44 protein-coding genes, 8 tRNA genes and 1 pseudogene are annotated in these 56,247 nt (G+C 42.4%); 25 read left to right on the top strand and 28 right to left on the bottom strand.

Translation table 11 applies throughout. The features are described 5' to 3' along the window. Nucleotides 1–266: 266 nt before the first annotated feature. The 3 genes from IEY48_RS13900 to gltX form a co-directional block, all read right to left on the bottom strand. A tRNA-Glu gene (locus IEY48_RS13900) sits at nt 267–342 on the bottom strand. A gap of 264 nt (nt 343–606) precedes the next feature. Continuing rightward, a tRNA-Ala gene (locus IEY48_RS13895) sits at nt 607–682 on the bottom strand. Nucleotides 683–786: 104 nt separating this feature from the next. After that, a complete protein-coding gene (gltX, locus tag IEY48_RS13890) occupies nt 787–2,196 on the bottom strand; it encodes a glutamate--tRNA ligase (RefSeq protein WP_188921301.1) in 1,410 nt (469 codons plus the stop codon). 412 nt (nt 2,197–2,608) lie between these two features. Between gltX and IEY48_RS13885 the strand changes: the two genes are divergently transcribed. The 6 genes from IEY48_RS13885 (at nt 2,609) to IEY48_RS13860 (ending at nt 3,244) form a co-directional block, all read left to right on the top strand. After that, a tRNA-Val gene (locus IEY48_RS13885) sits at nt 2,609–2,684 on the top strand. Nucleotides 2,685–2,726: 42 nt separating this feature from the next. Continuing rightward, a tRNA-Val gene (locus tag IEY48_RS13880) sits at nt 2,727–2,802 on the top strand. A gap of 32 nt (nt 2,803–2,834) precedes the next feature. Further along, nucleotides 2,835–2,910 (top strand) — tRNA-Val (locus IEY48_RS13875). 43 nt (nt 2,911–2,953) lie between these two features. After that, nucleotides 2,954–3,029: transfer RNA gene (locus IEY48_RS13870), tRNA-Val, on the top strand. Nucleotides 3,030–3,061: 32 nt separating this feature from the next. Beyond that, nucleotides 3,062–3,137, top strand: a tRNA-Val gene (locus IEY48_RS13865). 31 nt (nt 3,138–3,168) lie between these two features. Continuing rightward, nucleotides 3,169–3,244, top strand: a tRNA-Val gene (locus IEY48_RS13860). Between the two features lie 199 nt (nt 3,245–3,443). Here the strand turns inward: IEY48_RS13860 and IEY48_RS13855 are convergent. Next, a complete protein-coding gene (locus IEY48_RS13855; RefSeq protein ID WP_188921299.1) occupies nt 3,444–5,273 on the bottom strand; it encodes an ABC transporter ATP-binding protein in 1,830 nt (609 codons plus the stop codon). Between the two features lie 243 nt (nt 5,274–5,516). Here IEY48_RS13855 and IEY48_RS13850 point away from each other — a divergent pair, with 243 nt between their 5' ends. The 6 genes from IEY48_RS13850 (at nt 5,517) to sstT (ending at nt 12,234) form a co-directional block, all read left to right on the top strand. Continuing rightward, nucleotides 5,517–7,046 (top strand): DNA-3-methyladenine glycosylase 2 family protein, encoded by a 1,530-nt coding sequence (locus IEY48_RS13850; protein ID WP_188921297.1) that lies wholly within the window; start codon nt 5,517–5,519, stop codon nt 7,044–7,046. Between the two features lie 4 nt (nt 7,047–7,050). Next, a complete protein-coding gene (locus IEY48_RS13845; protein WP_229786472.1) occupies nt 7,051–7,572 on the top strand; it encodes a methylated-DNA--[protein]-cysteine S-methyltransferase in 522 nt (173 codons plus the stop codon). Between the two features lie 80 nt (nt 7,573–7,652). Further along, nucleotides 7,653–8,939 carry a DEAD/DEAH box helicase gene (locus IEY48_RS13840; RefSeq protein ID WP_188921293.1) on the top strand — a complete coding sequence of 429 codons (1,287 nt, stop codon included), beginning with the start codon at nt 7,653–7,655 and terminating at the stop codon, nt 8,937–8,939. 8 nt (nt 8,940–8,947) lie between these two features. Then, nucleotides 8,948–9,427 (top strand): protein-tyrosine phosphatase family protein, encoded by a 480-nt coding sequence (locus IEY48_RS13835; protein ID WP_188921291.1) that lies wholly within the window; start codon nt 8,948–8,950, stop codon nt 9,425–9,427. A gap of 217 nt (nt 9,428–9,644) precedes the next feature. Further along, nucleotides 9,645–10,541 carry a chemotaxis protein CheV gene (locus IEY48_RS13830; protein ID WP_188921289.1) on the top strand — a complete coding sequence of 299 codons (897 nt, stop codon included), beginning with the start codon at nt 9,645–9,647 and terminating at the stop codon, nt 10,539–10,541. 460 nt (nt 10,542–11,001) lie between these two features. Next, a complete protein-coding gene (gene sstT / locus IEY48_RS13825) occupies nt 11,002–12,234 on the top strand; it encodes a serine/threonine transporter SstT (RefSeq protein ID WP_188921287.1) in 1,233 nt (410 codons plus the stop codon). An 81-nt stretch (nt 12,235–12,315) separates the two neighbouring features. On the opposite strand, the gene IEY48_RS13820 is transcribed toward sstT, so the two are convergent. The 3 genes from IEY48_RS13820 to IEY48_RS13810 form a co-directional block, all read right to left on the bottom strand. Continuing rightward, on the bottom strand, nt 12,316–12,969 hold the full coding sequence (locus IEY48_RS13820) for an RluA family pseudouridine synthase (protein WP_188921286.1): 654 nt from the start codon (nt 12,967–12,969) through the stop codon (nt 12,316–12,318). Between the two features lie 173 nt (nt 12,970–13,142). Next, nucleotides 13,143–13,712 carry a protein disulfide oxidoreductase gene (locus IEY48_RS13815; protein ID WP_188921284.1) on the bottom strand — a complete coding sequence of 190 codons (570 nt, stop codon included), beginning with the start codon at nt 13,710–13,712 and terminating at the stop codon, nt 13,143–13,145. Between the two features lie 13 nt (nt 13,713–13,725). Continuing rightward, on the bottom strand, nt 13,726–14,334 hold the full coding sequence (locus IEY48_RS13810; RefSeq protein ID WP_188921282.1) for an acyl carrier protein phosphodiesterase: 609 nt from the start codon (nt 14,332–14,334) through the stop codon (nt 13,726–13,728). 198 nt (nt 14,335–14,532) lie between these two features. Here IEY48_RS13810 and IEY48_RS13805 point away from each other — a divergent pair, with 198 nt between their 5' ends. From IEY48_RS13805 to secF, 6 genes are all read left to right on the top strand, one after another. After that, complete coding sequence (locus tag IEY48_RS13805) at nt 14,533–14,721, top strand: hypothetical protein (RefSeq protein ID WP_188921280.1); 189 nt, start codon at nt 14,533–14,535, stop codon at nt 14,719–14,721. Nucleotides 14,722–14,789: 68 nt separating this feature from the next. Beyond that, nucleotides 14,790–15,833, top strand: a complete 1,044-nt coding sequence (queA, locus tag IEY48_RS13800) for a tRNA preQ1(34) S-adenosylmethionine ribosyltransferase-isomerase QueA (protein WP_188921278.1) — start codon at nt 14,790–14,792, stop codon at nt 15,831–15,833. Nucleotides 15,834–15,983: 150 nt separating this feature from the next. Next, complete coding sequence (gene tgt / locus IEY48_RS13795) at nt 15,984–17,108, top strand: tRNA guanosine(34) transglycosylase Tgt (protein ID WP_188921276.1); 1,125 nt, start codon at nt 15,984–15,986, stop codon at nt 17,106–17,108. 25 nt (nt 17,109–17,133) lie between these two features. Further along, a complete protein-coding gene (gene yajC, locus IEY48_RS13790) occupies nt 17,134–17,466 on the top strand; it encodes a preprotein translocase subunit YajC (RefSeq protein WP_160055628.1) in 333 nt (110 codons plus the stop codon). A gap of 17 nt (nt 17,467–17,483) precedes the next feature. Next, entirely contained in the window at nt 17,484–19,334 is a 1,851-nt protein-coding gene (gene secD / locus IEY48_RS13785) for a protein translocase subunit SecD (RefSeq protein ID WP_188921275.1), read from the top strand. Nucleotides 19,335–19,348: 14 nt separating this feature from the next. Continuing rightward, complete coding sequence (secF, locus tag IEY48_RS13780; RefSeq protein WP_188921273.1) at nt 19,349–20,296, top strand: protein translocase subunit SecF; 948 nt, start codon at nt 19,349–19,351, stop codon at nt 20,294–20,296. Between the two features lie 78 nt (nt 20,297–20,374). Here secF and IEY48_RS13775 read toward each other — a convergent pair whose 3' ends face one another. From IEY48_RS13775 to IEY48_RS13765, 3 genes are all read right to left on the bottom strand, one after another. Further along, on the bottom strand, nt 20,375–20,632 hold the full coding sequence (locus IEY48_RS13775) for a hypothetical protein (protein WP_188921272.1): 258 nt from the start codon (nt 20,630–20,632) through the stop codon (nt 20,375–20,377). Between the two features lie 22 nt (nt 20,633–20,654). Then, nucleotides 20,655–22,601, bottom strand: a complete 1,947-nt coding sequence (locus IEY48_RS13770) for a putative bifunctional diguanylate cyclase/phosphodiesterase (RefSeq protein ID WP_188921270.1) — start codon at nt 22,599–22,601, stop codon at nt 20,655–20,657. A gap of 241 nt (nt 22,602–22,842) precedes the next feature. Continuing rightward, the gene (locus tag IEY48_RS13765; RefSeq protein ID WP_188921268.1) at nt 22,843–23,244 is read right to left on the bottom strand and encodes a DUF3224 domain-containing protein; all 402 of its coding nucleotides are present in this window, start codon (nt 23,242–23,244) and stop codon (nt 22,843–22,845) included. Nucleotides 23,245–23,393: 149 nt separating this feature from the next. Here IEY48_RS13765 and IEY48_RS13760 point away from each other — a divergent pair, with 149 nt between their 5' ends. The 5 genes from IEY48_RS13760 (at nt 23,394) to IEY48_RS13740 (ending at nt 26,640) form a co-directional block, all read left to right on the top strand. Further along, nucleotides 23,394–23,714 (top strand): putative signal transducing protein, encoded by a 321-nt coding sequence (locus tag IEY48_RS13760; protein ID WP_188921266.1) that lies wholly within the window; start codon nt 23,394–23,396, stop codon nt 23,712–23,714. Nucleotides 23,715–23,885: 171 nt separating this feature from the next. Next, a complete protein-coding gene (locus tag IEY48_RS13755) occupies nt 23,886–24,245 on the top strand; it encodes a rhodanese-like domain-containing protein (protein ID WP_188921264.1) in 360 nt (119 codons plus the stop codon). Between the two features lie 7 nt (nt 24,246–24,252). Continuing rightward, nucleotides 24,253–25,164: a precorrin-2 dehydrogenase/sirohydrochlorin ferrochelatase family protein gene (locus IEY48_RS13750; RefSeq protein WP_188921262.1), complete on the top strand. Its 912-nt coding sequence runs from the start codon at nt 24,253–24,255 to the stop codon at nt 25,162–25,164. Nucleotides 25,165–25,243: 79 nt separating this feature from the next. Further along, nucleotides 25,244–25,786: a YaeQ family protein gene (locus IEY48_RS13745; protein WP_188921260.1), complete on the top strand. Its 543-nt coding sequence runs from the start codon at nt 25,244–25,246 to the stop codon at nt 25,784–25,786. A gap of 251 nt (nt 25,787–26,037) precedes the next feature. Next, nucleotides 26,038–26,640 carry a CBS domain-containing protein gene (locus IEY48_RS13740; RefSeq protein ID WP_229786471.1) on the top strand — a complete coding sequence of 201 codons (603 nt, stop codon included), beginning with the start codon at nt 26,038–26,040 and terminating at the stop codon, nt 26,638–26,640. 79 nt (nt 26,641–26,719) lie between these two features. On the opposite strand, the gene IEY48_RS13735 is transcribed toward IEY48_RS13740, so the two are convergent. From IEY48_RS13735 to IEY48_RS13665, 15 genes are all read right to left on the bottom strand, one after another. Further along, on the bottom strand, nt 26,720–29,170 hold the full coding sequence (locus IEY48_RS13735; RefSeq protein ID WP_188921258.1) for a S8 family serine peptidase: 2,451 nt from the start codon (nt 29,168–29,170) through the stop codon (nt 26,720–26,722). A 423-nt stretch (nt 29,171–29,593) separates the two neighbouring features. Then, nucleotides 29,594–29,974 (bottom strand): rhodanese-like domain-containing protein, encoded by a 381-nt coding sequence (locus tag IEY48_RS13730; RefSeq protein ID WP_229786470.1) that lies wholly within the window; start codon nt 29,972–29,974, stop codon nt 29,594–29,596. Nucleotides 29,975–30,005: 31 nt separating this feature from the next. Further along, entirely contained in the window at nt 30,006–30,218 is a 213-nt protein-coding gene (locus IEY48_RS13725; protein ID WP_188921255.1) for a YgaP family membrane protein, read from the bottom strand. A 45-nt stretch (nt 30,219–30,263) separates the two neighbouring features. Next, on the bottom strand, nt 30,264–33,503 hold the full coding sequence (locus IEY48_RS13720; RefSeq protein WP_188921253.1) for an efflux RND transporter permease subunit: 3,240 nt from the start codon (nt 33,501–33,503) through the stop codon (nt 30,264–30,266). 3 nt (nt 33,504–33,506) lie between these two features. Further along, a complete protein-coding gene (locus IEY48_RS13715) occupies nt 33,507–34,559 on the bottom strand; it encodes an efflux RND transporter periplasmic adaptor subunit (RefSeq protein ID WP_188921250.1) in 1,053 nt (350 codons plus the stop codon). A gap of 199 nt (nt 34,560–34,758) precedes the next feature. Further along, on the bottom strand, nt 34,759–36,042 hold the full coding sequence (locus IEY48_RS13710) for an outer membrane protein transport protein (RefSeq protein WP_188921248.1): 1,284 nt from the start codon (nt 36,040–36,042) through the stop codon (nt 34,759–34,761). A 408-nt stretch (nt 36,043–36,450) separates the two neighbouring features. After that, nucleotides 36,451–37,908: a sodium/proline symporter PutP gene (gene putP / locus IEY48_RS13705; protein ID WP_188921246.1), complete on the bottom strand. Its 1,458-nt coding sequence runs from the start codon at nt 37,906–37,908 to the stop codon at nt 36,451–36,453. A gap of 441 nt (nt 37,909–38,349) precedes the next feature. After that, nucleotides 38,350–39,057, bottom strand: a complete 708-nt coding sequence (locus IEY48_RS13700; RefSeq protein ID WP_188921244.1) for a DUF3379 domain-containing protein — start codon at nt 39,055–39,057, stop codon at nt 38,350–38,352. Further along, the gene (locus IEY48_RS13695) at nt 39,050–39,613 is read right to left on the bottom strand and encodes a sigma-70 family RNA polymerase sigma factor (RefSeq protein ID WP_188921242.1); all 564 of its coding nucleotides are present in this window, start codon (nt 39,611–39,613) and stop codon (nt 39,050–39,052) included. The genes IEY48_RS13700 and IEY48_RS13695 overlap by 8 nt, the downstream gene beginning before the upstream one ends. Before the next feature lie 127 nt (nt 39,614–39,740). Beyond that, nucleotides 39,741–41,363 carry a BatD family protein gene (locus IEY48_RS13690; protein WP_188921240.1) on the bottom strand — a complete coding sequence of 541 codons (1,623 nt, stop codon included), beginning with the start codon at nt 41,361–41,363 and terminating at the stop codon, nt 39,741–39,743. Beyond that, nucleotides 41,357–43,441, bottom strand: coding sequence for a VWA domain-containing protein (locus IEY48_RS13685; RefSeq protein ID WP_283106262.1), 2,085 nt, complete (start codon nt 43,439–43,441; stop codon nt 41,357–41,359). Before IEY48_RS13685 ends, IEY48_RS13690 begins: the two co-directional genes overlap by 7 nt. Nucleotides 43,442–43,443: 2 nt before the next feature. Then, nucleotides 43,444–44,442 carry a vWA domain-containing protein gene (locus IEY48_RS13680; RefSeq protein WP_188921238.1) on the bottom strand — a complete coding sequence of 333 codons (999 nt, stop codon included), beginning with the start codon at nt 44,440–44,442 and terminating at the stop codon, nt 43,444–43,446. Continuing rightward, nucleotides 44,442–44,981, bottom strand: a complete 540-nt coding sequence (locus IEY48_RS13675; protein WP_188921235.1) for a DUF4381 domain-containing protein — start codon at nt 44,979–44,981, stop codon at nt 44,442–44,444. The genes IEY48_RS13680 and IEY48_RS13675 overlap by 1 nt, the downstream gene beginning before the upstream one ends. Then, the gene (locus IEY48_RS13670; RefSeq protein WP_188921233.1) at nt 44,982–45,917 is read right to left on the bottom strand and encodes a DUF58 domain-containing protein; all 936 of its coding nucleotides are present in this window, start codon (nt 45,915–45,917) and stop codon (nt 44,982–44,984) included. It abuts the gene before it with no gap. Between the two features lie 41 nt (nt 45,918–45,958). Then, nucleotides 45,959–46,915: an AAA family ATPase gene (locus tag IEY48_RS13665; protein WP_188921231.1), complete on the bottom strand. Its 957-nt coding sequence runs from the start codon at nt 46,913–46,915 to the stop codon at nt 45,959–45,961. 251 nt (nt 46,916–47,166) lie between these two features. Between IEY48_RS13665 and fadI the strand changes: the two genes are divergently transcribed. Both fadI and fadJ read left to right on the top strand, forming a co-directional pair. Then, entirely contained in the window at nt 47,167–48,477 is a 1,311-nt protein-coding gene (gene fadI / locus IEY48_RS13660) for an acetyl-CoA C-acyltransferase FadI (RefSeq protein ID WP_188921229.1), read from the top strand. A gap of 5 nt (nt 48,478–48,482) precedes the next feature. Next, nucleotides 48,483–50,609: a fatty acid oxidation complex subunit alpha FadJ gene (gene fadJ / locus IEY48_RS13655; RefSeq protein WP_188921227.1), complete on the top strand. Its 2,127-nt coding sequence runs from the start codon at nt 48,483–48,485 to the stop codon at nt 50,607–50,609. 779 nt (nt 50,610–51,388) lie between these two features. On the opposite strand, the gene IEY48_RS13650 is transcribed toward fadJ, so the two are convergent. The 3 genes and pseudogenes from IEY48_RS13650 to IEY48_RS13640 form a co-directional block, all read right to left on the bottom strand. Beyond that, complete coding sequence (locus tag IEY48_RS13650) at nt 51,389–51,865, bottom strand: hypothetical protein (RefSeq protein ID WP_188921225.1); 477 nt, start codon at nt 51,863–51,865, stop codon at nt 51,389–51,391. A 107-nt stretch (nt 51,866–51,972) separates the two neighbouring features. Then, nucleotides 51,973–56,154 carry an EAL domain-containing protein gene (locus IEY48_RS13645; protein WP_229786466.1) on the bottom strand — a complete coding sequence of 1,394 codons (4,182 nt, stop codon included), beginning with the start codon at nt 56,152–56,154 and terminating at the stop codon, nt 51,973–51,975. Then, nucleotides 56,132–56,247, bottom strand: a pseudogene (locus IEY48_RS13640) (ISAs1-like element ISSpu13 family transposase); the annotation flags it as partial. The gene IEY48_RS13645 and the pseudogene IEY48_RS13640, both read right to left, overlap by 23 nt.

Genomic DNA, 56,247 nt, shown 5'->3' with positions numbered 1-56,247 from the left:
ACGTTATACTCTGTATCGAGTGAATACTCACTAATGTCTGTAGGCTAAACATTGGTGCTAATTGCTACAAATCAACAAGGATTCGAACCCCTGTTACCGCCGACTCTTTATAAACCAAAGTGGGCGATGCCCTAAGCTCTATTTCTAGACGAATGGGACACTTTTGATACGTTATACTCTGTATCGAGTGAATACTCATTGATGTCTGTAGGCTAAACATCAGTGCTATCGAATCGTTAACTTTACAGTCAACCACTCAAGAAAAGTGGTATCCCATAGGGGATTCGAACCCCTGTTACCGCCGTGAAAGGGCGGTGTCCTAGGCCTCTAGACGAATGGGACACTTTTGATACGTTATACTCTGTATCGAGTGAATACTCATTGATGTCTGTAGGCTAAACATCAGTGCTAATTGCTACAAATGAACAAGGATTCGAGCCCCTGTTACCGCCGACTCTTTATAAACCAAAGTGGGCGATGTCCTAAGCTCTATTTCTAGACGAATGGGACACAGTTGATACGTTATACTCTGTATCGAGTGAATACTCACTAATGTCTGTAGGCTAAACATCAATGCTTTTATCTACTTAAAGATTGTTAAGTAAGTGGTGGAGCTACACGGGATCGAACCGTGGACCTCTTCACTGCCAGCGAAGCGCTCTCCCAGCTGAGCTATAACCCCTTTCTTACTTAATGCTTTTGGATATGCAACCAGAATTAACTGACGTCATGTCTCAACTGCGAGGCGCATTCTATGCAGCATACCCAAAAGTGTCAACTCGTTTTTTATGAATTTATTCTATCTGCTACAAATTCAATCGCTTTGGATATTCTTTGTGCAGATCTTTCTTTTCCGATTAAGAACAAGGTTAAATCTAATGCTGGAGACTGACCTGCGCCTGTAACCGCTACACGTAAAGGCATACCCACTTTACCCATTCCCACATCAAGTTCGGTTGCCGTAGCCTCGATTACTTGGTGAATGGCTTCAACATTCCAGTCATTCAGCTCAGCTAATTTTTGATTGAATAATGTTAATGGCTCTAATGCAACACCACGGAGATGTTTTTTAGCTTGGGCTGCATCGAACTCAGTAAAGTCTTCGTAGAAATAACGACTCGAAGCAGCTAACTCTTTTAAGGTCTTAGCGCGTTCAGATAATGCGGTTACGATATCAGCAAGGGCAGGGCCATTACTGATATCAATCTTTTGATCATCCATATGCCACTGTAAGTGTGATGCAACATAAGCTGGATCAAGTGATTTAATATAGTGTTGGTTCAACCAAACGAGCTTATCGGTATTAAATGCAGAAGCCGCTTTGTTAATATCATCTAATTTGAATAGTGTTTTTAACTCTTCCATTGAAAACACTTCTTGATCGCCATGCGACCAACCTAAGCGAACAAGATAGTTTAACAATGCTTCTGGTAAATAACCGTCATCACGGTATTGCATTACGCCAACAGCACCATGGCGTTTAGATAATTTTGCACCATCATCACCTAAAATCATCGATACATGTGCGTATTCAGGAATTGGTGCACCTAGTGCTTTAAGAATATTAATTTGGCGTGGTGTGTTGTTGATATGATCTTCACCACGTACAACACAAGTAATCCCCATATCCCAATCATCAACAACAACGCAGAAGTTATAGGTTGGCACACCATCGGTACGCTTAATGATTAAATCGTCAAGCATATCATTTGAAATTTCGATACGGCCGCGAACATGGTCGTCAAATACTACGCTACCTTCGATAGGATTTTTGAAACGAATAACAAAGGGCTCGTCAGTATCGCGTGGCGCAAGGTTGCGACAGCAGCCATCATACTTTTGCTGTAAGCCCTGCGCTGCTTGTTCTTCACGCATGCTTTCAATTCGCTCACGTGAGCAATAACATTTATAAGCGGTACCGTTATTCAACATTTGATCAATGATTTCATTGTAACGATCGAAACGTTTAGTTTGGTAATACGGGCCTTCATCCCAGGTTAGTCCTAACCAGTTCATACCATCAAGAATGGCATCACAGGCTTCTTGAGTTGAACGTTCAATGTCGGTGTCTTCAATGCGAAGCACAAACTCACCATTGTTAGCACGAGCGTGTAACCATGAATAAAGTGCAGTACGGGCACCACCTACATGAAGAAAACCAGTTGGACTTGGAGCAAAACGCGTCTTAGTAGTCATAATCGGACACTAACCTATTTATAAACGTCTAAATAAAGACAAAAAAAAAAATGTGGCGTTATTCTAACAGCCAAACTCGGTAGTTGAAATGGTGTGCACTCAAACCTGAGACAGATTTTATTTTTTCTGTGCGGACAAACGTCAAAAATGACTTATTGTAAGTCTCATGCTATTAAAACATTGTAAGTCTCATGCTATTAAAACATTGTGATGCACAGTAAGGCGTAATAAAGTCAGCAAATATTGTGTAAACGATGAAAGCAAACTGGTATTTATTTTTGATTATGATTAGGTCAATCTGTTGATTAACAAAGCGTCAAAGCGAACAATTTTAGGCCGACTAGCATTTTTTTAATTAAAAAGCGTTGACAGGTTTTACTTGCCCCCTATAATACGGCCCCACACAGCATGAGGTCGCTTAGCTCAGCTGGGAGAGCACCTCCCTTACAAGGAGGGGGTCACTGGTTCGAGCCCAGTAGCGACCACCATATCTTCATTGATGAAGATATTCTTATGTTGATTACATCCCAGGTCGCTTAGCTCAGCTGGGAGAGCACCTCCCTTACAAGGAGGGGGTCACTGGTTCGAGCCCAGTAGCGACCACCATGTAATCTGATAAAATGATGTGTAGAGTCCCAGGTCGCTTAGCTCAGCTGGGAGAGCACCTCCCTTACAAGGAGGGGGTCACTGGTTCGAGCCCAGTAGCGACCACCATTTCTCTAAAAGAATATGTTGGACTCAATAGTAAAATATCCCAGGTCGCTTAGCTCAGCTGGGAGAGCACCTCCCTTACAAGGAGGGGGTCACTGGTTCGAGCCCAGTAGCGACCACCATATTTTACATGCTTTATAGATTGATATTCCCAGGTCGCTTAGCTCAGCTGGGAGAGCACCTCCCTTACAAGGAGGGGGTCACTGGTTCGAGCCCAGTAGCGACCACCATATCAATTTAATCTATCTGCGTTACATCCCAGGTCGCTTAGCTCAGCTGGGAGAGCACCTCCCTTACAAGGAGGGGGTCACTGGTTCGAGCCCAGTAGCGACCACCATATTCTTCGTTATAACTCCTAATTAAATCCTGCTGTAATCTTTCTTAAACAACTGCAAACGTATTTTGATCACTTAATCTTGTTTAGAACGTTCTAATGTTGTTTGTTGCGATCTCATTTTTTTAACTTTCTTGATGTTCGGCCATAAAAAAGCCACTCAAATTGAATGGCTTCTATTACAACTCTGTAAGTTATGAGATTAATCCAGCCCTAAAAAACCACCAGTTTGATGAGCCCAAAGCTGTGAGTAAATGCCATTGGCTTTAATCAATTCTTGATGAGAGCCTTGTTCTACCACTTTGCCTTGGTCTAATACAATTAAGCGGTCCATTGCTGCAATAGTCGAGAGTCGATGGGCAATGGCAATAACGGTTTTACCTTCCATTAGCTCGTACAACGACTCTTGAATTGCCGCCTCAACCTCAGAATCGAGCGCCGATGTGGCCTCATCGAGTAATAATATTGGCGCGTTTTTAAGTAACACTCTGGCAATTGCGATACGTTGACGTTGACCTCCAGACAGCTTAACACCGCGCTCACCTACTTGTGCATCTAAGCCTTTATTTCCAAAGGGATCGGTTAGCGTATCGATAAAATCAAATGCCTGCGCTTGAGTGATAGCAGCCATTAAGCGTTCTTCGCTAGCGTGTGGGTCGCCATACAAAATGTTTTCACGAATAGAGCGATGCAATAATGACGTGTCTTGAGTGACCATACCGATATTGGCGCGCAATGAGTCTTGGGTGACATCGGTTAGGGGTTGATCATCAATAAGAATTTGCCCTTGTTCAACATCATGAAAACGCATTAATAAATTAACTAATGTCGATTTTCCTGCGCCCGAACGGCCGACTAAACCGACTTTCTCTCCAGGTTTGATGTGCAAATCTAATTCATCAATAACGCCCTTTTTCTCACCGTAATGAAAACTCACTTGGTTAAAGTCTATTTTACCTTGATCAACCACAATGTCTTTGGCGTTTGGTTTATCTTCAATCGCAATCGGTTTTGATAAGGTATTCATTCCGTCGGTAACCGTACCAATGTTTTCAAACAGTGAGCTAATTTCCCACATTATCCATTGAGACATACCGTTTAAACGCAGTGCTAAACTCACGGCAATGGCAATGGCGCCAACAGTAATCGCGTTATCTGCCCAAAGCCAAATTGATACAGCAGCTATAGTGAATGCCAATAGATAATTAATTATTTGCACTGCAACGTTAATGATTGTCACTAAACGCATTTGGCCGTAAACCGTGTTCAAAAATAAACTCATACTGTCGCGGGCATAATCTGCTTCTTGCTTAGTGTGAGAGAATAATTTCACGGTAGAAATATTGGTATAACTGTCAACAATTCGCCCTGTCATGCTCGAGCGGGCGTCTGCTTGTTGTGCTGAAATGGCTTTTAGTTTTGGCACTAATTTCCACTGGATTGCAATATAGGCGAATAGCCATACCAGCATAGGTAACATTAACCGTAAGTCCGCGCTGGCAATCATCACTAACATTGAGGTGAAGTAAATTAAGATGTACATCAACACATCTAATAGCTTCATGACCGTTTCACGCACAGCTAATGACGTTTGCATTACTTTAGTGGCGACACGACCGGCAAAGTCATCTTGATAAAAGCCAATACTTTGCTTAAGTAAGTAACGATGCGCTTGCCAGCGAATGGCCATCGGATAATTACCCAATAATGTTTGATGCACGATCGAAGCATGCAACCAAACAATAAACGGGATCACAACTAACACAATCACCGACATGCCAATAAGGGTAACGTGCTCGTCTTGCCATAAAGTCTGTGGATTTTTAGTGACTAACCAGTCGACTAACTTACCCATAAAGCCAAATAATGACACTTCTAATATCGCCAGTGTGGCCGTTAATATCGACATTACAATTAAAGGTTTGCCAAAGCCGCGAGTATAATGACGACAAAATGCATATAAGGTTTTAGGCGGTTGCGTCGGCTCTTCTGGCGGTAACGGTTGAGTTAAGGATTCAAAAAATTTAAACATCTAGTGCTCTAACATCCATAGTGAGATTTCTGCTGCTAGGATAACGTATATGCGTCAAATGTAATGCGTTAAATTGTTACCATTAATCTACTGATGAGCTTATAACGATTCAGTTCCGTTTTCCGCTAGTCGCAGCGCAGTCATTTCGGTAAAGTCTGTCGATACGTAAAAAAGCACTTTTTAGCGCAATATTGATCTTATGCTAAGTGTTAACCTGTAATGATACAGGCCCGAGGAGATCTGATGGCTAGCGAGCAATTATCAACAAATTGTCATATTGCACCACAAGTGTGTCAACAAGCTCGTTTGAGCCGCGATGCTCGCTTTGATGGCCAATTTTTTACCGGCGTGCTCACCACCGGTATTTATTGCCGTTCAATTTGCCCCGCGCCAGCGCCGCATGAAAAAAACGTCCGTTATTTTGACTCCGCGATTAAAGCCGCTAATGCAGGGCTGAGACCGTGTTTACGGTGTCGACCCGATAGTGCACCAAGCTCCAATGCTTGGCGCGGCACACAGACCACTCTTAACCGAGCATTAACGTTAATTGAGCAAGGGTATCTCAATGGTGATAGCGCGGCATCAGTGACCGAGCTTGCTGAAAAATTAGGTATAACGAGTCGTTATTTGAGTCAATTGTTTAATCAACAATTAGGAACGTCGCCAAAACGTTTTGCTCAGTATCAGCAATTGATGTTTGCCAAACAGTTACTGCATCAAACCTCTTTGTCGATGACCGACATTGCCATGGCTGCGGGGTTTAACAGTATTAGGCGCTTTAATGAAGTGTTTCAGCAGCACTTACAGCTAACCCCCTCGGCTATCCGTAAGCTGAGTCGCTCCACCATTGCGACGCAAGTGGCATGTGAGAATCCATTGATGACCGTTAACCCTATTACGTTAACCTTGGCGTATCGGCCACCATTAAATTGGCCCAAAATGTTGCAGTTTTATGCTTTTCGTCAAGTGGAGCATATGGAGGTGATTAGTGATGACGGCTATATGCGCAGTTTTTCATTTGATGGTATTAATGGTGTTTTTGCTGCTAAGCACAATCACAATAAGCCCCAATTAGATGTGAGCATTTATTTTGTTAATGCTGAAGACATTAAGCACTTACACAAAGTTGTGATGAAGGTTCGTGCTCTTTTCGATCTTGACGCGGATATGCAGGTCATTGAACAGGCTCTCACCTCAATAACGTCACTAGGAGCTAATATCGATGTCGGCCTTAGGATCCCCGGTACAGGTAATGTGTTTGAAGCGGCATGCCGAGCAGTATTAGGCCAACAAGTGAGCGTGCAACAAGCCACTAAATTACTCAACACCTTAGTACAACATTATGGTGAACCGCTTAGTTTGAATGGTAAAACCTGGCGACTTTTTCCGACACCTACGGCAATTGCCCAAGCATCACTGGATGAATTAAAAATGCCTGGCGCACGTAAATTAGCCTTAAACGCGCTTGGCAAGTATGTTTCCCAATACCCTGAGTCAACTCCGCAAGATTGGCTGTCGGTTAAAGGGATTGGCCCATGGACCGTTGCTTATGCACAAATGCGAGGGCTCAGCGAGCCAGACGTGTTTTTAACCACAGATTTAGTGATAAAAAATAGGTTACATGCATTGCATCAATTGGCACAACGTCCGATTGAATCAACCAAGTCGTATAGCCAAATAGCCAAACACATTAGCGAACACGTTAGTCCTTGGGGCAGCTATTTAACGTTTCAGTTGTGGGATGAAAATTCCCTTACTTCAATACAAGAATAAAACTATGTCTATACCTCAAATACAATCGTTTGTGTCCAGCCCTGTGGGATTATTGTCACTAAAAGCTTCTGAGCATGGCCTGACGCATTTGCAAGTTGAAGATTTGGCTCAACTTAACCCTGTTGTGGTGATTGAATCTTCAGTCAATCTCATGCCTGCGACAAATGATGTGTGCTTACAGGCCCAACAACACATCAATGACACCGTGGTGCAATTAACAGAGTATTTTGCCGGCATTAGGCAAACCTTTGATATACCGTTAGCCCCTAAAGGAACCGTGTTTCAGCAACAGGTGTGGCAAGCTTTGCGTGAACTACCGTTTGGTCAGCATTGCAGCTATAGCGACATAGCAAATACGATTGGTAGGCCTAAAGCTGTGCGTGCGGTTGGGGCGGCAAATGGCGCCAATCCTATTGCGATTATCGTTCCATGTCATCGGGTGATTGGTAAAGGCGGTAAGCTTACGGGTTATGCTTATGGGTTAGACATGAAACAATGGTTACTTAACTTAGAGACTACACAATAAAGTTAGGTAATTTATCTGACTGATGCGCTAAAGTGCGGTAAAATGTCCGATTGTTATCCCTTGTTGAGCGCATCTGATCCATGACACAAGCTTCATTAGCTACCACCTTTGCTGAATTTGGTCTGCACACTCCGTTGCTGGCTAGGTTGGCCGAGCTTCAATATTTACAGCCTACTCCAGTACAAGCCCATACCATCCCAAGTATTTTATCTGGCCAAGATTTGCTGGCGGGTGCCAATACGGGCTCGGGTAAAACCGCGGCGTTTGCTTTACCAATATTGCAGCAGCTAATGGATAGTAACCGTGGCTCAACGACTAAAGGCAACTTTGTTAGCGCCTTAGTATTAGTGCCTACGCGTGAGTTGGCTAAACAAGTTGCTGATAGTTTCAAAACTTATGCAGTGCATTTAAATGGTGATATCAAAGTTGTAGCAGCTTTTGGTGGCGTGTCTGTTAATACGCAAATGCTGGCTTTACGTGGTGGAGCTGATGTTGTTGTTGCAACGCCAGGGCGTTTACTCGATTTAATATCATCCAATGCCGTTAAATTGTCTGCTGTTGCAACACTGGTTCTTGACGAAGCAGACAGAATGCTTAGCCTAGGGTTTACTGAAGAACTCGCGCAGTTGATAGCCTTGTTACCGAAGAAAAAACAAACCTTATTGTTTTCAGCCACCTTCCCTGAAGAAGTGCGCCAACTCACTGAGACCTTACTCAATAACCCACTAGAAGTGCAGTTACAAAGCGCTGAGGCCAGCACGTTAGTGCAACGAGTTATGACGGTTAATCGCGAGAAAAAAACGGCGTTATTAGCTCACTTACTTCAACAGCATCAATGGCGTCAGGTCTTGATTTTTGTGAGTGCAAAAAATGGCTGTAATCATTTAGCGCAAAAATTAGCTAAACGCGGTATTAGTGCAGAAGTATTTCATGGTGATAAAGCACAAGGTGCTCGAAGCCGGGTACTTGAAAGCTTTAAAGCGGGTGAAATACAGGTGTTGATTGCCACCGACATTGCCGCCCGTGGTTTGGACATTGAAAAACTGCCTGTTGTAATTAATTTTGACTTACCACGCAGTCCAGCAGATTATATGCACCGCATTGGCCGAAGTGGCCGTGCAGGTGAGGTAGGTTTAGCATTGACCTTGTTATCACATGATGAGTATCATCATTTCTCTGTTATTGAGAAAAAGAATAAAATTCGTCTTGAACGTGAACAAGTTAGCGGATTTGAAGCCGATGACATTATGCCAGATAGTGTCCAGGAACAGCCAAAGCCAGTCGCGAAACCTGAAGGAATGGGAAAAAAAAAGCGTAAGAAATTACCCCCAGTTAATGTAGATATTTGGGCTAAAAAACCAGAGTAGTAGGTATTATGAAACATATTTTTTGGTTAGTAGATGGACAAATCGCAGGGCGAAGTGGTCCAAATAAAGATGCATGGGACTTAGCTGAGTTAAAGCAAGCTGGTTTTGGTGCGATAGCCTCATTAAATAATGCAGAAGGTTGTGACACGGCAGCAATGGCACAGCTCGGTATTAAGCATAAGGTATTTAATTTACCCGATAACATCCCTCCTAAACCGCAAGACTTGACCGTATGCGCCGAAATCTTACCACAAGTATTAGCCTTTATTCGTGAGTGCGAAAATGCCAATGTTCCTGTTTTATTGCACTGTCGTTCAGGCATAAACCGAACTGAAATGGTCATGGCTTACTATATGATGGAAAACGGTGCAGCTCCGGTTCATGCGGTTAGCCAGGTACGAAATGCCAGTGGTTTAGCCTTTGATGCAGATGGCTGGGACCAATTTGTTTATGATGTACTTTACGAGTTACAGTCTGCTTCAAACTAAGCCTGTATCGCGACAAGTCGATCTATAAAGGGAAACATCAAGATAGATAAATCAATTTTATCTATCTTGATGTTTCCCTTTATTTTTGTGTGTTTTTATACTGAGCTGTTCCCCTCAATAGGCAATTGCTTATATTGTGATCTGCACAGGCTAAAGGCCCGCTAAAGTTTGACGATAAATGCTATAGTAAAAAAATGACATCTTGTAAGGGGAAACGATGAGCCCGAAAATGAGTAAAGCGAATCAATCGCAAGGTTTATTGCTTTTTAGGTTGAACCACACTCAACAATTTGCGCTTGGTACCTTAAAGATCCGTGAGTTAGTTCCGTTTACACCACTCACTAAAATTCCTCATTCTCATCCTGCTATTATGGGGGCGGCGACCATTCGCGGCATGACCATTCCTGTTATCGATATGGCGGCAGGCATCGGCTTTAAGCCTATTACAGAACAAGAACGTCAAGACTGTTACATTATCATTACTGACTGCCAACGTATGGTGATTGGTTTTTTGGTGCGTGCAATCGATAAAATCATTGAGTGTAATTGGCGTAATATTGAGGCGCCTTCAGATAATTTGGGCAAAAACGCCTTTTTAACCGGCGTGACTCGATTTGATGATCGTTTAGTGCAATTACTGGATGTGGAATTGTTGTTATCGAAAATATTCCCTGATGACCCAGTGACCAATCGTGCCATTTTGACTGATGTTCAACGCGAAAAACTCAAGCCACTGCGAATATTACTGGTTGATGATTCGAAAGTGGCGCGTAAGCAGTTGTCTGACGCATTAGACTCGATCAATATCGGTTATCAAGTCACATCAGATGGCCGTGACGCCCTACAAATAATGCAAGATGCAGCACAACGAGGTGAGCCAATAGAGCTACTCGTGAGCGACATTGAAATGCCTGGATTAGATGGTTATGAGTTAGCATTTGAAGTGAAAAACAATCCTCAACTCGCCAATGCTTATATTATTTTGCATACCTCATTATCGAGCGAGATCAGCGTTAGCCAGGCTAAGCAAGTTGGAGCAAATGAAGCATTAACTAAGTTTGATGCTAAAGAACTCATTGAGGCCATGCTGCGCGGCGCTCAACTTAACCATTAATGATGTTGTTTGAACGTCAGTAAAAAAGACAATACTTTCTGATGGCTTTTACTCTCAACATGTTTAACAAGTTATTTTCATCTTCTTAAGAAAGCCTCATTTGATGTGTATTAAAACAGCAATAGCTGATTTTTTTTATTCATTTGAGTTCAGCACTAGACTTCTTATGTTCCATCCTGATATATAGCTACAAGGCTTTTTTGTGCATCGCACTCAGTGATTGCCTCGGAGTAATGCGGTAACGTTATCGCTGAAAACAGCATATTGAGCTTGTGTTGAGTTACATTGTTAACAAGGATGCCAACAACATAAGTGTTTTCAGCGTTTATTGGTTAAGTAATACATTATTTATATGATGACGACAGTTGTTTTATAGCGTATTACAGCGTTAACCAAGGCATGACTCTAGAACATCACTAACGAATAAAAAGCCACTAATATAATAATCATAGGTTAAAAAATGAATCAAAAAACATCACTGCTAGCTCGAATCGCTAGTGGAAGCTTAGTGCTACAAATTATTGGCGGGATCATCTTGGGTGTGATTTTAGCCAGCGTTTCAACAACCGGTGCACACAGTGTGGCATTTTTAGGGGCGCTGTTTGTCGGTGCGCTAAAAGCCATTGCACCTGTGCTGGTATTTGTATTGGTCGCTTCATCGATTGCTAATCAAAAGAAAGACAGCCACACCAATATGCGTCCTATTATTGCTTTGTATCTTTTTGGTACATTTGCAGCGGCATTGACGGCCGTTATTTTCAGTTTCGCCTTCCCAACAACCTTATTGTTGGCAACCGGCATTGAAGGCTCTAATCCGCCTCAAGGTATTACAGAAGTCCTTAATACATTACTGTTTAAAATTGTTGATAACCCAGTTAATGCCTTATTAACAGGAAATTATATCGGTATTTTAGTATGGGGTGCAGGTTTAGGTATTACCATGCATCATGCTAGCGACAGCACTAAACAAATGTTGGCCGATTTAAGTGAGGCCGTTTCTAACATTGTACGGTTTGTGATCCGCTTAGCGCCAATCGGTATTTTTGGTTTAGTTGCCGCAACCTTTGCTGAAACCGGCTTTGAAGCGCTTGCAGGTTATGCTCAACTACTTGCCGTGTTAGTGGGCGCAATGTTGTTTATCGCCTTAGTCGTGAACCCGGTTATTGTTTATGTAAAAATTAAACGTAACCCATATCCGCTAGTACTTAAATGCCTACGCGAAAGCGGCGTAACGGCATTTTTTACTCGCTCAAGTGCGGCTAATATTCCGGTAAACATGGCGTTGTGTGAAGAGCTTAAATTACACAAAGACACTTACTCTGTGTCTATCCCATTAGGCGCGACCATCAACATGGGCGGTGCAGCAATTACCATCACCATATTGACACTTGCAGCGGCTCATACCCTTAATATCCCCATCGATTTTATGACAGCACTGTTACTGAGTGTGGTTGCTTCTGTATCGGCTTGTGGTGCTTCAGGTGTCGCGGGTGGCTCATTATTATTAATCCCGTTAGCCTGTAGTCTGTTTGGTATTTCTAACGATGTTGCAATGCAAGTTGTGGCTGTTGGCTTCATTATTGGTGTGATTCAAGACTCAGCTGAAACAGCATTAAACAGTTCAACTGACGTTATCTTTACCGCTGCAGCATGTGAAGCGGCTGAAGCAAAAGAGGCGGCTCAAGCAAGTTAAATTGTGCGTCGCACAAAAAATGCCGGCCCATAGGATATCTATGGTGCCGGCATTTTTGTTGTTGGCTTATATCCGCCAAGGTTAGAAAGGATGCTGACTAAAAAAAGTCATTTCGACTTGGGTATATGGGTGTGTAATGGTTAATGATTGTGCGTGTAAATTGAGTCGTTTGCTGGCACTAATTGTTGCTTCATCAGCGTAAAACTCATCGCCTAAAATTGGGTGACCAAGTGCAAGCATGTGCACTCTGAGTTGATGGGTGCGGCCGGTATGCGGTTTGAGCTCCATCAGCGTTGTGCTGGCACGTTGTTCAAGCACACTGAAATAAGTCAGTGCCGCTTTACCTGTCTCGCTGAGCATTTGAAAAGGTGGTGTGTCAGGGTTTGGCCCTAACGCAAAGTTCACTTTACCTTCTAATGCTTGCATATGCCCCTGCACCTCTGCGATATAGACTTTTTTAGCCTGGCGATTTTGAAACTGAGTTTTTAGATGCGACTCCGCTTTTTTGGTGCGAGCAAAAATCATGATGCCTGACGTATCGCAATCTAAGCGATGAATTAAAATGGCTTCCGGATAACGTTGCTGTAAGCGAGTGATGGCGGTGTCATGGGTGTCTGGTGAGCGTCCTGGATTTGATAACAATCCAGAAGGTTTATTAATCACAATAATATCACGGTCTTTATAGCGGATGTCCAACCAAGGAATTGACGGTGGTCGATAAGTAAAGATGTGCATGGTGAGATTGTCTCTTTAATAAACGCAGGTTTTGCTTGATGGGTTACGCGCGCATACTAACAAAATTTTTTCAGTAACGAAAATAAGATAACTGTAGCTTGGTCAATCCGCTGGGATAGCAAGCGGAAACGACAATATACGGTTTGCTTGGTCGATGATTACCTCTGCTTAACTTAAAGGCTGGCTAGCCACAGGCGCAATGACATGCCCCAACGGCTGGTGGCTCCTGATGTCACAAAGCGGATTTGATTGTGGCTATCAATGATGTATATCGAAGGCAATGCGGTTGCCCCCCATTGTTGGCTTAAATTGTTGTTATCTGTGGATTGATTGATAACAGCAAATTGGTAATCATTATGCTGCATAAATGCGTTTATGTCGGTATTTGAACCAGAGGCAACGGCCACCGAAATAACGCGATAATCTTGAGTGTTAGCTACGCTATTGACCATAGGCGAGGTGACTTTGCATACCGGACACCAAGTCCCCCAAAAATACACCAAGGTGGCTTTATTTGTGTCAGTTTGTTGCCGAGCATTAAATAAAGACACCTCGCCCCCATCGACTAACTGACTATTGATAGGAAACGCTAATCCCGTGTGCATGTCTCGCTGTAGATAGCTGGCAACGGCAAACAGTACTGCCGTTAATAGCAATACATCACGCAGTGTGATTAACCAAAAGCGAGCAGACGTCACTTTTGTTGTAGCGGCTTTTATAAACCCTGTTACCCAGATTGGCATACTATACGCTTACTTACCCTTGTTCATGTGGTAAGTATTGGCTGGGTGTTTTACGGCTGTATATTTTACTGTAAGCCATTAGCTGTGGGTAAAATGTTCTAAAAGCAATTTCGATTTCAACATAAAGTTTATCGACATCACGGATCGCATGGTCAAATAGTTCTGGTTTAGATAATCGGCGGCTGACCCCTTGAATAGCTTGCTCTAAACCTTGTCGTGTTTGGTAACTGCTTAACCAATCTTGTTGAATGATTTTTGGGGCGATAGCTTGCAAAGTGGCGGGCAATTCTTCGGTAGTGTTAAGTTCTTGATACGCTTTTTGGCAAAAGATATTGAGATCTTGATGATGATACTCTTCCCAATAAAACGCTAAATAATGGTCAAACACTAAATCAATGAGTACTGGCGCGACTCGGCGAGATGATTTGGGAAACTGTTTAAGCAAATCAATAATAATTTCATGGCTATCGGTAATTTGATCGATTTGACGATGTAACCAAATGCCTTGTTGAAGATGTTGAGGGTGATCTTCTATTTTGCCCTTGGCAAAATCACCGCACAAATTAGCCACTAAATGAGTATCACTAATATCTGCTAAATGTAAGTGTGCTAAAAAGTTCATATTTTGTGCTTCTAATTTTATTATTTTACAGTATGATACTAGCCGTTTGTAACAAAGCGTTACAAGTTGACAAGCTGTTAGGTTCAATCATAACGCTTTATACACAAATGTCATGGAGTAATGTGTGTAGTGTCGATTGTAGATACTTATCTGTATGAAATTGTGAATAATAATAAATGCTTAACTTAGGGATCAAGGATGATGAAAGATTGGCTAAAAAAATTATTGGGTAGGCCTATCGCAACCAAAAGAAACAAAGTGCAAATTGACATGCGCTATGAAGTCCATTCGTTTAAATCTAACGACGCGCCAGCGCAAAATACGGTGAACGAAGTCGATCACACCGACAGTTATAATCAAACTCCCATAGAAAAGCCGACAAAGTAATCAGTAAACTTGATCTTAACCTGCGCTCGCCATAGACTAGCGGCCGTTTTTACTGTTGAGATTTTACTATGCGCGTTGCAGACTTTTCGTTCGACCTTCCTGATGAGCTTATTGCTCGCTATCCGACTGCACAACGTAATGCGTCGCGTCTATTGACCCTTAATGGTGTAGATGGACAGTTAGCCGATAAGCAGTTTACTGACTTACTCGAACTTATTAACCCAGGTGACTTGATGGTGTTTAATAACACCCGTGTGATCCCTGCGCGTTTATTTGGCCAAAAAGCCACCGGTGGTAAGCTTGAAATTTTAGTTGAGCGTATGCTTGATGATAAGCGTATTTTAGCCCACGTTCGCAGTTCAAAGTCACCTAAAGTGGATGCGTTAATCAATTTAGACGCCGGATATCAAATGAAGATGCTAGCGCGTCATGATGCCTTATTCGAGCTTGAGCTATTGAGTGATAACACGATTTTAGAAGTGCTTGAGCAAGTCGGCCATATGCCTCTTCCTCCCTATATCGACCGTCCTGATGAAGATGCTGATAAAGAGCGTTATCAAACCGTTTATAACCAGACTCCAGGTGCTGTCGCTGCCCCAACGGCAGGATTGCACTTTGACGATGAAATGTTAGCGGCCTTAAAAGATAAAGGCGTCAATGTTGCTTTTGTGACCTTACATGTAGGAGCAGGGACATTTCAGCCAGTACGTGTTGATAATGTGCTTGAGCATAAAATGCACTCTGAATGGGCTGACGTTCCTCAAGATGTCGTTGACCTTATTGCGCAAACTAAAGCCAATGGTCACCGTGTTGTTGCTGTGGGTACTACGTCAGTTCGCTCACTAGAAAGTGCAGCTCGCGCCTGTGGCGATGCACCGTTAAGTGGTTTTAGCGGCGATACCGATATTTTCATCTACCCTGGTTACCAGTTTAAGATTGTTGATGCGATGGTCACTAATTTTCATTTACCGGAATCAACGTTAATCATGCTATTAAGTGCGTTTGCTGGTTATGATGAGGTCATAGCGGCATATCAACACGCGATTGCACAAAAATACCGCTTTTTTAGCTACGGCGATGCCATGTTTGTGACGAAAAAAGCCCCCAAATAGCCGAAATTGATTTACAATACCCGCCAACAAACGCCCGCTAACAGTGGGCGTTTTGATGTTTTAATGTGTTCTTAACCTTGAAGCATTAAAATTCGCCCTCATTACTATATAAACTGAACAAGTCAGACTGTTTATCTGGCAAGGTGATTTATGAAATTTGAATTAGATACAACAGATGGTCGTGCACGTCGCGGACGTTTGATATTTGACCGTGGTACGGTAGAAACACCAGCATTTATGCCCGTGGGAACTTACGGTACCGTTAAAGGGATGACCCCTGAAGAAGTGCGTGCTACAGGAGCAGACATTTTATTGGGTAATACTTTCCATTTATGGTTACGCCCAGGTGAAGAAATCATGCGTAAGCATGGTGACTTGCATGACTTTATGAACTGGCAACGTCCTATTTTGACTGATTCAGGTGGATTTCAGGTGTTTAGTTTAGGTGATATTCGTAAAATCACCGAAGAAGGTGTGCATTTCCGTTCACCCATCAATGGCGAAAAAATCTTTTTAGATCCAGAGAAGTCGATGCAAATTCAGCACTCTCTAGGTTCAGATGTGGTGATGATTTTTGACGAATGTACGCCTTACCCTGCAACGCATGACGAAGCGCGTAAATCGATGCAAATGTCATTGCGTTGGGCCAAGCGCTCACGTGATGAGTTTGACCGCCTAGAAAATGCGAATTCACTATTCGGTATTATCCAGGGTGGTGTGTACGAAGATTTACGTGATGAAAGCGTAAAAGGGTTAGTAGACATTGGCTTTGATGGTTATGCCGTAGGTGGTTTAGCTGTTGGTGAGCCTAAAGAAGATATGCACCGCATTTTAGAGCACGTTTGTCCGCAAATTCCTGCTGATAAACCGCGTTATTTAATGGGTGTGGGTAAACCAGAAGATTTAGTTGAAGGTGTGCGTCGTGGCGTTGATATGTTCGACTGTGTTATGCCAACACGTAACGCGCGTAACGGCCATTTATTTACCAGCGAAGGGGTAATTAAAATCCGTAATGCGCGTCATCGTGATGACACTTCGCCATTAGATGCTAAGTGTGATTGTTATACCTGTAAAAACTATTCACGCGCTTATTTATACCATTTAGATCGTTGTAATGAGATTCTAGGTGCGCGTTTAAACACCATTCACAACCTACGTTACTACCAAATGTTAATGGAAGGTTTGCGCGGCGCAATTCAGACAGGTACATTAGACGCCTTTGTGAAGGAGTTCTATACCAGTCTTGGTCGTGAAGTACCTGAGTTAGTCGATTAATTTTAGCAAATAAGAAGAGAGAACTATGTTAATTTCAAATGCTTATGCAAGCCCAATGGGTGGCGCTGCCGGTGGCGAAACCATGCAGTTAATTTTTATGCTTGTCATGTTCGGGTTAATTTTTTACTTCATGATTTTCCGTCCTCAGTCAAAGCGTGTTAAAGAACACAAAAACTTGATGGCATCGATTTCAAAAGGTGATGAAGTATTAACCAGTGGTGGTATTTTAGGTAAAGTGACCAAAATCAGTGAAGAAAGTGATTACGTGTTACTTGCTATCAACGATAACAACCAAATTACCATTAAAAAGGATTACATCGCCGCGGTATTACCTAAAGGTTCTATCCAGTCGTTATAAGCCAAGAGGGCTATGGTGTGTTAAATAAATACCCAATGTGGAAAAACATCATGGTGGTGCTTATCATCGCCATTGGTGGTTTTTATGCCATACCGAACCTGTTTGGTGAAGACCATGCAGTGCAGATTGTGGCAACTCGTGGTGCTGAAGTAAATTCGTCAACTCAAGCCAATGTAGTGCAAATGTTAGAAGGCAAAGGTATTGCGATTAAGCGTGCTGAGCTTGAAAACGGACAATTGTTAGTTCGGGTACAAGATGCCGAACAACAATTACTGGCTAAAGAAGCCATTGCAGAGCAACTTGGGCAAAAATTTACGGTAGCACTTAACCTTGCGCCAGCAACCCCTGAATGGCTTGAAGCTGTTGGTGGGTCGCCAATGAAGTTAGGTTTAGATTTACGTGGTGGTGTGCACTTCTTGATGGAAGTGGACATGGGCGAAGCGATTCGCAAAATGGAAGAAGCCAAAGTGGCTGACTTTCGTAGCCAACTGCGTGAAGAAAAAATTCGTTACGCTGGTGTTCGCAAAACCCCGAAAGGGATTGCGATTAAGTTTCGTGATGCAGACACTGTTAGCCAAGCTGAAAACTACTTAAAAACGCGCAGTAATGACATGGTCTATACCGATGCCAGCACTGATAGCGAGTTTGTGTTATTGGCGACGATGAGTGATGTATACCTTAAGCAAATTAAGGAAGAAGCTTTACAGCAAAACATCACGACCATTCGTAACCGTGTTAACGAGTTAGGTGTTGCTGAGCCTGTAGTACAACGTCAAGGCGCTGAGCGCATTATTGTTGAACTACCAGGTGTGCAAGACACTGCACGTGCAAAAGAGATTCTAGGTGCCACGGCATCGATTGAGTTTCGTATGGTTGACGACAAAGCTGACGTCAGTGCTGCGGCCGGTGGCCGTGTACCTGCTGGTGCTGAAGTTTACCAACGCCGTGAAGGTGGTATTGCAGTATTGAAAAAAGAAGTGATGTTAACCGGTGACCATATCACTGGCGCGCAGCCTACTTTTGACGAATACAGCCGACCACAGGTAGCGATTAATCTTGACGCGAAAGGCGGCACGATTTTCTCGAACGTAACCAAAGACAATATTGGTAAACCAATGGCAACATTGTTTATCGAATATAAAGACAGCGGCCAACGTAATCCTGATGGCACCGTTAAAATGACCAAGATTGAAGAGGTTATTTCGGTTGCGACCATTCAAGCCCGTTTAGGCCGTAATTTTGTGATTACCGGTCTTGAACATAGCGAAGCACAAAGCCTTGCGTTATTACTTCGTGCTGGTGCGCTTATTGCACCGGTAACGATTGTAGAAGAACGCACTATTGGTCCTAGCCTAGGTAAAGAGAACATTGAAAACGGTGTTCAAGCAATGGTATGGGGCATGGTTGTTGTGCTTATCTTCATGATGATTTACTACCGTGCATTTGGCTTTATTGCCAACCTGGCATTGTTAGCAAACTTAATCATGGTTGTAGGTGTGATGTCGATGATCCCTGGCGCGGTGTTAACACTACCTGGTATTGCTGGCATGGTGTTAACTGTTGGTATGGCTGTTGACGGTAACGTACTTATTTTTGAACGTATTCGTGAAGAAATTTTAGGTGGCCGTAGCGTACAACAAGCGATTCATGAAGGTTATGGTAATGCGTTCTCAACCATTGCCGATGCTAATATCACTACCTTTATGACTGCGTTAATCCTGTTTGCTGTGGGTACCGGTGCGGTGAAAGGTTTTGCTGTTACCTTAATGATAGGTATCGCGACTTCGATGTTTACAGCCATTGTTGGCACACGCTCTATCGTGAATGCGATTTGGGGTGGTAAGCGCGTTAAGTCATTGTCTATCTAAGGGAGAAGTTGGATATGTTTCAGATATTTTCAGTAAAGAAGACCGTCAACTTCCTTCGTCATGCAATGCCTATCAGTATTATGTCGATGGTCTTGGTGATTGCCTCTTTTGTGTCGCTAGGCGTGCAGGGCATTAACTGGGGTCTAGACTTTACCGGTGGTACAGTTGTTGAAATGGAGTTTTCAGCTCCTGTCGACTTAAACGCACTTCGTGCAACTATGACATCGGACGAAGCCGATGGCGCAGTGGTACAGAACTTTGGTTCAAGCCGTGATGTACTAGTCCGTCTACCTGTAAGAAGCGAGCTAAAAAGTGATGCTCAAGTTAATGCGGTACTCACTGCAGCGCAGTCTATTGATGCTGGCGTAGTACAAAAACGTGTTGAGTTTGTTGGCCCACAAGTGGGTAAAGAATTAGCAGAGCAGGGCGGCCTAGCGGTTATTGTTGCCTTAATTTGTATTCTTATCTACGTTTCATTTCGTTTCGAATGGCGCTTGGCTGCTGGTTCTGTAGCGGCACTTGCTCACGATGTAATTGTGACTTTAGGGGTGTTCTCGCTATTACAGTTGGAGTTTGACTTAACTGTTTTAGCGGGTTTGTTAACGGTTGTCGGTTACTCACTTAACGATACCATCGTTGTGTATGACCGTATTCGTGAAAACTTCCTTAAAATGCGTAAAGGCACGCCTGAAGAAATTGTGAATACCTCAATTACTCAAACCATGAGCCGTACGGTGATTACTACCGGTACGACCTTGATTACCGTGATTGCGTTGTTCCTTAAAGGTGGCACCATGATCCATGGCTTTGCAACAGCATTGCTACTGGGTATTTTTGTGGGTACGTACTCATCTATTTATGTGGCGAGTTACTTAGCCATTAAATTGGGTATTAACCGCGAGCATATGCTACCTGTAGAGATTGAAAAAGAAGGCGCTGATCAACCTTCTATGATGCCTTAAAACGCATTGTCGATAGTCTTAATCATAAACCCCAGCATTGCTGGGGTTTATTGTTTGGGTCATAGACGTTTATTGAAATTATTGCTGCTGTTGTTGCTGTTGTTGCTGTTGTTGCTGTTTTTTGATGTGTAATTCACACGCTTTAAGCACGGTTGGGTACCATGGCGCATCGACATCAATAATTAATGCTTCCCAGCCATCTGTGCTGAGTATGTCAATTGAGGTTATTGACAATACCTTGGTCGTCTTTGCTTCAGCGTTAACTCTAAACGTACCAATATCGGTATCAATACGACTGATACTAATACTTGATGCTGCTTGTTGCTTGCTCATCATTTACCGTACCCGTTTTTATTTATTAACCCGCTTTTATTTGTACGACAGGAGCAGGGGCTTTGTCAGCTTGAGGGGCATATACCCCAGTGCCCGTCATCGCGATATAGTTAATATTTTGGCTTATCATCTTACTGCCCACATCTTTTGATGTTTCTGGGCGGCTAATTAAATAACCTTGAATGCAATCAATACCGAGTTTTTTAACTAATTCAAATTGCGGCGCGGTTTCAACACCTTCAGCAACGATTTTAAGGTCGAGGGTTTTACCTAAGCCACTAATAGAATTTAAAATCTTTTCATACTTGGGGTTAATATTAGCTTGGTCGATAAACAGCTTATCAATTTTAATGACATCAACAGGCAAATTGGCTAGGGTTGATAAAGAACTAAAACCTGTCCCAAAATCGTCAATGGCAATCAGTACGCCTGACTCGCGCAATTTTTCTAAGTCAGCAATTACTTTTTCTGAGGCCTCAATGAAACACGTTTCGGTGATTTCGAGTAACAAGGCTTTAGGAGGTAATCCCACTTTGTTGATGGTGTCCATCACCCAGTCATACAGTGGTATATGCGATAACTGTACTCCAGAGATATTGACTGAGATCCGCACTTTGTTCATACCCGCGTTGTACCAAGCCGCCATTTGACGGCAAGCTTCTAATAAAATCCAATTACCTAATTCTAAAATTAAGTTTGAATCTTCAGCAATAGGAATAAATTCGGCAGGAGGGATAGAACCTTCAATCGGATGATGCCAGCGCACGAGGCACTCAAAATAATCGATACTAAAATCGTTCACATTAACGATGGGTTGAAACGACAAGCTAAAACTATTGCTTGTCATTGCCAGGCGCATTTCTTCGAGTAAGTAATGATAACGACGCATTTTATTGCCCATTTCAGGCGAGTAAACACGATAAATACCGCGTCCGTCAGTTTTAGCACGGTACATCGCCACATCGGCCATTTGCAATAATGTGTTAGGGTTTGCCGCGCTATCGGGATAAACCGCAATGCCAATACTGGCACCAATTTTTATCAATTTGTTACCGAGCACAAAATCGCCTTCAATTTCTTGCAATACATTTTGTGCGACTTCGATAGCTAAATTGTCATCATTAAGGTTTTCAATAAAAATGGAAAACTCATCCCCCCCAAGTCGCGACAAGTTTAACTCTAATCCTAACGACGCGGCCAAGTGACTGAGTTTACGATTGCGGACCACGGTTGTAAGGCGCTGGGCTACTTGAATCAATACTTCATCGCCAAAACTGTGGCCAAATGAGTCATTAACTTGTTTAAAGCCATCAAGATCAATAAATAACAGGGCTTGTCTTTTCTTTAATGCTTGAGCTTGCTCTAACTGCGATTGTAAATGATGCAAATAGGCATGGCGGTCAATCAGCCCAGTGAGTTTGTCTTGGTGTTGGCTAATAAAGTTTTTATGTTGTTGGTCATTTATTTGCTTGTTGAGTTCTATCAGAGCCAGGCTCAGTTTCGAAACGGTATTTTGTTGTTCAACATTAGGCGGGGTGATATTAAAGGCCGCTAACAGCTTATTGGTTTCGTTGTTGACCACTTCAAGTGAAGCATCGAGGTTTTTCTTTTGTCTGCGAGTGATATAAAAAGGCATGCCAATGGCAAAGCCGCCTAATAACAATAATGGCAAATTACTGAATAACATCACGTTGCTAAGGATGTGATTTAGGCTCACTGCATTTAATTGAAACCCAGCTTTTGATAATACGGCATAGGTGTTTTGCTCATCTTCGACAATATCGTAATGTAATAGCCAATTAGCCCAGTGGTTGTCTAATTGCACTACATCTCGTTGATCGAGTTGTTGTAAATTAACGTTGCTGTTGTCGCGATTAAACGCATGTAAGCTCTGACTCAGTGTTAATATCACTAAAAGGTATAATCCGACTAATAAACCGCAAGCAACTAAGATGACTTTGGATATTCGCATTATGTAAGCTCTTCATAGTCAGTAGATTAGACGGAGGATGAGAGCTGTATTGCCATGAACCTAGCAATATTAGGCCTCAATTTTATTGTACAGTGTAGTGTAAATATTGTTGCTAAACAATTCTCTATACAATTGTTTAACAGAAATTATTGTTTCTAAAATAACCATGTTTGATTGATTTTAGTATGAGTATTGAGGCTCCTTGTGGCATCACTTCGCCCATTTACAGGCTCTAGCGTGTTTATGCTAAGTTTAATGTAATGACATAATCAGCCTGGCCATTTTCTGTTGAAGTAAATTCTCCGTGACCAATATAGCCCAGCAAATTGTTTGTTCCAGATCCTTCTACAACCGTAAATTGGCTTTGTGCGACACCTTGAGCAAATGTGCCATTATGCAATAACACTATGGTGCCCGCGATTTCAGGAGTGGTGATTGTTAAGTGTTCAATACCCGTAAATGCAGCTTTAGTGTCTTGTTGGTGCGACATAATATATCTAATGTCTGCTGCACCAGAAACATCCCCCGAGTAGCTTTGGCTAATCTCAGCAATGGTTTGCTTACTACCGTCATTATGTTCCGCATAGGCTGACTCATTCCACGCTGTAATTTGAAATACACCCTTTAAGACAATTTTACTCATTTAGGATCCTGTTATTTATAAATAATAGTTAACTAAGGTAATCATTATTTATTAAAAATGTCCAATTTATAAACAGTGCTCGACAGATTTTGGTTGAGGCAGTAGGATGAAACAAATTTGCCAGCAAGAGCAATGCAGTAGGATAACGCATGCAACAACGAAAAGTATTACTAGCCGGTGGTAATTTGTTACAGGCTCACACATGGAAAGGACTGCTGGAAACCAGCGGAATTGATGTTGATCTTAAAGGCGAAGCGTTGATTGGTGGCGTGGGCGGCCTGCCAATAGAAATGCAGACCGTTGAGCTGTGGGTTATGGACAGTCAGCTCGCTGCCGCTCAAGCCTTACTAGACTCTCTCGATATAGAACAACCTCAATGGCAATGCATGCAATGCCATGAAATGAATGAAGGTAGTTTTGAATTATGCTGGCATTGCAGTGCACAAAAAAGTGAAATGCATAACGCGTAATGTGTCGTAAAACTGAATAATATCTCGAGAATAATGTCTTTAAACACTTGTGTAAGTTTATTATTTTCTTAAACTATTTGATAAACCTTTTTATCGGTTATGGCGTATTTATACTAATTCCATTAATTAGTTGCCACAACACCGTGGCGTTATCTTATTTAAGGACTCGTTATGCAAGCATCCCCAGCCTTTGCCAGTCTCGTCGAATCTGTCATACCTCATATTAGGCTGTTGACCATCGAACAATATCAACAACAAGACCAATGGCAACTTATCGATGTACGTGAAGATAATGAGTGGCTCCAAGGTCATTTACCCAAAGCTAAGCATTTGAGTCGAGGCATTATTGAACGTGATATTGAGCAACGTTTTCCAGATAAAAGCGTACCTATTTTACTTTATTGTGGCGCAGGCCAACGTGCAGCATTAGCCGCGTATAATTTACAAGTTATGGGGTACACTCAGGTTGCATCTATGATTGGCGGTTATCGCGCTTGGATCCAACATCAATTTCCTATCGTGCAAGACTGAGAAATCAATGCAATATTTTCCGCTGTTTGTTGATACCCAGGGGTTACGGGTTTTACTCGTAGGCGCTGGTGAGGTTGCTACACGTAAGCTTGACTTACTGGCACGTACCGATGCTGTTATCCATGTCATTGCCCCAGATATTGCCGCCGATATTGATACTTATCACCAACAAGGGCGCATTCGCTTATCTCGTCGTCCAGTCACTCAAGATGATATTGCCGATATTGACATTGTGTATTTAGCGACTGCAAATGAGCAGTTGAATATGGACTTTGCTGATATCGCTAATGATCGTGGTATTTGGGTTAATGTGGTTGATAACCCGGGATATTGCCGGTTTATCACCCCATCAATTGTGGATCGTGGCCGTTTAGTTGTAGCAATTAGCACCGCAGGGGCAGCGCCTGTATTTGCCAGAACAATTCGTTCTCGATTAGAAACCATGTTACCGGCATCATTAGCACCATTGTTTGACTTTGTTGCCAGTAAACGTGAAGAGGTTCAGCAAAGCTTAGCCGGCGTTAAAGATCGTCGACTATTTTGGGAACGTTTTTTTAACAGCAACCAAGATAGGTTCGATAACCTTACCGAGCAGCGCTATGCAGATGCTTTTAAAGACATGACACGCCAAGGTGAAATACTGTTACTGACGGAGCGTACACCCGCAAATTTATTACCGATTGCAGCAATGCCATTACTGCAAAAGCTTGATGTCATTTTCAGTGATGAGCCACTTAATAGTGAGATTAACGAGCTTTTACGCCGAGATGCTAATCGAACTCAGATCCCTAAACTCAGTGATATCGCCAATCAATATGAACAAGGCGATCGCATGTTAATAGTGGCTGCGCCAGATAAAATAGCTCAACTCATTGCCTATTTCCCAATGGCAAAGCATTTACGTCCCGGCGCGTTATAGCTCATATCCGCTCTAGCAACTAACACGCCGAGTGTACTTTGTAGTAGACTCGGCTTTTTTATGTCTATCGAGATCCCCAATGGCCGCTAAAGCTACTGTATTTAAAGTTGCACTCCAAATTGCCGACATGGACCGCCACTATTACGCCGATCATGCGTTGACTCTGGCGCAACACCCTTCAGAAACAGATACCCGTATGATGGTACGTTTATTGGCTTTTGCATTGAATGCATCGGATACCTTGGCTTTTAGTAAAGGTTTGTGTGTTGATGATGAAGCTGAGCTGTGGGACAAAAGTTTAAGTGATGAAATTAACGTGTGGGTTGAGTTTGGCCAGGCGGACGAAAAATGGTTACGTAAAGCCAGTGGTCGCGCTAAGCAAGTTATTTTATATACTTATGGTGGGCGTAGTGTGCCTATTTGGTGGCAGCAAAATCAACAAGCATTAAGTCGCTATGATAACTTGTCGGTGGTTAACTTTCCTGAAGACGCCGTAAAGCAGCTTGCGGTATTTGTGACTCGTAATATGGCGCTTCAAGTCAGTATCAGTGAAGGGCAGGTATGGTTATCTGACAATGAGAATAGTGTGTTAATAGAGCCAGAAAGCTTAAAGTCAGTGTAGCTAATATCAAGTAGCTAATATCAATTTGAGGGTTTGCTAAATATAAAGGTTTACCCGCTAGCAGATTGGCTATCATGTAAAAGTTAATTTAACCTTAATTTGGCAATTGTGAATAAACTTTAATCTTAAGGGTATTGTACTCATAAAATCTCAGGCAGATAATCAAAGCATGTTTTAAATAAGATAATTAAAATAACACATTGATAATTATCTTTTTTGTTTTGCAATGGTTGTGTGTTAAGGATGTTATTGTGAAAAAACTTGCCCTTTATCCAGTAGAAAAAATCGATGAATTAACCTCTCCAGAAGCTCATGAAGATATCTCTTTACTCTCTTCTGCTATCAATATTTTTACCGATTTTAAAAAAGTCACCCCGTTGGTTATTGAATCAAACTCGTCCGCAGTAGAAGTGGAAAGTTTAATGCAAAAATCTCACGTGCGACTCAAATTAGTGATTAATAATAAGCATGAGTTTATAGGGTTAATCAGCTTTGAGTCGTTACATAATCAAGAAATTCTAAAACGCGTTGCCGAAGGCCATCAACGTGAACAGCTTAAAGTCACAGACTTTATGATTGCAAAAGATCAGTTAAAAGCCATTGATTATGAAGATTTAACTTATGCCAGAATTGGTGATGTGATTGAAACGTTACAGTCAGCAGGCCAACAGCATTGCTTAGTGCTCGACAGAAAAAATCATGCGATTCGTGGGGTATTATCTGCCAACGATATTGCTCGCAGATTGAAGCTAGCGGTCGATGTGAGCACACCAAACTCATTTGCATCAATTTTTGAGGTGATCAGTAAAATTCAACAACCTGCGGTATTAAATACTGTTCAGCCACATTTTTAATATTCTTACTGAATGCTAAATATAAAAATAGCCACATTATGTGGCTATTTTTCATTCATCAATCATTGTTAACGGATGATTACTGGAAGCTTAAGCTCCAGGTATCAATATAACCAGTATCTCGGTTCGCATTATCAACCGCTTTGAGTGTCCACACGCCGCTAGACTCAACACCCGTCATGTTTGCGCTGTAAGTTTGGTTAATATTGTCGGCTGAGCCTCCGGTATTGTTATGCAGCACCACTGTTTGACCACTTGGGCTGCTCAATTGGACTTTCAAATCACCGATATAGGTGTGAATGACCCCGAGTGACACCGACACTGTGCCTGAATCACCTGTACGAGAGACAGTGATAGGGCTGGTGATCCCTGTGGTATTGTTATCTGGAATCGAGTAGTTATTAGTGTTGGTGTAGGTTGCTGCGCCGCCAGTGCCTGTGCCACTTCCAGAGCCCGATGCGGTATAGTTGGCCACTAAACTTACGCCACTAAATGCACTGTAACCTTGTACCATCACGTAATATGTACCAGATTGTGCAGTAGCGATTGGGCAAGATTCAGCGTTACCACTCTTCCATGGACGGCAATCGTAGCTGCTGGTCGTCGGAGACGCGCCATATTGCACATATAAGTCTGCATCACCCGTACCGCCACTCATGGTAAAGCTTAAGTTTGTAGCGCCTGCTGGTACGTCTAATGAATAGTAAAGCTCATCATTTCTAGTACCTGCGAGACCAGTCTTCGCGACTCCATTTTCAAGGTCGCTATCACCACTGCCGCTTCCTGGGTCTGTTGGGCCTGAACAAGACTCATCTAAGTAGGCTTTAGCCGCTGTTGCGTTCACCATACCAAAGCCTGTTTGATTATCACGTCCAGCCACATTTAAATCATCGGCTGTTGCATTAAGCGCAGCACGTACTTCTGCGGCACTACATTCAGGGTGATAACTCCACACCAATGTTGCTACACCCGACACGTGCGGCGTCGCCATTGACGTGCCGTTATAGTATTCATAATCTTGGTTGCCCAAGTTACTCACCGTGGCAGATTGGCCTATTTTAGCCTGAAGGGCTAAACCGGTTGCACGGTCTACCGACATTGATGGAATCGTGATTTCACTATTAGCATCGACTAAAAATGGGTTTTGTAAACCAGGTAAAGCGCTATTACTGTACACAATGACTCCGCTTGCACCTGCAGTATTACAGGCTTTAACGGCGTTAATTTCTGGGTAGCTTGAACCTTGGTTTCCGACACGCTCCACTAAACAGATTTTATTGCTCATGTTGCCACAATTAAAGCTTGTGCCATTAACCGTACATTCAGCTAATGCGGCAGTCGCTGATGTATTGATAGGATCGGCAGTGTAACTACTGCCAGATGGCGTTAAGCGGTTATGGGGGACGATGCCGCTGTTAAAGTACGATTGCCCTGCAATGGTAATATCTGCAGTGCGGCCTTCGCCTACGGTCACTGTCGATAAAATAGCTTCACCCGGACCTGAAATTTCAACTTGATCGGTATATTGCGAAAAAGCGGCATGGTCACGGTTACTGTCGACGGCTGCTACAGACATGACGCTGTCGTATGATGCCGGGTAACTATAACTACTGTCGCCTGCATTACCAGCCGCAGCAATTAATAAGACGCCATTGTTATAATGGCTATTTAAGGCATTACGCTCGGTGGTCGTTGAGCCACTGCCGCCTAAGCTCATGGTGACGACATTGGCGTTGCCAGAGTTGACACAGGTATCGATAGCCGCAACCAGTGATGAAGAGTAACCCCAGCCAGCTTCGTTAAACACTTTAACGACATGAATATTGGCATTTTGGTTTGGCATTACACCCACAACGCCTTCATTGTTAGCAATTGCTGCAATGGTGCCTGCCACGTGAGTTCCATGGGCATTATTATTGCCCGGTTGATACCAATTACCTGTGCCAGAGTTGTTGGTTCCGGTGACATTGTTACCGCTTAAGTCGTTGTGACTGCGATCGTAGCCTGAGTCAATGATACAAATACTGCGATTACCTGTTTGGCTGTCGCTAAGCACGGTTGCACCGACATAGGTTTGACCCCAAGGCGTCGTTTCAGCCATGAGTCGACGGGGTAAGTCTTCTTCAACGTATTCGACATCTTGACGAAGGCGCAGTGCTCTAATTGAGCTGCTATCTAGCTTAGTTGAATAACTATTGCTGCGGCCAATGCGCTTCATTTCGCGTGCTTGAACACTATTAAGTGCTCTAAAGTGGCTATACACCTCATTAGTGCGCGGTTGGTAATCCATGCTGCTCGCTTCGCTAACCTGGTTAACACTTTGGCTTGTCGCCAGATCATTGATGACCTGAGCAGCATTGTCGTTTCTGAACTTAACGATATAACGTTTAGGTAAGGGAGATTGTTGCTCAACTTGTTGATTAGTTGAAGAGAGTGACACTGGAGCAGGTGCAGCATTGACCTGAGTTGAAATCGCAAATGCGAGGGCTGTCATGCTAAGCACGACCGTTTTATTCTGATTATTTTTCATTTTATCTTCCATGTTATCAGGGTTAATTTTTGTCTTTCTAATTATGTTTTAGCGCTAAACTCTGTTTGTTTAGCAGAATAAAATGTAATCAAAAAATAACCACATGTAAATAAATTGTTAATAATTGTTATTTTTGAACAAATGATACAACCTGTTGATTTTGAATTTATATTAGCTATTAATGAATTAACATTCTTATTCGGTTGGGTGTTTATTGTTCGAAAGCAGAGGGTTTTAAAGTGTTTTTTGATGAAAGCGCTTTATGCTTGCGAGGAGGTTAAGCAAGGTTTATGCGGCTAAAAAATAATCATCTTAGTCTTGGTTTTTTGTTAAGGACGATTGACGGATTTTGATTAAACTGATGCTCAGGAAGCGTTATCTGAGCAACAGTTTAGGAAATAAGCTGACTTAATACACTGAAATTTAACGCGCTGACATAAGGGTGTTCAAACCACCTGCATCGTATGTATTGTTGTAACCTTGTTCAATTAGTGAAGCTTGAGCAAGGCTGCTACGACGACCGCTACGACAATACAGCACGACTTCAGTATCTTTACTTAGGTTAAGTTTGGCTAATTGCGGCACTATGGTGTCAAACGGAATATTAATCGCGCCTTTAATATGACCTGCGGCAAACTCTTCAGCGGTACGCACATCAATTAGTGTCGCGTTAGCATTTATTTTTTGCCATGCGATATCGGGTTGTTGCTCTGTTGCCATCGCAGGGATTGCGAAACTGGTCCCAACCACAAAGCACACGGCTAATAATGATCTTATTGTCATCAGTATAGATTTTTTCAACACTAGGTTCCTTACTCGTGATACCTGGCTCAGGTTACTTGTTTAAGGCTAATTCTGCCGCAGTTTTGATACCCATTTTTTTCATTATCATTGCTGCAGGGCAAAAGCCTGTAAATGCGCTTTGTAATAGGTTAGCGCCAACAAACACAGTTAGCCAGATAAAATGTTGACTCACGGTTGCCATAAGCACTAAAGACAACAAAATCATAAAGCCAGCAAAGGCCATAATGCTTCTTTCTAATGACATATCGAGCTCCTTTGGGCTTGTGCCCAGTAAAATAACAATCATTGATTAATGTGTTTTAGCTGTCATCTTGGTCTTCATGACCGTGTAGTACAGCACTGGAATAACGATTAACGTTAAAATTGTTGAGATAAAAATCCCGAAAATTAAGCTGATGGCTAAGCCATTAAAAATGGGGTCATCAATAATAAACATTGCACCTATCATGGCAGCTAAAGCCGTTAACATGATGGGTTTAGCACGAACAGCCCCAGAGTGAATGACGGCTTGTTCAAATGGCACGCCTGCTGCGGTTTGTTGGTTAATAAAATCGACCAGTAATATCGAGTTTCGAACAATAATCCCGGCAAGTGCAATCATCCCAATCATCGACGGCGCGGTAAATTGTGCTCCTAACAACGCATGCCCTGGCATAACACCAATGATTGTTAATGGAATAGGCGCCATAATGATTAAGGGCACGATGTAGGATTTAAATTGACCAACAACAAGAAGGTAAATGGCTATCATGCCAACGGCATAAGCGATGCCCATGTCTCTAAAGGTTTCGTAGGTTATCTTCCATTCGCCATCCCATAAAATGGCCACATCGGTTAAGCCGTCAGGCTGATCTACAAAACGTTGAACGATAGGATAGGCTAATTCGCCTTGTTCGGTTTCATGGTTAATTTGGCTGACCATGTCGAACATGCCATATAAAGGGCTCCCGGTTGGGCCCGCCATATCCGCAACAACCATGATCATAGGTACCATGTTTTTATGCACTATTGGCGCATTGATGGTTTGTTGCTTCACTTGCACTAATTCAGCCAGGGCAATTTGTGCCCCGGTTTGGTTTGGTAAACGTAATTGCAATACCTGTTGTAAATCGACCTTTGCCGCCTCTGCAACTTGTAAACGGATTGGTGTTGGGTATTTACGTTCTTCAAGGTGCAAATAACTGGCATCGTTGCCATTTACGGCACTATTAATGGCATTAATGATGCTGCTATAAGACACGCCCAGTAAGCGGGCTTTATTGCGGTCAATATTGACTTGCCATTGCTGTTGTTGTGCCGGTAAAAAGATATCTACATCAACAACGTAATCAGTATTGTTAAAACGCTGTTGTAAATCGTTTGCGGCTTGTTCGCGCAGCGCTGTTGTTGGAGCATAGACTTCGGCAACAATCGGTGACCACACTGGTGGTCCTGGTGGTACCTCAACAATTTTAACGTTGGCTTGGTATTGTAAGGCAATACGTTGCAAAGGTTCACGCACCGATGATGCTATCGAGTGGCTGTCGCGATCACGGTGTTTTTTATCGACTAAGTTAACTTGAATGTCACCTAATTCTTGGCTGCTTCTTAAAAAGTAATGTCTTACCAGGCCATTAAAGTTCATTGGAGCATGGGTGCCCGCATAGAGCTGAATATGCTCAATTTCTTCAACGGTTGTAAGGTATTGACTTAAATCTTGCAGTACACGCTGTGTTTGCTCAACAGGTGTGCCTTCTGGCATGTCGACCATCACCTGAAACTCAGATTTATTATCAAATGGCAGCATTTTTAGCACTACTGCTTGAAAGACCGGTAAGGCTACAGCAAATGCAATGAGCAACATAATGCCAAGCGCTAAGCCTTTACGTGCTTTTGAGGCATGTTCACCGATTAAAAATGGGCTCATTAATGTTGTAAAAAAACGAGTTAGCGCTGTTTCTGGTTCGGTATGAGGTTCGCTATTACTGTGATGTTTATGCTCTTTGAGTAAATGGCCGCTTAACCATGGCGTCATAATAAAGGCAATTAACAGCGAAATTAGCATCCCCATGCTGGCATTAATGGGAATAGGGCTCATGTAAGGCCCCATTAGCCCGGATACAAATGCCATTGGCAACAACGCTGCAATAACCGTAAAGGTGGCTAAAATGGTGGGGCCGCCCACTTCATCAACTGCACCAGGGATAAGCTCAATCATGGGTTTATTGCTCAACGCCATATGTCGGTGGATATTTTCAACCACCACAATGGCATCGTCGACCAAAATACCTATCGAAAAGATCAGCGCAAACAATGAAATTCGGTTTAAGGTGAAGCCCCACGCCCATGAGGCAAATAAAGTAATTGCCAGTGTAATGATAATGGCGATACCCACTACCGCCGATTCGCGTACTCCCATTGTGAACAGCACTAACAGCACCACGGCAGAGGTCGCAAAGATCAATTTGAAAATAAGGGTATTGGATTTGTCGCCGGCAGTTTGGCCATAGTTGCGTGAAATCGCGACGTTCACATTGTCTGGGATCAGCACATTGTTGGCCGCTGCAACTTTAGCTAACACGGCATCGGCGATATCAACTGCATTTTCGCCCGCTTGCTTGCCTATCGCAATGGTCACAGCAGGGTAACTACCTTGTTGATTAACATGCCAAACGCTTTGTTTAGGAATATCGCTTTGTAATTGAATATCGGCAATGTCAGATAAATACACCACACCAGCAGCGCCTGTGGTGGTGTCTGAGTTAACTTTGATTAATAGGTTTTTGACATCATCAAGATTACGTAAAAATTGCCCAGTTTGCAGTTTGATTTCTTGATTGTATTGAGTCATTGACCCTAAGGCCGAGGTTTGATTGTTGTCTTGCAATGCATCACTGATATCCGTAAATGTTACCGAATAACTGTTCATTTTGATTGGATCTAAACGCACGTTGAGCACTAACTCATGCCCACCTTGGCTATAAATCTCTCGAGTACCAGGAATACGCTTTAATTCGGTTTCGAGCACTGATGACACCGAGGTTAGTTGCTCAGCTGTCATACTCGGATCGTTAGACCACAAAGTGAGTCCTACAATCGGTACATCATCAATGCCACGAGGTTTGATAAGTGGTTCGCCTATTCCGGCTGCGTAGTTAAATTTATCGCTATTTGAATACAGCTGGTTATAGAGATTAACCACCGCTTCATCACGTGGTACGCCTACGTCAAAGATAGCAATAATCAAGGCGCCGTCAGGTTGAGAAAAAGAATACAGGGTGTCGATGCCTTTAATTTCAGAAATAATTTGTTCTGCAGGTAAAGTGACTTGGTTTTCGACTTCTGTTGGCGTCGCACCAGGGTAAGGAATAAACACGTCAGCAAAAGTCACATCAATTTGTGGCTCTTCTTCTTTTGGGGTAATAATTACCGCAAAAATACCGAGTAGTAAGCCTAATATGGCTAATAACGGTGTGATGGCACTATTTTGAAAGGCACTGGCTATACGACCCGAAATCCCTAAACGAGTTGAGCGTTCTGCAGGAGACATAAGTTACTCCTTCGCTTTAGCTGCACGGCTATGTATTAAATACTGCGCGGCATCTAGAATAACTTCATCACCTGGCATTAAGCCTGATAATACTTCTACTTGTTGTTTTTGTTTGTCGATAAAACCAAGGCGAACTTGATTAAGCACTATTTTGTCAGCACTTTTTCGGTATACAGAATTGAGGTCGCCTACTTGATGAAGCGCAGATAATGGGACAAATAAACTCGGCTTACTGGTTTGTTCAGCTATGACTTTTACCCATTGGCCAACCTGTACGTCAGTGTTATTTAGATAAGTAAAATTAACCCGAACAGTATGACTGTGGGTTTGCGGGTCGGCAAAATTAAACGGATTAATGTCTGTCGCTGAAATCATCTGGCCATTAGCCAGCAAAATGCTGACTTTATCTAGCTGTTGCAAGGTGACTAAATCTTGCTGGGGTATTTGAAATACTGCTCGAAGATGTTCATTGTCGTAGCCAGAAAACAACGCCTGGCCATAAGAAATGGTTTCACCTTGCTCAACAAAGCGTTTGGTCATGCGGCCACTAAAGGGGGCACTTACAATGGTATAGTTGAGGTTTTCTTTAGCTTTAATGAGTTGTGCTTTAGCAGCGCTAACCGCTTGTGTTGATGTTTTGGCTTCGGCTGTTGCTTCATCCATAGCCCCTTTTGAAATAGCCCCTTTGGGAAACAATTCTTTATAACGAATAAATTGCGCCTGAGCTTCATTATTAATCGCTTCTGCTCTGGCGAGTTCAGCTTCCGCCCCTGCAAGCTCTGCGCCTTGTTCTTTATTGGTGATTTCCAATAGCGCACTACCTTGAGGCACTAAGTCATTCACGTCGTGATTAACATTGATGATACGCCCAGAGGTTTGTGCTGACACTGTCGCGGCTTTTGTTGCCTCCACTTTTGCGTCAAATACCCGCGGTTGAGCATACGTTGTATATGCCAGTGTGACAGTGTCAAATTGAGGTTCGGAGGCAAATAGCGGTACTGAGGTTACAGTACAAAATGCACAAAATAATGATAGAGAAGCGAATAAGCGAGACATAATAACAGCACCTATATAAAGTCTATAAGAAAATTCTAATGGACTTTGGTTTTTTACGCAATAGCGCTGTAGAAAAAACTTTATAAATTATAACTTTTAGGTATAAAAAAACCGCCCAGAGCAAGGCGGTTTTGTGAAAACAGGTTAACGTCATAAGTTGACGTATTGTGTACGGCTTTTAACGCTATGAAGTTAAAGTTTAAAAGCTGTAGTTATACTGTAGTGAGTAATAAACGGCATTAGAGCGAGTTTGTGCTGAAATCTCACTGTCTAGTCCGGTGACCATAGGTAAGATTGAGCTGTCTTCTAATACGGTTACATCTTCACCGCGAACAAATGCAATACCAAAATCAACGCTAGACTTGTTGGTTAAATCGTAAGTTGCACCCGCGGTATACCAAGTACGGTCTGAATCTGGAATTGATAACGAAGAGTGCTCATCTACAACACCTTCATCGCTGGCAATACCTGCTCGCAAAGTCCAATCTTCTGATAAGTTATAAGTTGCGCCTAAGCTTAAGAACCAAGAGTCTTTCCAGTGGTATTCTTTTAAGTCAGCTTTTGCCACACCATTATCACCGTCAACAACTTCGATTCGGTCAAACTTACTCCAGTTGGTCCACTGCGCAGTGTAGTGCAGGGCAAAGGTATCGGTTAGCTGGTGGAAACCGGCAAACTGAGCTATATCAGCAATAGGGATATCAATTTCGTTGTATTCAGAATAAGCATAATTTACATCACCTTTAGCGGTTAATGTTGGGCTTAAACGGTAGCTTAAACCAAAACGATTATCTTTATTCATTTCATATACAACACCCGCAATACCACCAAGTGCCCAACCATCGGCTTCAACATCAACAATACTGCCAATTTGTGAGTTTTCGGTGGAACGGGTTAAGGTGCCGCTGCCATAAACAGCATCAATACCTAGACCTAAGCTCCATTGCTCGTTAATACGATACGACACACTGGTGTTTAAGTTCACGGTAATGACTTCGGTGTTACCCAATAAGTCTACCGGCGTTGGTAATGGAACGTCGTTGCCATCCACGGTTGGGGTTCTGTCGGCTAATGCCGTTAAATCTGTACCGGTGCCATAGTTGCTGAATGCGGCAACACCAAAGGCCCATTTATCATCGATTGGGTTAATATAATAAAAGTTGGGGATCACTTTTGATTCTGCGGCATCGTGTTCGCTGCCATAATCAACATCCTGGCCACCGTATGAGCCTGTGACATCAGAAACTGACACATCGATGTCGGCATAAACCACACCTAAAGATAATGACGTTTCATCAAATAAAGCCATTGCTGCTGGGTTGCGTGACAATACCGATGCATTGTCGGCAATCACTGCTTCACCGGCCATTGCACGGCCAATACCAGTGGCTGATTGGCTATTTAATTGAAAACCCGCTGCAGATGCTTGTGCGCTGGCGAGTAATACCGCAGATGCTAATAAAGTCTTGTTAAACTTGTTCATTATATTTTCCCATTTATTATGTCCATGACGTACAAGTGTTAACTCGTATGACCACTCATGGCTTATAGTCTGGGGCATCTTAGGTAAGTGGCCACCATGTAACAACTCCGACCAGATGTTAGTCGTTGTTAATGTTACGTTAATTTAGCTTTGCGTGAATGGTGTAGGTGTTTGAAAGCATAGTAGTATATGTAATATTTAATCAGTGATAGCTCACTGAATTCAATTAGTTAATGTTTATTAATAAGTTGTTTTTAAGCCATAGAGCACGAAAAAATCATCTAATGTGATATGGGGGCAGGTGCAGAGAATATCGTGATAAAACCGCACATAACCTTATATAACCTAAGGTTATGTGACAGTTGTAAGCTGAAAGTTGTGTTATCAGCTTACTCAAGGATTAAGGTTTTATGACTTTAATGATTGACTAAAATCATCAAAGTCAGCCATTGTTTTAGATGCTGGTGGTGATAACTTACTGACAACCACACCGACTACCGTAGCAAGAATAAAGCCGGGGACGATTTCGTATAAATCAAAAATACCGCCACTTAATTGCTTCCACACCACTACCGTAATGGCACCGACAATAATGGTTAACACTGCACCATTTCGGCTAAATCCACGCCAAAACAATGACATTAATACCACTGGTCCAAATGCAGCTCCAAAGCCTGCCCAGGCATAGCTTACTAAGCCAAGTACGCTACTGTCTGGATTTAGCGCCACAATACCTGCAACTAAAGCGATAGCGATAACACCAAAACGTCCAACAAGCATTAATTCTTTATCAGTGGCTTTTGGGCGCAACCATTTAAGGTAAAAATCTTCAGTGATGACACTAGAACAGACCAATAATTGTGAGTCAATAGTACTCATAATGGCGGAGAGAATTGCCGCAATCAATATGCCACCAATCCATGGGTTGAATGCCACGTGCGCTAAGTTGATAAATACGGTTTCTGAGTTTTCGAGCGGTTCGGCGGCAAAATATAAACTGCCAGCGATGCCGGTTGCTAATGCACCTATTAATGCTAACACCATCCAGCTCATGGCGATGCGACGTGACAAGACAAGATCTTTAGGGTTACCAATGGCCATAAAACGCGACAGAATATGCGGTTGACCAAAATAGCCTAAGCCCCAAGCGAGCAAAGATACCAAGCCTAAGGTTGTGGTGTTTTCATTAATAAAAGACAGCATTGCAGGGTCTATTTGCTCAAACCCTGTTTGCGTGTCGGGTTGGCTGAAAATGGCGACTGGCACAATTAATAAGGCCACTAGCATTAAACAACCTTGGAAAAAGTCGGTCCAGCTTACGGCAAAAAAGCCACCCACGAAGGTGTATGACACAATAATAAATGAACCAATGAGTAAGGCTAAGGTGTAATCAAGGCCAAAGACTTTCTCAAATAAAATGGCGCCACCGACCATGCCTGAAGAAGCGTAGAACGTGAAAAAGATGAGAATGGTTACCGCCGACACCAGTCTTAATAACCCATGGCTGTCGTTAAAACGATTTTCAAAAAAGTCGGGCAGGGTAAGCGAGTTATCTGCCATTTGGGTATAAATACGTAAACGTTTTGCGACAAATAACCAGTTAAGCCACGCACCAAAAATGAGACCAAAACCAATCCAAGCTTCACCTAAGCCACTGAGGTAAACTGCACCTGGCAGACCTAATAATAGCCATCCCGACATATCAGATGCACCCACGCTGAGAGCGGTAACCGCAGGGCCCATTTTTCGGCCGCCAAGAATGTAATCATCGACGGTATCTGTTTTGCGGTAAGCCCAGTAGCCGATACCCATCATTAAAACGAGATAGCCAACAAAGGTGATGATGATTGGTGTTTGAATTTCCATATTGTGTCCTGTGAATTATTTTTATGTCGCAATCCTAGCAGAACTTTGCGCTGGTTCACACTTTGACGCATACCAATTCCATTAATTATGTGACCAATCAGAGTCACTCAGACTGTTCAGTTTGAGGCGCATTGTTGTAATAATGGTTATTCCCTTCTAAGACGATGAAAGAAATGAACGGTCTGAGTGCTTCCTGCAAGGCGGGTTTCTGTGCCTTCTATGCTGCTTAATAGCATTTTGACGTACGACTGCATGGATGCAGAAGGTAGAGCAACGCAGGAGCAGTTGCCGAGAGCAACTATGCCTTCAATTCTATTACTTGCCTAGAAGACACAGAACTCCCGCTGAATGACCAGATAATTAATGGAATTGGTATTATTCATGATCAAAAAAAATCCGCTATTCAATGAAATAGCGGATTTTATTCGGTAACGGGTTTGACTAAATGAAGGTGTTTTCTACTTCTTTTTTAACAAAATCTAGATCAGAAGCGGGTTCACCAACAAGGACCATATAAGCATCAGCTGTTTGAAAGCTCTGGCCTTTGTATTGGTTGTCAGCAAACGCTTCTTCTAATACAACGCGGCTTTCTGCAGGTACAATAAACAATGTCACTTTATTTCCTAATTCATCAGCCATCACCAAATGCAGTGACTTAACCCCTTGAAAATCACAATAAGAGGTATAAAACACTCGCCCTGGCTGCTTGATGAATTTTGAATCACTTAAGCCTTTTATGCTCGCAAGCTTAAAGTTGACATCATTAAAGCCAATATCTTGCTCCATCACCAATGCTTTGGTTTCATGGTGAACGTGTGCTAATGAGTTCTCAGATAAATTCACCGGGGTAAACCGTAACATGCTAAAACTGACGCCCACGACAAAGGCAACCGATGCCGCCATGGCCATCATATATCGGCCATGCTTTTTGGTCTGTTGGTGTTGGCTTAATTGCTGTCGCAATAATAACTTATCAGCCAGACCTTCAGGTACATCAATAGCCAATGCCTGAGTCAATTTTTGGTCAAATGCTTTTAGGTCTTTGACAAATTTAGCATCGTCTTCATTTTCAGCAATGTGCGCTAAAAACTCGTCGAATTGATTATTGGGGTCGCCATATGCTTGACGACGAAATTGTAGATCATCCATTTGATTGACCTCTTACCTCTGGTGCTTCTAATGCTTCTTTTAATTGGTTTCTAGCTCTGAATAGGCGCGTCATGACCGTATTGCGGTTCAATTCCAGCATATCGGCAATTTCATCGCCACTAAATCCACCAATCAGTTGCAATAACAAAGGTTCTCGGTATTCGATATCGAGCTTACCTATTTGGCGACGAAGCCAATATTGCTCTGTTTCATCTTCATTGCTTGAAGAGTAAACATCTTCAAGTAAATCTTGCTCAACATCGCTGTAGTCAAATTGTTTGCGCTCAAAACGTCTGGCATTTTCTCGGCGTAAAATGGTAATAAGCCACGCTTTTGCGGCTTTATCATCTTTTAAAGAATCTAAAGAGCGCCATGCCCTTAAGAACGTTTCTTGAGTGATGTCTTCTGCAACATGTTTATCTCCACAAAGCCAAAAGGCATAACGGAATATGTCGGTATGAAGTGCCCTGACAAGGCTATCGTATCGTCGTTGTTTTGTTACCATGTCAGATAAGACCGCGACATCAGCCTTTTTCTTTCGTAGGGATCCGAACATTTTTTAACTTTTTTTAGTTAAACATGCTCAATAGCTTAAAAAGCTCTAGTGGTAATAGCAAGATAAATCACCCCAGCGGTCAATCTGAGCTGGGGCGATTGAGGTAAACCCTTTTAAAGGTGAAGGGTTAAGGGTTTAATTCTGCGATAAGTGATTTCTTGTGGGATTGCGGTTGCTCTTTGTAAGCCAGAATGGCATCCATGAGTGATTTTTTATCCATAGTCTGCGGCTTACGACTGTATTTATCGGCTTGCAGTTTATGAATAGCGCTAGCCAGCGGGACCGATAAACCGCTAATTTGGCTGAGCGTCATAGGTTGGCCTAAACGCTCACTAAAGTAGGCTTGTACTGCGGTCATTGCCGCGCTGCTGTCATTTCTATCGCAAGCATGAATAATGGCATTTAAGCCTGTGGTGGCGGTTTTACGCGGTGCATTAGGCTTTGGTTGTGGATTGTATGAGTAACTTGCCGCTACTGCACGGCGCCATAGCACTAATGTGATTAGCCATAGTGTGGCAAATACTGCTGCGATGATAGGCCAATATTGCGGATTGCTAGTAGCGCTAAAACTGTTGGCTGCTGGGATATCCGTTGTTGTTGCACTACTACCCACAACGTTAATAGTACGTTCTGGTAATGTGGCAAATTGCTGCTTTTTAAGATGTGGGTTCCACCAGGGCACGCGGATTTCAGGTAAGGTGTAAGTGCCAGGCTTTGTCGGTACTATCGCGGTTGTTAAGCTGTATTGCGACACCACTTGATTGTCACGCACAAAGGTTTGTCTTGTGGGCTTTTCAGGGTAAGCTTTTAATCCTTCAGCTAACGGAATGTCAATGTCAGGTAAGCTTGTGTCATCAGTATTTGAAGCAATAAGGCTGATAGCGCGGGTAATTGGGCTGCCCACTTCAAATTCGCTAACATCTTCCGGCCAGGTTTCTTTTAACATCACAATGTCGCTGACCAGCCATTTACCCTGATAACTGGGTGGTATTGAGTTGATTTGAATCACTTCACGTTCAGCTTCTGTTTGCATTGGGCGGCTTTCATTAAAACCAAACATGCCACCACGTCTTTGAGCCTCTATTAATACGTCACCGGAGAAGCTTGCCCCGTTGATCACTAACTCACCAGGCAAGTCAGCAATAATGCCGTAAGTTCGTTCTATTACCCGAAAGCGGCGACCATCAAGTATTTCAGTGCCGTCTTTATCTTCACCAATTTGTTTAATCTGCGCGCCTTCAATGTCAGGCGCACTTAATACTCCACGTTGCAGTTCGACTGCGAGGTATAACTTAACTTTATAGGTAATGAGTTGGCCGACGTAAGCTTCAGATGCGTTGGTTTGCACTTTAATAAACACATTTTGTCGCTCATCAGCTTTAGTGCCTTGCGCTATAACATTTAAGTTAATGGGATTTGAGCTAACGCCTTTTATATTAAAGGCCGGAATGGTCACCCTGCCCATACTTTTAGGCGACAGTAATACCTGCCAACGAGTTTCGCGTGTGGTGTCAAAGTTAACCATTTTGGTGCTACGACCAACACTGGTTCGGCCAACGATAAAGTCTTGTAATAACACAGAAGTATCAAGGGCGCCGGCATTGAGGTCGTCATCGGCAACAATATCGAGTACAAAGTATTCGCCTGCAACCACGGGGTTACGATCGACCGTTGCTTGTACTTGGCTAAGTGCAAAAGCCGGTGAGGCAATAATAAATAGCAATAGGCTACATAAAGTTCTGATTACCACTGTTCATTATCCTTAGTCGGTTGACTATTTTGACGACGTTTTTGATATTCAAGTTGCATTTTATTGCGGATGAGCACCTGCGGATCTTCACTGACGGCGCGTAATGCCCGCTGCATGTCTGCAGGTAAATCATCTTGATTGACTTGTGTTGCTGAAACCACCTCTGAAGGCTCGCCTTGAGGTTGCTCTTCTGGCGTTGGTGACGCTTTACCCGCACTCATTTGTTGTTGCTGTTGATTAGCTTGCTCTTCTGCAGCTTCTGCCGCCGCTTGCATGCTTGCTTCATTACTTAATGGCTCATCGTTGTCATTGGGGGATTGCCCTGATTGAGATGATTGTTGTTCGGTATCAGCCTTCTCGTCAGTGTTTGATGCCGACTGCTGTTGATCTTGCGGCGCATCGTCTTGTTGAGAGCCTAATTGTTGATCTTGTTGCGCCTGCTCAGATTCGTTGTTGGGCGAACTATTTTGCTCACTGGTTTGATCTTGCCCCGATGATTGTTGGTTTTGCTGATCACTTTGGGGATTGTCTTGTGATTGTTGCCCGCTTTGCTGGTTATCTTGTGGCTCATTGCCTTGTTCTGATTGCGATTGATCAGAAGATGATGAGTTACTTTCCTGATTAGATTGGTCAGCATTAGCGTTTGAATCGTTTGATTGCTCACCGTCGCCAGATTGATCTTGATTTTGTGAGGGTGACTGCTGCTGTTGCTCAAGGAGCTCTTTGGCTAGCTCAAGGTTTTGCTCGGCACCGGCGAAGGGCGATTGTAATTCAATGGCTTGCTGATAACGCTTAATCGCTTCTTGATAATCATTGAACTGCATTAATGCATTACCTTGGTTGTAAAAGCCATTGGCGCTGTTATCTTGCTCAAAACCTTCAAGTGCTTGCTGATAATCACCCGCTTTATAGTGTGCTGAGGCTTGCCATTGTGGGTCGTTAAAGGTGCCAGCCGCTTGAGAAAAGTCACCTTGTTCAAACGCTGATTGCGCTTGTTGGTCTTGAGTCTGCCATAAATCTTGCCAAAGCGATGCGTGTGCAGGTTGGCTATTTACTGCGTTTAGGCTCATCAACCCGCCAAGTAGAAAGAGTGGATTTAACACTAATGTCATTAAGCCCTGGCGAAAACTAACCAGCATAGGCAACACCAGCAATATGGCTAGGTATGGGCCTAAATCTTGCCATGATTCACCCGCAAGCTCTGTTTCGGTGGCTTCGCCGTCGATGGCTAACCATTCGGTGAGCGTGTTTACATCACTGCCATCAGTTTGAGCTGGAACCAGTATGCCCTGATGTTGTTGAGCTAACTTTTGCAATAACGCGTAATCTGTTTTGGCGACCACGACTTCGTTGCTGTTGTCACGTAGCAATTGGCCATCACCTAAGCGAATAGGGGCACCTTGTTGACTGCCAAATGCCATAATCGATAAGCGATATCGACTGTTTTTTAAGGTTTTAATGGCCTGATTAAATTGGCTGTCTGACACGCCGTCGGTCATTAAAATTATATCACCACCAACATGTCCACCTTGTGCCAATAAATTCTCAGCAAGAGCGAGAGCAGAAGCCAGATTAGACCCTTTGGTCGGCATGATTTCTGGTGACAGTGTGGGCAGCAAATTTAAAATTGTTGCGCTGTCACGTGTCAGTGGGCTAATGGTATAGGCATCACCTGCGTAGGCAATGAGGCCGGTTTCACCTTCTTTTAGCTCTGACAATAAGTCTGTGGCTCTAAATCGGGCGTATGACAAACGGTTAGGGCTTAAATCGGTGGCGTACATCGACAATGACATGTCCATGATCAGCACTCGGCCTTGTTCGGTGGCAAACACGGGTAAATTTTGCTTATTAACTGCAGGACCGGCTAAGGCTACCACCGCGATAATCCAGCACACAATTAACAACCATTTAGGTTGGCTTTTGTTGTCTGAGCTTTGATTGATCAATAACTGACTTAAATGCGGTGCTATGTATTGTTTCCAAGCTGATTGCTGGCTGTGTCTACGCCAAAATAACAAACTGACTAACGCGACTGGCAGTAGGGCGAAAAGCCACTCTGGGCGAATAAAATGCAACATGATCAGTTAGCTCCTTTGGTGATGCTTTTAGGAGCAAACAACGTCGGCCATTGTTGCTGTAATACAATAAGTAAACTGATAAGCAAAGACATTAACAAAGGCCAGTAAAATAATTCACTTTTAGGGCGATAACTGAGCTGGTCGCGACTGACGGGTTCAAGCTTATCGATTTGTTGATAAATGCTGTCTAATTCTTCAGTGTTGCGCGCTCTAAAGTAATAGCCATTCGTCATCTCAGCCAGTTTTTTCAATTGGGCTTCGTCTAAATCCATTGACGGATTAACGCGTTCTTTACCAAATATTGTGCGACGCTCAAATACTTCAGCCCCAACACCTATGGTGTAAATGGTGATGTTACGTTTGGCGGCGATTTGCGCAGCCACTTCTGGTTCAATACTGCCGGCATTGTTTGAGCCGTCAGTTAATAAAATTAATACACGGTTACTTTCGTCCACTTGATCGAAGCGTTTTACTGCCAGGGCAATTGCCTCGCCAATGGCGGTTTGTTTGCCCACGAGACCAATTTGTGCGTCCGCTAAAAAAGTGGCTACAGAACGGCGGTCTTGGGTTAATGGGGCTTGCAGGTAGGCGTGGTCGGCAAACAAAATCAGTCCAAGTCTGTCGCCTTTTCGGCGCTCAATAAAGTTGCTAAGCACATGCTGAATAAGGGTGAAACGATTGACTGTCTGCCCATTTATCACCATGTCTTCAATTTGCATACTGCCGGATAAGTCAACGGCCATCATTAAGTCGCGACCTTTAGAGGGTAGCTCAATAGGCTCACCTAACCATTGGGGTCTGGCGATGGCGATTAATAAAAAGGTCCACATTAACCAATAACGTTTTCGGCTTTGCTTGTTTTTACAGGTATGCATTACCGTAGTTGCCGTCGCAATTCCCGGTATTTGCAAGTGTCCACCGACATCACTGGTTTTGGTTTGTTTAATCAATAGTGGTAAAGGCAGTAATAGCAATAACCATGGCCAATATAAAGCTAACATTAGGCCTCCTGCACTTTGGTGGTGATTAATGTGTGGTCGCTAAAGGCTTGCGTGCTGCTTAACCAAGCCCTGGCTAACAATAATAATTGTTGTTTATCTTGAATGCTTAAGCCACTCGCCTGGTGGCGCTTAACCAACAGCTCACCCATTTGTTGTTGGTGTTTGCTTGGTAAGCGTGTATCTAACCAAGCAAACCAAGGCTGACCATTTAATTTTGCCAGGTGTTGCCTCGGCAGGTAAGTCATTGCGGTGCGCTTAAGTAAGCTATTTACGTTTGCAGCAAAATCATCATCATTAATGTCGTATTGATTTAGCATGGCAAGCGCCATTCTTCTTGGTGCATGATGTTGATATTTTTTATACAGTTTAAAACTAAACCAAGCCAGTAAGGTGATTATTAGCGCAGCGATAATCCAATAACCCGGTGCAATGGGCATCGCACTGATGGGGTCGGGCAATTTGATGTCTTGTAGCTGTGCTAATGGCCCAGCATTAACGTCGGTTGTGATTGGTGGCATTGGCGAATTTGAGGTTGTCATTTAACGTAAAATATCCAATTGGGCACTGAGTGGTTTAGCGGCATCAATTAATCTTGGCTGCACTTTAATCAAATTCATTAAGTTAATAAATTGCTGTTGTTGTGATTGCTGATTGGCTAACCATGCATCATAACTTTGGCGCGTTAACGTCAGTTGTTGTTGACCGTCTCGCACTGGTAGGGTGAACTGCTTCGGTAAGGCTAATGTACCTTGTCTAAGGGGGTCGGTGATCATAAAGGCGCCGATATCACAATGGCGTGACAACTCTGTAAGCGGGGCTAAACACTGTTGATTAATATGTTGACCGTCACTAATAATCCAAATCAATGAACCTGGTTTAGCAATGCGTTGTAATCGCTGACAAGCTTTAAACATATGGTCAGGGGCTGACACAAGCTGATTAATTTGGCTTAACTGTTGTTGATGAACGTCAATTAACCCGGAGGTTAACTGTAAAATCCCTTGACGGCGGCTACGAGGTTTAAGCTCTAAATGAGTAGACTCACTGGCGATGAGCGCGCCTAGGCGGTCGCCATGATTGATTGCATTCCAGCCTAGCGTGGTAGCTAAGTGGGCAATTTGTACTGATTGCAATAACAATTGCGAGCCAAAATAAGCGCTGTGGCTCAAGTCAATAAGTAGCAGAATAGGGCGTTCGCGCTCTTCGACAAACAATTTTGTGTGTGCCACTCCGGTACGCGCCGTTACTCGCCAGTCAATGGTACGTACGTCATCACCATTTTGGTAGTGACGCACCTCGGCAAACTCCATGCCGCGACCTTTAATTAGGCTACTACGATGACCCGATAAAGCCGCTTTTGCGCGAGATTGTCGGTCAGGGATCGCCCTTGACAAGCTTTGACACGCAATAAGTTCTTGTTCGGTTAGATTCACACCATCGCTGTAGAGTGGCAGTGACTGAGTATCGTGCATCATAGCGTTATCATACTTACTAATATCAACATGCAACTGCGCCTTTAAGGTACGGCAACTTGGCTAAGAATATGGTCGATAACCTGATCGGCGGTGACACCTTCTGCTTGTGCTTGATAGCTCAATAACAGACGGTGACGAAGCACATTAGGCGCAACAGCCTGGATATCTTCAGGAGATACAAAATCGCGTTCATATAACCATGCTCGGGCACGCGCACAACGTTCTAATGAAATGGTTGCACGTGGGCTAACGCCATATTCTAACCATTTTGCAAGTTCACTACTGTATCGAGCGGGCTGGCGAGTGGCCATAACGATTTCGACGATGTATTTTTCAAGTGGGTCGGCTAGGTAAATTTCTAACGCTTGATCACGCGCGGCAAATACATCTGCTTGGGCTACGGGGTCAATAGTTGGCAGTTGATGTGTTTGGGCTTCTTTTCGTGATTGACGCAAAATTTCGCATTCAGTTTCTGCACTGGGGTAATCCAGATTTAAGTGCATTAAAAAACGGTCTAGCTGCGCTTCGGGTAGCGGGTAAGTCCCTTCGTTTTCTAATGGGTTTTGTGTTGCCATCACTAAAAAGAGTTCTGGTAGTGGATAACTGTTTTTCCCCACCGTGACTTGGCCTTCAGCCATTGCTTCTAATAGTGCTGATTGCACTTTAGCCGGTGCTCGGTTAATTTCGTCAGCCAAAATAAGGTTGTGGAAAATGGGCCCAGCTTCAAATTCAAATGTCCCGGTTTGCTGACGGTAAATATCAGTTCCGGTTAAATCGGCGGGCAACAAATCTGGCGTAAATTGGATACGATGAAACTCGCCTTCAACACCATCACAAAGTGCTTTTACAGCACGGGTTTTGGCTAAGCCTGGTGGGCCTTCAACTAATAAATGGCCATTGGCGATAAGTGCAATTAATAGGTTTTCGGTTAATACGGGCTGACCTAATACAACAGTATCTAAATAGGCGCGCAGTGAGTGGAAACGACTTAACGGCATAGCTGTACTCAATTTATTTTGTTTGCATTGGGGTTATTGAAGCCTATGTTATGAATTCTATGGGTTTTTGGCTAGTAGGATTAACATATTTTAACTATTAATGAATCAGATAGTTGTAAACGCCTGTTTAAAACTATTCAATAAAAAGTTAGAATCAGATCACACTTTGATGGTCTGACCAGATAATCTGGCCAAAATAGAATACTTATCGGCTCTGCCTTGATGAGCTAACAATAATAGAAGGGTGACATATGAGTGATAGACAACAGGTAACGAATGCCCGGGGCGATCGTATTGCGATTGTGGCTGGTTTACGAACCCCATTTGCGAAACAAGCAACGGCTTTTCATGGCGTGAATGCATTGGATATGGGCAAAATGGTGGTGAATGAGTTACTGTCTCGCTCTGAAATTGACCCTAAATTAATTGAACAACTTGTATTTGGTAAAGTCGTTCAAATGACTGCGGCACCTAATATCGCGCGTGAAATTGTGTTAGGAACTGGGATGGACGTCAATACAGATGCTTATTCTGTCACTCGAGCTTGTGCTACTAGTTTCCAGTCTACCGTTAATGTCGCTGAGTCAATTATGACTGGCAATATTGAAATCGGTTTAGCGGGTGGTTCTGATTCGTCTTCAGTATTACCCATTGGAGTCTCGAGAAAACTGGCTCATGCTTTAGTCGATTTAAACAAAGCCCGCACCTTTAAAGATAAGTTTGCGATTGCACGACGTTTAGGTTTAAAAGATTTATTGCCTGTACCGCCAGCCGTTGCAGAATACTCAACGGGTTTGTCTATGGGGCAAACTGCTGAGCAGATGGCGAAGACTTATCATATTAGCCGTGCAGATCAAGATGCATTGGCCCATCGCTCACATACTTTGGCCACAGAAGCTTGGAATGCAGGTTTCCTTCACGATGAAGTGATGACAGCCCATATTCCACCTTATAAGCAGTTTATCGATCGTGATAATAATATCCGTGAAAACTCAGTGCTTGAGTCTTATGCCAAATTACGTCCTGCCTTTGATCGTAAACACGGTACGGTAACAGCAGCCAACAGTACACCGTTAACTGATGGTGCTTCTGCGATTATTTTAATGAGCGAAAGCCGTGCTAAGGCATTAGGTTATCAACCTATTGGTTACATTAAGAGTTATGCCTTTACCGCCATTGATGTGTGGCAAGACATGTTGATGGGGCCTTCTTATGCGACTCCGTTGGCCCTTAAGCGCGCCGGTATGGAGTTAGAAGATTTAACTCTAATTGAAATGCATGAAGCATTTGCAGCGCAAACATTAGCGAACATGCAAATGTTTGGTTCGAAAAAGTTTGCTGAAGAAAAGCTGGGACGTAACCGCGCTATTGGCGATATTGATATGAGCAAGTTTAACGTGCTTGGTGGTTCGTTAGCTTATGGTCACCCATTTGCGGCAACGGGTACGCGTTTAATTACCCAGGTATGTCGTGAACTTAAGCGTCGTGGCGGTGGTACTGGTTTGGCAACAGCTTGCGCTGCTGGTGGTTTAGGCGCAGCAATGATTTTAGAGGTGGAGTAATGAGCATGGAAAAGACATTTAATTTAGCTCGTCGTGATGATGGTATTGCCATTTTAACTATGGACGTTCCTGGTGAAACCATGAACACCTTAAAAGAACAATTTGGACCTGAAATCACTGAGATTCTTGCTGAAATCAAAGCTGACAGCAGCATTAAAGGTTTGGTGGTGACTTCTGGTAAGGCGGACTCGTTTGTTGCTGGCGCCGATATTACCATGTTGGCAGCATGCAAAAGCGAAGCAGATGCAAAAACGCTGTCTCAGCAAGGGCACGTGGTATTTTCTGAACTTGAAGGCTTGTCTATCCCTGTTGTCGCGGCGATTAATGGTGCGTGCTTAGGTGGTGGGTTAGAGTTAGCATTGGCATGTCATTTACGTGTATGTAGTGACGATAAAAAAACCATGCTTGGTGTGCCAGAAGTACAACTAGGTTTATTGCCTGGTAGTGGTGGTACACAACGCCTGCCTCGCTTGGTTGGGATTGCAGCTGCACTGGATATGATGCTGACAGGTAAGCAAATTCGCCCTAAGCAAGCCTTAAAAATGGGCTTGGTAAATGATGTTGTACCCAATTCAATTTTAGTTGAAACCGCAGTAGAGTTAGCTAAAAAAGGCAAACAAGCGGCTAAGCCAGTAAAACAATCTAAAATTAATCAATTTTTAGAGTCTAGTTCATTTACCCGCGATATTATGTTTGACCAAGCTCGTAAGCAGGTCATGAAGAAAACCCAAGGTAATTACCCTGCACCAGCTAAGATTATTGACTGTGTTCGTCAAGGTATGAACAAAGGCATGATTAAAGGGCTTGAAGTTGAAGCCACTCACTTTGCTAATCTAGTGATGTCTAAAGAGTCAGCTGCACTACGTAGCTTGTTTTTTGCCACCACAGAAATGAAGAAGGAAACCGGCGCTGAAGGGGCTTCACCACGCAAGGTGAAAAAAGTGATGGTATTGGGCGGCGGTTTAATGGGCGGCGGTATTGCCTCTGTTACAACAACCAAAGCGAAAATTCCTGCCCGCGTTAAAGATATTTCAGAGCAGGGTTTAAGCAACGCATTATCGTACGCTTATAAGTTGTTAGATAAAGGTGTTAAGCGTCGTCATATGACGCCAGCGGCACGTGACAATATTATGTCGCTGATGACCACAACCACTGAATACACCGGCATTAAAGATGCTGATATTGTCGTTGAAGCGGTATTTGAAGATTTAGCGCTTAAGCATCAAATGGTGAAAGATGTCGAACGTGAATGTGGCGAAAACACCATTTTTGCTTCAAACACCTCATCGCTGCCTATTGGTCAAATTGCCGCAGCGGCAAGTCGCCCTGAAAATGTAATTGGTTTGCATTACTTCTCACCGGTAGAAAAAATGCCGTTAGTGGAAGTTATTGCCCATAAAACTACGTCACCAGAAACCATTGCAACGACAGTAGCCTTTGCTCGCAAGCAAGGTAAAACTCCGATTGTTGTACAAGACGGTGCTGGTTTTTATGTAAACCGTATTTTAGCTTTGTATATGAACGAAGCTGCTCAGTTGTTATTAGAAGGACAGCGTATTGAGCATTTAGATCGTGCATTGGTTAAATTTGGTTTCCCTGTAGGTCCGATGACCTTGCTTGACGAAGTGGGCATAGACGTTGGCGCTAAGATTTCGCCTATTTTAGAGAAAGAGCTTGGTGAGAGATTTAGCGCTCCAGCCGCATTTGATAAGTTATTGGCTGATGATCGTAAAGGGCGTAAAAATGGTAAAGGGTTTTATCAATATGGACCAAAAGCCAAAAAAGATAAATTGGTCGATGAGTCAGTTTACAAAGTGCTCGACATCTTAATTGCCTCAGATAAAGAAGCCAAAGATGTCGCGGAGCGCTGTACTGTCCAAATGTTAAACGAAGCGGTTCGTTGTCTTGAAGAGGGCATTATTGCTTCTGCAAGAGATGGCGACATCGGGGCGATATTTGGTATTGGTTTCCCACCATTCTTAGGCGGGCCTTTCCGTTATATTGACACCCTAGGGGCTAAGAACTTAGTTGATACATTAAATGGATATCAATCATTATACGGTGAGCGTTTTGCGCCGTGTGATACATTGGTGAAAATGGCCAGCGATGGTAGCCAGTTTTATAGCAGCTAATTGGTGATTGTTGTTAATGAAAACCGCTCACTTTGAGCGGTTTTTTATTGTCTATGATTTTGACTATTTACCACACGACAATAGTGTGCATAAAAAAGCGGCAAGTTGTTGCCGCATTGTGGTTATCGTACGGCATTTATTTGCCTGAATTTTAATCGAACTAAACCTGCGTTTAAGGTATAGTACGCACTCTTTAGTTGTGTAGATCATATTTACAGGCTAAATCAGAATTGATTGACACAGGGACTTTAGTGCTAAATAACTGAGCACATTATAGCTTTAGTATTACGACACAGTATGGATGAGCTTTCGGTACAGTTGGGGTAAGTAGTATGCAGTTAAGTTGGTTGGTGATTCTTGTGTTATCGAGTGCAAGTAGTTGTGTGGCATTTGCCTTTGCTGCTTATAAGCAAGGATTAGCGGTTAAAAGGTGGGGGTGCCTAGCACTGATACTGGGGCCGCTTACTTATCCGTTGTTCAGTGCCCATAAGCACCTTGCTGACGTGAAGTTGGCTCGACATGGTGGTTACCGGATAAAGTGTTAGCAAGTTTAGTGGCAATGAGTTTAGTGACAATGAGTTTAGTGATAGTGATTTAGTAGCATAGACACAACAAAAAAGGAGCCTAGGCTCCTTTTTTGGTATTGAGAAGTTTATTTCCACCAAGCTTTAGCTTGGATAACTTCTAAATGGTTCAACCCTTCAGGCAGTTTCACCTTTTTACGAGCGGGTTTCGCTAAACCTAGGGCGATTTTTAGAGAAGTAAACATCATATTCTCCTTAAGCAGTTTGAGTGTCTAGGACTTTAACCCCAGGGACTCTAGCCGTTTGTGACTCCAGAACTCGTACACCAGGGATTCGTGCGGTTTGGGCGTCTAGGACTTTAACCCCAGGGACTCTGGCCGTTTGTGATTCGAGAACTCGTACACCAGGGACTCTAGCTGTTTGTGACTCCAGAACTCGTACACCAGGGATTCGTGCGGTTTGTGCGTCTAGGACTTTAACCCCAGGGACTCTGGCCATTTGTGACTCCAGAACTCGTACACCAGGGATTCGTGCGGTTTGGGCGTCTAGGACTTTAACCCCAGGGACTCTGGCCGTTTGTGACTCCAGAACTCGTACACCAGGGATTCGTGCGGTTTGGGCGTCTAGAACTTTTACTCCAGGGACTCTGGCTGTTTCTGATGTTTGAGTGTTATTTATCACTCCGTTAGATAACGCCGATAACACTGCTAGTGTAATTATTCCTTTAATCATTTTTCATTCTCTCTTATTTATTATTCAAGCTCAGGGTTAATATCAATATTATTTTGACTACTGAGCATGAATTAGCATTTAACATGCCAAAAGTAAGAGAGAATGATTTATTTTTTCATTAGCGTTTGCGTTAAAGGCTCATGTTTAAGTTTATCGGCTGTTAACATGAGTTCAAAATCGGTTTCTTTAATTGGTTTACTGTATATATAACCTTGAATTTCTTCGCAATTCAGCGCCTTTAAGATGTTGAGTTGTGCTGTCTGCTCAACACCTTCGCCAACAACTGATAGCCCCATATTGTGAGCTATGGTGATAATGGAGTCGACCATTTTAAGGTCGCGGTCCGATTTATCGATATCGTCAACAAAAGTCTTGTCAATTTTTAAACAATTAATTGGGAAGCGTTTTAAATACGATAATGACGAGTAACCAGTACCAAAATCGTCAAGTGCCAAGCTTACACCCATTTTAGCCAGTTGCTGCATAACCTTAATGGCTTGTTCTGGGTTTTTGATTACAGTGCCTTCAGTGATTTCTAACTCTAAATGTTTCGCTGGCAGTTTTGTCAGTCGTAAAATTGACTCTATGCGCTGTTGTAAATCAACCAGTGCAAATTGTTTTGACGATAAATTGACAGCCACTCGACCATCAAATAATCCTGACTCTAACCATTTTTGCGCTGCGAAACAGGCTTTGCGTAATACCACATCACCAATTTCGACGATCAGGCCGTTTTCCTCTGCTAACGGAATAAACTCATTAGGGCCAATTAACCCCAGTTTAGGGTGGTTTAAGCGTACCAGCGCTTCCATACCGGCTAAACGATCTCTTTTTACATCGACTTTAGGCTGGTAATACACCTCAAACAAATCGTCTTTTAAGGCTTCTCTTATCAGGTTTTCAATTTCAAGTTGGCGTAACGCATTTTGGTTTAATGACTCAGAATAGAATTGATAACGGCTACCTCCCGCAGACTTCGCATGGTACATGGCAATGTCAGCTTTACGCAGTAACGCCTGTTCATTTTGCTCATCTTCGGGATACAGCACAATCCCAATACTGATCCCTAAGACCAGTGATTCATTATTGATATTGAATGCTGGTTTTAAACAATTGATGACTTTCGTTGCTATTGCTGCGCAATTACCAATGTCTGGAAACTGGTCAACTAGTAATGCAAATTCATCGCCGCCTAATCGGTATAAGCTGGCATGTTCAGGTATTGCGAGTTTGATACGCTCTGCAACTCCAATCAATAAATCATCGCCAATTTGATGACCTAATGAATCATTAATCCGTTTGAAGTTATCTAGGTCGAGCACCATGAGGGTATGATGAATGTCTTTTTTTACCAGGTTGCTTAAGGTGACTTGTAAGCTTGAACGATTAGGTAAGCCTGTTAATAAATCATTGTTGGTCAGCTTTCTGAGTTCTTCTTCTTGTTGTTTACGGCGAGTAATATCCGAGAATACCCCAACATAATGACTTGTTTCACCTTGCTCGTTGTAAATGGCATCTATGGTGAGTTCCATTAAGAAAAAGTCATCCGTGCCTTTGCTGGCTTCTACTTCACCGCTCCAGCTACCTTGTTGTTTTAAAATCGTCCTAATCTGTTCTGAATAACTTTCAGGGTAACGACTAAAGCTGAGCGTTTCATTAAGATACTTTTCATGAGTAGATGCCGTGAGTTCACAGCAAGCTTCGTTGACTTCAACAAATTGATATTTTTCGTTTAAAATGAACATCCCTTCTGAAATGTTCTCAATTGCGCGAGCAAACAAACGTAATTGTTCTTCAGCTTGTTTAATATTATTAATGTCTTTGATTGTCCCGGTCATACGTAAAGGTTGATCTTTTTGATCTCGTTCAACAATTTTTGCCCGGTCTAAAATCCAGATCCATTGTTGGTTGCGTGCTTTAACACGATAGGCAATTTCAAAGTGGTCAGTGATGGAGTTAAAATGGTCATTAAGCGCTTTTGCTACTCGCTCTCTATCTAAGGGGTGAATGTTGCTCTCTTCATCAGGGTTACCTGAACGACGGCCGTCTTGAGGAAAATCTAATGATCCCCATATGTTAGAACGATAAATTTTACCGCTTTCAATATCCCAGTCCCACATTTCATCGCCACTGCCCCACAAGGATAATTTTAACCGTTCTTCACTCAAGGCGATTTGTTTTTGTGTTTGCCGGCGTTTGTTTATAGCCCTGATAGTCAGCAATATAATAATGATTACAAACGTAGTATATATACCTAAGGCTAAATTAGATAACCACCATGGTGGTGTGATTATCACTTTAATACTTCTTACATCGGTTTTTTTCTTTGTAAATTTATGTTCAGCATATAACCTAAATGTATACTCACCAGCAGAAAGGTTCGTATAGGTAACTGTATTACTTCCATTTGTTGATAACCAGTCCTTCTCTAAATCTTCTAAATAATAGAAATATTCGAAGTCCGTGCTTTTTTCACCTAAAACATTGAACTTAAATGAAAATGGATACTCTGAGTACTTTAGTGATATTGACTTTGTGAGGTTTATTGGTCTTTCAAGTTTCTCACTTCCAGTTTTTACCGGTGTATTAAATAATAAAAATTCTTCAATGTTAATTTTTTTTGACTTTTCACTTTCAATATTCAACATTAAAAGTTTTGGGTCTAATAATAATAAGCCTTCAGTACTTCCTAGTAATACTTTGTCATTGAGTTTTAGCGCTGACTGGGTATTGTAATCATTAAAAGAACCATCACTAGTATTTAATGTATAGTTTTTGTTTTTCTCAGTATCAATGATTATCACTTCTCTATTTGATGCTATAGTTATAGTGTTATCTATGTTGGTCATTGAGTAGATTATCTTTTTTCTGTTTAATATATTTGTTATCTTATTTTTTTCTAATAAATAAACAGAGTTCCTTGTTCCAAAATAAACTTTGTTATTGTTTTTGGTGATGCTAAATACAAAATCGTCATTGAATATTTTTTCTAGCTTTGAATTCTCATATTTTAATAAACCATTTTGAGATGCGATTAATAGTATTTTTCCATCTAAAAGTGTATCGTAAATTGGGTAACCGGTTCCAGTATCTATTTTAGATATTAAAGACCCATCAGGATCTAGTTTGTATACTACTCCGTCAAATGTAGATGCAAAAATCATTCTATCAAAAATTTTAATGCTAAATATTATATCATTTAGTATCTTTTTCTCATTTTTTGTTATGTTATCTTTAATAATCAAGCCATCAGATGTACCTATAAAAATTTTATCTTCAATCTTCGCTAGTGTCTTAGGACCAGATGTGAATTTATTGTTTTTTTCCGAAATGGATTTTGTATAAAAATTGTATGACTTTAATTTTTCCGTATTATCTGCAATTAGTAATTCATCGTCTAATTTAATCATAGACCAAATGTTTGACTCTGGTATGTTTAGTCTTCTTAGTTGGTTTATTCTTCTTGATATATCAAAAAAACCGTCTACAAAGTTAGATAAGTATATATGATTAAGGCTTATTGATATTAGTGTGTTATTTAACCTTTCTTCGCTTATGTTTAGCGAGCCAATTTTAGTTAAGTTTAATCTTCCATTATTATATGAGATGTTGAATAAATTGTTTCTTATTATTCCTAGTTCACTATTTTTTTCTTCTTCCTGTAAACTAAATGTTTTTATTATCGCATCTGATATCAGCTCGGCTTTATTAGTTAATAAATAAACCCCACTGTTAGTTGCTGCTATTACTTCATTATTCAGTAATGTTATGTCATTTGAGTAATTAATTAATTTTTTTTCTGTGTTTTGATTTATTTTGTAAACATCACCGTCATAATTTCTTAAAAAAAACTGGTCAGATAACTTGATAATTTTTTTTACTTCATTATAGTTTTTTGATTCAGAATCTAACGTTGTTTTGTTTTCTAAATAATTGTAAGCAATAACTCTATTTTTTAATCCTATTAAAATTTCATCCCCATTTTTTGATAGAGACCATATCGCTTTCTCTCCGACTAGATATGATATTTCATTTTTGAAAAAGGTTCCATTGCTAGGGTTGTATAATATTAACCCTTTATCAGTTCCTATAAGTAAATCACCATTATCAATATTTAGGAAATTTCGAATAAATGAGCTTGGTAATGACTTATTATCATCTCCTGCATAGAATTGTTTAAATTCATTACCATCGAAACGATTTAGACCGTTGATGGTACCAACCCAAACGTAACCTTGCACATCTTCAGTTATAGCCAGGGGCTGATTACACTTTTTGACCAGCGCCAAAAATAATATCTTCCCTGAAATCATCACTCCAACAAGCCCTATTGAATTTCTGATTTTGGCTTGTTTTAGCGGGATGTAGCTTCACTAGATTTA

The organism is Shewanella saliphila, assembly GCF_014648295.1.
Taxonomy (GTDB): Bacteria; Pseudomonadota; Gammaproteobacteria; order Enterobacterales; family Shewanellaceae; genus Shewanella; species Shewanella saliphila.
The sequence above is the reverse complement of the archived record's forward strand: the minus strand, read 5'-3'. Positions and strand labels throughout refer to the sequence as shown.

What these genes read in the sequence shown, in the direction of transcription:
- yajC (WP_160055628.1), top strand. Translation starts at nt 17,134, where the DNA reads ATGTTAATTTCAAATGCTTATGCAAGCCCAATGGGTGGCGCTGCCGGT.
- sstT (WP_188921287.1), top strand. Translation starts at nt 11,002, where the DNA reads ATGAATCAAAAAACATCACTGCTAGCTCGAATCGCTAGTGGAAGCTTA.
- IEY48_RS13725 (WP_188921255.1), bottom strand. Translation starts at nt 30,218, where the DNA reads ATGTCATTAGAAAGAAGCATTATGGCCTTTGCTGGCTTTATGATTTTG.
- IEY48_RS13750 (WP_188921262.1), top strand. Translation starts at nt 24,253, where the DNA reads ATGCAATATTTTCCGCTGTTTGTTGATACCCAGGGGTTACGGGTTTTA.
- secF (WP_188921273.1), top strand. Translation starts at nt 19,349, where the DNA reads ATGTTTCAGATATTTTCAGTAAAGAAGACCGTCAACTTCCTTCGTCAT.
- IEY48_RS13650 (WP_188921225.1), bottom strand. Translation starts at nt 51,865, where the DNA reads ATGATTAAAGGAATAATTACACTAGCAGTGTTATCGGCGTTATCTAAC.
- IEY48_RS13670 (WP_188921233.1), bottom strand. Translation starts at nt 45,917, where the DNA reads ATGATGCACGATACTCAGTCACTGCCACTCTACAGCGATGGTGTGAAT.
- IEY48_RS13745 (WP_188921260.1), top strand. Translation starts at nt 25,244, where the DNA reads ATGGCCGCTAAAGCTACTGTATTTAAAGTTGCACTCCAAATTGCCGAC.
- IEY48_RS13665 (WP_188921231.1), bottom strand. Translation starts at nt 46,915, where the DNA reads ATGCCGTTAAGTCGTTTCCACTCACTGCGCGCCTATTTAGATACTGTT.
- IEY48_RS13830 (WP_188921289.1), top strand. Translation starts at nt 9,645, where the DNA reads ATGAGCCCGAAAATGAGTAAAGCGAATCAATCGCAAGGTTTATTGCTT.
- IEY48_RS13715 (WP_188921250.1), bottom strand. Translation starts at nt 34,559, where the DNA reads ATGTCTCGCTTATTCGCTTCTCTATCATTATTTTGTGCATTTTGTACT.
- IEY48_RS13855 (WP_188921299.1), bottom strand. Translation starts at nt 5,273, where the DNA reads ATGTTTAAATTTTTTGAATCCTTAACTCAACCGTTACCGCCAGAAGAG.
- IEY48_RS13820 (WP_188921286.1), bottom strand. Translation starts at nt 12,969, where the DNA reads ATGCACATCTTTACTTATCGACCACCGTCAATTCCTTGGTTGGACATC.
- IEY48_RS13805 (WP_188921280.1), top strand. Translation starts at nt 14,533, where the DNA reads ATGATGAAAGATTGGCTAAAAAAATTATTGGGTAGGCCTATCGCAACC.
- gltX (WP_188921301.1), bottom strand. Translation starts at nt 2,196, where the DNA reads ATGACTACTAAGACGCGTTTTGCTCCAAGTCCAACTGGTTTTCTTCAT.
- IEY48_RS13765 (WP_188921268.1), bottom strand. Translation starts at nt 23,244, where the DNA reads ATGAGTAAAATTGTCTTAAAGGGTGTATTTCAAATTACAGCGTGGAAT.
- IEY48_RS13680 (WP_188921238.1), bottom strand. Translation starts at nt 44,442, where the DNA reads ATGTTAGCTTTATATTGGCCATGGTTATTGCTATTACTGCCTTTACCA.
- IEY48_RS13815 (WP_188921284.1), bottom strand. Translation starts at nt 13,712, where the DNA reads ATGCCAATCTGGGTAACAGGGTTTATAAAAGCCGCTACAACAAAAGTG.
- IEY48_RS13760 (WP_188921266.1), top strand. Translation starts at nt 23,394, where the DNA reads ATGCAACAACGAAAAGTATTACTAGCCGGTGGTAATTTGTTACAGGCT.
- IEY48_RS13835 (WP_188921291.1), top strand. Translation starts at nt 8,948, where the DNA reads ATGAAACATATTTTTTGGTTAGTAGATGGACAAATCGCAGGGCGAAGT.
- IEY48_RS13720 (WP_188921253.1), bottom strand. Translation starts at nt 33,503, where the DNA reads ATGTCTCCTGCAGAACGCTCAACTCGTTTAGGGATTTCGGGTCGTATA.
- fadJ (WP_188921227.1), top strand. Translation starts at nt 48,483, where the DNA reads ATGGAAAAGACATTTAATTTAGCTCGTCGTGATGATGGTATTGCCATT.
- IEY48_RS13775 (WP_188921272.1), bottom strand. Translation starts at nt 20,632, where the DNA reads ATGATGAGCAAGCAACAAGCAGCATCAAGTATTAGTATCAGTCGTATT.
- IEY48_RS13710 (WP_188921248.1), bottom strand. Translation starts at nt 36,042, where the DNA reads ATGAACAAGTTTAACAAGACTTTATTAGCATCTGCGGTATTACTCGCC.
- IEY48_RS13845 (WP_229786472.1), top strand. Translation starts at nt 7,051, where the DNA reads ATGTCTATACCTCAAATACAATCGTTTGTGTCCAGCCCTGTGGGATTA.
- IEY48_RS13810 (WP_188921282.1), bottom strand. Translation starts at nt 14,334, where the DNA reads ATGAACTTTTTAGCACACTTACATTTAGCAGATATTAGTGATACTCAT.
- IEY48_RS13840 (WP_188921293.1), top strand. Translation starts at nt 7,653, where the DNA reads ATGACACAAGCTTCATTAGCTACCACCTTTGCTGAATTTGGTCTGCAC.
- IEY48_RS13685 (WP_283106262.1), bottom strand. Translation starts at nt 43,441, where the DNA reads ATGTTGCATTTTATTCGCCCAGAGTGGCTTTTCGCCCTACTGCCAGTC.
- queA (WP_188921278.1), top strand. Translation starts at nt 14,790, where the DNA reads ATGCGCGTTGCAGACTTTTCGTTCGACCTTCCTGATGAGCTTATTGCT.
- fadI (WP_188921229.1), top strand. Translation starts at nt 47,167, where the DNA reads ATGAGTGATAGACAACAGGTAACGAATGCCCGGGGCGATCGTATTGCG.
- IEY48_RS13675 (WP_188921235.1), bottom strand. Translation starts at nt 44,981, where the DNA reads ATGACAACCTCAAATTCGCCAATGCCACCAATCACAACCGACGTTAAT.
- IEY48_RS13770 (WP_188921270.1), bottom strand. Translation starts at nt 22,601, where the DNA reads ATGCGAATATCCAAAGTCATCTTAGTTGCTTGCGGTTTATTAGTCGGA.
- IEY48_RS13850 (WP_188921297.1), top strand. Translation starts at nt 5,517, where the DNA reads ATGGCTAGCGAGCAATTATCAACAAATTGTCATATTGCACCACAAGTG.
- putP (WP_188921246.1), bottom strand. Translation starts at nt 37,908, where the DNA reads ATGGAAATTCAAACACCAATCATCATCACCTTTGTTGGCTATCTCGTT.
- IEY48_RS13755 (WP_188921264.1), top strand. Translation starts at nt 23,886, where the DNA reads ATGCAAGCATCCCCAGCCTTTGCCAGTCTCGTCGAATCTGTCATACCT.
- IEY48_RS13700 (WP_188921244.1), bottom strand. Translation starts at nt 39,057, where the DNA reads ATGGATGATCTACAATTTCGTCGTCAAGCATATGGCGACCCCAATAAT.
- IEY48_RS13735 (WP_188921258.1), bottom strand. Translation starts at nt 29,170, where the DNA reads ATGAAAAATAATCAGAATAAAACGGTCGTGCTTAGCATGACAGCCCTC.
- IEY48_RS13695 (WP_188921242.1), bottom strand. Translation starts at nt 39,613, where the DNA reads ATGTTCGGATCCCTACGAAAGAAAAAGGCTGATGTCGCGGTCTTATCT.
- tgt (WP_188921276.1), top strand. Translation starts at nt 15,984, where the DNA reads ATGAAATTTGAATTAGATACAACAGATGGTCGTGCACGTCGCGGACGT.